The organism is Weissella bombi, from assembly GCF_900094835.1.
GTDB classification, from domain to species: domain Bacteria; phylum Bacillota; class Bacilli; order Lactobacillales; family Lactobacillaceae; genus Weissella; species Weissella bombi.
This window is the reverse complement of sequence record NZ_FMAO01000011.1, coordinates 1-57,671: the sequence shown is the minus strand read 5'-3', so window position 1 is coordinate 57,671 and position 57,671 is coordinate 1. Positions and strand designations below refer to the sequence as shown.

Annotated in this window: 44 protein-coding genes and 1 tRNA gene (1 of these 45 running past the window's edge); 38 read left to right on the top strand and 7 right to left on the bottom strand. The window is 37.5% G+C overall.

Annotated features, from left to right (window positions below; all coding sequences use genetic code 11):
• The 6 genes from GA0061074_RS07335 to GA0061074_RS07310 form a co-directional block, all read left to right on the top strand.
• Positions 1 to 1,523: the 3' end of a DEAD/DEAH box helicase gene (locus GA0061074_RS07335; RefSeq protein ID WP_092463340.1), read on the top strand. It extends 3,193 nt beyond the left edge of the window; 1,523 of the gene's 4,716 nt are visible here — the last part of the coding sequence; its start codon lies beyond the left edge, outside the window; it ends in the stop codon at positions 1,521 to 1,523.
• 45 nt (positions 1,524 to 1,568) lie between these two features.
• The gene (locus GA0061074_RS07330) at positions 1,569 to 1,802 is read left to right on the top strand and encodes a hypothetical protein (protein WP_092463338.1); all 234 of its coding nucleotides are present in this window, start codon (positions 1,569 to 1,571) and stop codon (positions 1,800 to 1,802) included.
• 567 nt (positions 1,803 to 2,369) lie between these two features.
• Positions 2,370 to 3,284 carry a magnesium transporter CorA family protein gene (locus GA0061074_RS07325; protein ID WP_092463336.1) on the top strand — a complete coding sequence of 305 codons (915 nt, stop codon included), beginning with the start codon at positions 2,370 to 2,372 and terminating at the stop codon, positions 3,282 to 3,284.
• 171 nt (positions 3,285 to 3,455) lie between these two features.
• Entirely contained in the window at positions 3,456 to 4,178 is a 723-nt protein-coding gene (locus tag GA0061074_RS07320) for an ABC transporter ATP-binding protein (RefSeq protein WP_092463334.1), read from the top strand.
• Entirely contained in the window at positions 4,178 to 5,281 is a 1,104-nt protein-coding gene (locus tag GA0061074_RS07315) for an ABC transporter permease (RefSeq protein WP_092463342.1), read from the top strand. The genes GA0061074_RS07320 and GA0061074_RS07315 overlap by 1 nt, the downstream gene beginning before the upstream one ends.
• A gap of 4 nt (positions 5,282 to 5,285) precedes the next feature.
• The gene (locus GA0061074_RS07310) at positions 5,286 to 5,930 is read left to right on the top strand and encodes a TetR/AcrR family transcriptional regulator (RefSeq protein WP_092463332.1); all 645 of its coding nucleotides are present in this window, start codon (positions 5,286 to 5,288) and stop codon (positions 5,928 to 5,930) included.
• 56 nt (positions 5,931 to 5,986) lie between these two features.
• Here the strand turns inward: GA0061074_RS07310 and GA0061074_RS07305 are convergent, their stop codons facing one another.
• Both GA0061074_RS07305 and adhP read right to left on the bottom strand, forming a co-directional pair.
• Entirely contained in the window at positions 5,987 to 7,432 is a 1,446-nt protein-coding gene (locus GA0061074_RS07305) for a catalase (RefSeq protein ID WP_092463330.1), read from the bottom strand.
• A 242-nt stretch (positions 7,433 to 7,674) separates the two neighbouring features.
• Positions 7,675 to 8,691 carry an alcohol dehydrogenase AdhP gene (gene adhP, locus GA0061074_RS07300; RefSeq protein ID WP_092463328.1) on the bottom strand — a complete coding sequence of 339 codons (1,017 nt, stop codon included), beginning with the start codon at positions 8,689 to 8,691 and terminating at the stop codon, positions 7,675 to 7,677.
• Positions 8,692 to 8,976: 285 nt separating this feature from the next.
• Here adhP and GA0061074_RS07295 point away from each other — a divergent pair, with 285 nt between their 5' ends.
• The 5 genes from GA0061074_RS07295 to GA0061074_RS07275 all read left to right on the top strand — a co-directional run bounded on the left by GA0061074_RS07295 (position 8,977) and on the right by GA0061074_RS07275 (position 16,056).
• A complete protein-coding gene (locus GA0061074_RS07295; protein ID WP_092463326.1) occupies positions 8,977 to 10,923 on the top strand; it encodes a sugar MFS transporter in 1,947 nt (648 codons plus the stop codon).
• A gap of 3 nt (positions 10,924 to 10,926) precedes the next feature.
• Entirely contained in the window at positions 10,927 to 13,128 is a 2,202-nt protein-coding gene (locus GA0061074_RS07290; protein ID WP_092463324.1) for an alpha-galactosidase, read from the top strand.
• Between the two features lie 121 nt (positions 13,129 to 13,249).
• A complete protein-coding gene (locus tag GA0061074_RS07285) occupies positions 13,250 to 13,708 on the top strand; it encodes an ASCH domain-containing protein (RefSeq protein ID WP_092463322.1) in 459 nt (152 codons plus the stop codon).
• Between the two features lie 22 nt (positions 13,709 to 13,730).
• Positions 13,731 to 14,510 (top strand): glucose 1-dehydrogenase, encoded by a 780-nt coding sequence (locus GA0061074_RS07280; protein ID WP_092463320.1) that lies wholly within the window; start codon positions 13,731 to 13,733, stop codon positions 14,508 to 14,510.
• Positions 14,511 to 14,724: 214 nt separating this feature from the next.
• Complete coding sequence (locus GA0061074_RS07275; RefSeq protein ID WP_092463318.1) at positions 14,725 to 16,056, top strand: gluconate:H+ symporter; 1,332 nt, start codon at positions 14,725 to 14,727, stop codon at positions 16,054 to 16,056.
• Positions 16,057 to 16,115: 59 nt separating this feature from the next.
• Here GA0061074_RS07275 and GA0061074_RS07270 read toward each other — a convergent pair whose 3' ends face one another.
• The gene (locus GA0061074_RS07270; protein ID WP_092463316.1) at positions 16,116 to 17,168 is read right to left on the bottom strand and encodes an AI-2E family transporter; all 1,053 of its coding nucleotides are present in this window, start codon (positions 17,166 to 17,168) and stop codon (positions 16,116 to 16,118) included.
• A 461-nt stretch (positions 17,169 to 17,629) separates the two neighbouring features.
• Here GA0061074_RS07270 and GA0061074_RS07265 point away from each other — a divergent pair, with 461 nt between their 5' ends.
• From GA0061074_RS07265 to GA0061074_RS07245, 5 genes are all read left to right on the top strand, one after another.
• Positions 17,630 to 18,709 (top strand): BMP family lipoprotein, encoded by a 1,080-nt coding sequence (locus tag GA0061074_RS07265; RefSeq protein WP_092463314.1) that lies wholly within the window; start codon positions 17,630 to 17,632, stop codon positions 18,707 to 18,709.
• A 222-nt stretch (positions 18,710 to 18,931) separates the two neighbouring features.
• A complete protein-coding gene (locus tag GA0061074_RS07260) occupies positions 18,932 to 20,482 on the top strand; it encodes an ABC transporter ATP-binding protein (protein ID WP_092463313.1) in 1,551 nt (516 codons plus the stop codon).
• Positions 20,483 to 20,486: 4 nt separating this feature from the next.
• Complete coding sequence (locus GA0061074_RS07255) at positions 20,487 to 21,608, top strand: ABC transporter permease (protein WP_092463310.1); 1,122 nt, start codon at positions 20,487 to 20,489, stop codon at positions 21,606 to 21,608.
• 2 nt (positions 21,609 to 21,610) lie between these two features.
• Positions 21,611 to 22,567 carry an ABC transporter permease gene (locus GA0061074_RS07250; protein WP_092463309.1) on the top strand — a complete coding sequence of 319 codons (957 nt, stop codon included), beginning with the start codon at positions 21,611 to 21,613 and terminating at the stop codon, positions 22,565 to 22,567.
• A 147-nt stretch (positions 22,568 to 22,714) separates the two neighbouring features.
• On the top strand, positions 22,715 to 23,524 hold the full coding sequence (locus GA0061074_RS07245) for a Cof-type HAD-IIB family hydrolase (RefSeq protein WP_092463307.1): 810 nt from the start codon (positions 22,715 to 22,717) through the stop codon (positions 23,522 to 23,524).
• Between the two features lie 66 nt (positions 23,525 to 23,590).
• On the opposite strand, the gene GA0061074_RS07240 is transcribed toward GA0061074_RS07245, so the two are convergent.
• Positions 23,591 to 24,961 carry a UDP-N-acetylmuramoyl-tripeptide--D-alanyl-D-alanine ligase gene (locus GA0061074_RS07240; RefSeq protein ID WP_092463305.1) on the bottom strand — a complete coding sequence of 457 codons (1,371 nt, stop codon included), beginning with the start codon at positions 24,959 to 24,961 and terminating at the stop codon, positions 23,591 to 23,593.
• A gap of 181 nt (positions 24,962 to 25,142) precedes the next feature.
• Between GA0061074_RS07240 and mreB the strand changes: the two genes are divergently transcribed.
• The 15 genes from mreB to GA0061074_RS07165 all read left to right on the top strand — a co-directional run bounded on the left by mreB (position 25,143) and on the right by GA0061074_RS07165 (position 44,241).
• On the top strand, positions 25,143 to 26,123 hold the full coding sequence (mreB, locus tag GA0061074_RS07235) for a rod shape-determining protein (protein WP_092463303.1): 981 nt from the start codon (positions 25,143 to 25,145) through the stop codon (positions 26,121 to 26,123).
• 12 nt (positions 26,124 to 26,135) lie between these two features.
• On the top strand, positions 26,136 to 26,345 hold the full coding sequence (locus GA0061074_RS07230; RefSeq protein WP_092463301.1) for a DUF2969 family protein: 210 nt from the start codon (positions 26,136 to 26,138) through the stop codon (positions 26,343 to 26,345).
• Positions 26,346 to 26,374: 29 nt separating this feature from the next.
• On the top strand, positions 26,375 to 27,559 hold the full coding sequence (locus GA0061074_RS07225) for an FtsW/RodA/SpoVE family cell cycle protein (RefSeq protein ID WP_092463299.1): 1,185 nt from the start codon (positions 26,375 to 26,377) through the stop codon (positions 27,557 to 27,559).
• Between the two features lie 114 nt (positions 27,560 to 27,673).
• Positions 27,674 to 28,465: a pyrroline-5-carboxylate reductase family protein gene (locus tag GA0061074_RS07220; protein WP_092463297.1), complete on the top strand. Its 792-nt coding sequence runs from the start codon at positions 27,674 to 27,676 to the stop codon at positions 28,463 to 28,465.
• Positions 28,466 to 28,541: 76 nt separating this feature from the next.
• A tRNA-Glu gene (locus GA0061074_RS07215) sits at positions 28,542 to 28,613 on the top strand.
• Between the two features lie 335 nt (positions 28,614 to 28,948).
• The gene (locus GA0061074_RS07210; RefSeq protein WP_092463295.1) at positions 28,949 to 31,480 is read left to right on the top strand and encodes a M1 family metallopeptidase; all 2,532 of its coding nucleotides are present in this window, start codon (positions 28,949 to 28,951) and stop codon (positions 31,478 to 31,480) included.
• A gap of 19 nt (positions 31,481 to 31,499) precedes the next feature.
• On the top strand, positions 31,500 to 32,309 hold the full coding sequence (locus GA0061074_RS07205; protein ID WP_092463293.1) for an HAD hydrolase family protein: 810 nt from the start codon (positions 31,500 to 31,502) through the stop codon (positions 32,307 to 32,309).
• A gap of 153 nt (positions 32,310 to 32,462) precedes the next feature.
• Positions 32,463 to 34,448 carry an ABC transporter ATP-binding protein/permease gene (locus GA0061074_RS07200; RefSeq protein WP_092463291.1) on the top strand — a complete coding sequence of 662 codons (1,986 nt, stop codon included), beginning with the start codon at positions 32,463 to 32,465 and terminating at the stop codon, positions 34,446 to 34,448.
• A 296-nt stretch (positions 34,449 to 34,744) separates the two neighbouring features.
• Entirely contained in the window at positions 34,745 to 35,920 is a 1,176-nt protein-coding gene (gene nagA / locus GA0061074_RS07195; protein ID WP_092463289.1) for an N-acetylglucosamine-6-phosphate deacetylase, read from the top strand.
• A gap of 5 nt (positions 35,921 to 35,925) precedes the next feature.
• Positions 35,926 to 36,630 (top strand): GntR family transcriptional regulator, encoded by a 705-nt coding sequence (locus tag GA0061074_RS07190; RefSeq protein WP_092463288.1) that lies wholly within the window; start codon positions 35,926 to 35,928, stop codon positions 36,628 to 36,630.
• Positions 36,631 to 36,862: 232 nt separating this feature from the next.
• Positions 36,863 to 37,474, top strand: coding sequence for a 30S ribosomal protein S4 (gene rpsD / locus GA0061074_RS07185; protein ID WP_092463286.1), 612 nt, complete (start codon positions 36,863 to 36,865; stop codon positions 37,472 to 37,474).
• Between the two features lie 241 nt (positions 37,475 to 37,715).
• On the top strand, positions 37,716 to 39,449 hold the full coding sequence (locus tag GA0061074_RS07180) for a septation ring formation regulator EzrA (protein WP_092463284.1): 1,734 nt from the start codon (positions 37,716 to 37,718) through the stop codon (positions 39,447 to 39,449).
• Between the two features lie 152 nt (positions 39,450 to 39,601).
• Positions 39,602 to 42,178 (top strand): cation-translocating P-type ATPase, encoded by a 2,577-nt coding sequence (locus GA0061074_RS07175; RefSeq protein ID WP_092463282.1) that lies wholly within the window; start codon positions 39,602 to 39,604, stop codon positions 42,176 to 42,178.
• Positions 42,179 to 42,409: 231 nt separating this feature from the next.
• Positions 42,410 to 43,702: an adenylosuccinate synthase gene (locus GA0061074_RS07170; protein ID WP_092463280.1), complete on the top strand. Its 1,293-nt coding sequence runs from the start codon at positions 42,410 to 42,412 to the stop codon at positions 43,700 to 43,702.
• A 2-nt stretch (positions 43,703 to 43,704) separates the two neighbouring features.
• Positions 43,705 to 44,241 carry a phosphoribosyltransferase gene (locus tag GA0061074_RS07165; protein WP_092463278.1) on the top strand — a complete coding sequence of 179 codons (537 nt, stop codon included), beginning with the start codon at positions 43,705 to 43,707 and terminating at the stop codon, positions 44,239 to 44,241.
• Between the two features lie 53 nt (positions 44,242 to 44,294).
• Here GA0061074_RS07165 and GA0061074_RS07160 read toward each other — a convergent pair whose 3' ends face one another.
• From GA0061074_RS07160 to GA0061074_RS07150, 3 genes are all read right to left on the bottom strand, one after another.
• Positions 44,295 to 45,191 (bottom strand): cation diffusion facilitator family transporter, encoded by an 897-nt coding sequence (locus GA0061074_RS07160; RefSeq protein WP_092463276.1) that lies wholly within the window; start codon positions 45,189 to 45,191, stop codon positions 44,295 to 44,297.
• A 1-nt stretch (position 45,192) separates the two neighbouring features.
• On the bottom strand, positions 45,193 to 45,468 hold the full coding sequence (locus GA0061074_RS07155; RefSeq protein WP_159426662.1) for an ArsR/SmtB family transcription factor: 276 nt from the start codon (positions 45,466 to 45,468) through the stop codon (positions 45,193 to 45,195).
• An 87-nt stretch (positions 45,469 to 45,555) separates the two neighbouring features.
• The gene (locus GA0061074_RS07150; RefSeq protein WP_092463272.1) at positions 45,556 to 46,353 is read right to left on the bottom strand and encodes a hypothetical protein; all 798 of its coding nucleotides are present in this window, start codon (positions 46,351 to 46,353) and stop codon (positions 45,556 to 45,558) included.
• Positions 46,354 to 46,484: 131 nt separating this feature from the next.
• Between GA0061074_RS07150 and GA0061074_RS07145 the strand changes: the two genes are divergently transcribed.
• The 7 genes from GA0061074_RS07145 (at position 46,485) to GA0061074_RS07115 (ending at position 57,318) form a co-directional block, all read left to right on the top strand.
• On the top strand, positions 46,485 to 46,910 hold the full coding sequence (locus tag GA0061074_RS07145; RefSeq protein ID WP_092463270.1) for a GtrA family protein: 426 nt from the start codon (positions 46,485 to 46,487) through the stop codon (positions 46,908 to 46,910).
• The gene (locus tag GA0061074_RS07140) at positions 46,907 to 47,758 is read left to right on the top strand and encodes a Cof-type HAD-IIB family hydrolase (protein WP_092463268.1); all 852 of its coding nucleotides are present in this window, start codon (positions 46,907 to 46,909) and stop codon (positions 47,756 to 47,758) included. The genes GA0061074_RS07145 and GA0061074_RS07140 overlap by 4 nt, the downstream gene beginning before the upstream one ends.
• A gap of 104 nt (positions 47,759 to 47,862) precedes the next feature.
• Positions 47,863 to 48,651, top strand: coding sequence for an isoprenyl transferase (locus tag GA0061074_RS07135; RefSeq protein WP_092463266.1), 789 nt, complete (start codon positions 47,863 to 47,865; stop codon positions 48,649 to 48,651).
• An 11-nt stretch (positions 48,652 to 48,662) separates the two neighbouring features.
• A complete protein-coding gene (locus GA0061074_RS07130; protein ID WP_092463264.1) occupies positions 48,663 to 49,454 on the top strand; it encodes a phosphatidate cytidylyltransferase in 792 nt (263 codons plus the stop codon).
• A gap of 109 nt (positions 49,455 to 49,563) precedes the next feature.
• The gene (rseP, locus tag GA0061074_RS07125) at positions 49,564 to 50,820 is read left to right on the top strand and encodes an RIP metalloprotease RseP (protein ID WP_092463262.1); all 1,257 of its coding nucleotides are present in this window, start codon (positions 49,564 to 49,566) and stop codon (positions 50,818 to 50,820) included.
• Between the two features lie 99 nt (positions 50,821 to 50,919).
• Complete coding sequence (locus tag GA0061074_RS07120; RefSeq protein ID WP_092463260.1) at positions 50,920 to 52,632, top strand: proline--tRNA ligase; 1,713 nt, start codon at positions 50,920 to 50,922, stop codon at positions 52,630 to 52,632.
• Between the two features lie 369 nt (positions 52,633 to 53,001).
• A complete protein-coding gene (locus GA0061074_RS07115; RefSeq protein WP_092463257.1) occupies positions 53,002 to 57,318 on the top strand; it encodes a PolC-type DNA polymerase III in 4,317 nt (1,438 codons plus the stop codon).
• Positions 57,319 to 57,671: the final 353 nt, after the last annotated feature.

Sequence of the window (57,671 nt, the reverse complement as noted above, 5' to 3'; positions counted from 1 at the left end):
CGAACAGAATTTCAGAAAATGGGATAATTGGATTTATCACAAATAATTCGTTCATAGATGGAAATGCAATGGACGGGATGAGAAAGTCTCTTGTGCAAGAATTTTCCGATATCTATATCTTAAATCTTAAAGGAGGTATTCGTGGAAAAACTAAGGAACAAGCTGTATTAGAAGGTGGAAATGTTTTTGACATTATGACGGGTGTCACGATCGTTTTTTTGATTAAAACAGCTAATTTTACAGGAAAAGGGAATCTTCATTATTTAGATATCGGAAGTAATCTTAATAAATATCAGAAATTAGAAAAATTGAAGGAATGGAAGGGACTATCTAGATTAGAATCAGACTTCCAAAGTATAACTCCGAATGATAAAGGTGATTGGATAAACAAACGTGATTCTAATTTTGATGAACTTATCCCTCTAGGTAATAAGAAGGGACAAGATGCTCTGTTTGTTGATTATACAGGTGGTCTGAAAACTGGCCGCGATGATTGGTCATGGAATTTTTCTCAATCTCAGGTTGAAGTAACCATGAAAAAAAGTATTGATTATTATAATCAACATCTTGGTGATAAAGATGTTTACGATGATAATGTTTCAGATATTTCTTGGACGTCCACATTAAAACATCGTTTTGAACGTGGAGAATCTCAAGCTTGGCATGGCGATAGAATGTATCTCGGAATGTATCGACCGTTCACCAAGAAGTATGTTTATTACGCAAAAGAATGGGTGGATAGACAATATCAAATGTCTAAGGTACTTCCTAGCACGACTGCTGTCAACTCTATGATTTCCTTTTCCAATAAAACAGGGGGAAAACGATTCTCAACATTAATGGTCAATGTTTTACCAGATGTTAATTTATTTTCAGGTGGCTCACAGAATTTGCCGAAATATTTGTATCATAGTGTTAATGAGGACGCTTTAGTTGAAATTGATGAACAATATTCGGCTATTCGTCCCGAAGTTATAAAAAACATATCAAATTTGAATGAGGAAGACGCTTTGTATTATGTTTATGGAGTTTTTCATAGCCCAGAATATGCGGAAAAATATTATAAAGATTTATCAAAGTCATTTCCAAAAATTCCTGAACTTCGATACAAAGAAAAATATGTTGAAATTGGGCATAAACTTGCAAATTTACATTTAAATTATGAAAATCAGCCAAATTGGGATGGCGTTGAAGTGCAAATATATGAACCAAATTATCGTGTTAAAAGGATGAAACATCCTAAAAATGGTAATTTGGATACAATTATTTATAATGAAAGCATCATAATTAAAAATATTCCTGATAGAGCATACAAATACATGGTAAATGGTAAATCAGCAATTGAATGGATTATTGATCAATATCAAGTGAAAATAGATACCCAATCAGGGGTGATGGATGATCCTAATAATTTCAATGATGATCCTAAGTATATTTTAAATCTCTTACTGTCTGTTATTACGGTAAGTATGCGAACCCTTGAATTAGTTGATGAATTACCAGAATTCGAAATATTAGAATAAAAGGAAACTTATTGATGGGAATATTCAAAAAGAGAATTAATAGTATTGAAAAATATTTATCAGATACGTCTGATAATAAAAACTTTTTTATTAGACATAAATGCGGCTATGTTAAGACCAGTTAGACAACACGTTCCATGGGGAATTTTCCCTAAAGGGGATAATATTTGGAATACTTTTAAAAATATTGCTGTTTCTAATCAAGTATCACAAAGCGACAAAAAATTAATCGAAGAACGTTTCAAATATTTAGAAGAATTTAAACCAGACATTGAATAACAAGGCACTGCAGGATGTTCAGGATATGTAGTATTTACTTTCACAAATAAAAATATCTATGTTCTATATTCTATCTTGTATGGCAATTCTACTTATGTCTTTGAAGGTAATTGGGAGAAAGTACTTTAATTAACTAAAAAGCAAATAATCTATATAAATATAGAATTATCCATGATAACAAGTAGCAAATATAAATAAAAAAGATACTTATTTTCTTTTAGAAAGGGAAGTCTATTCAAAAAGGTAAAGGTTGAATAATTTGTTTTTCTGGCTCTATGCTTAATAGAACAAAGTTATAAAATTGACTTAAATGGTTTGTAAAATATAGTTTGTGAATCTGATAATTTTTATCAGGTTCGCAAACTTTTTAGTTAGTAAATTTATAAAACAGTTCAATTGAAAAAGAGTGAAATTTTTAGACCCATGCTAGAAAGTATAGAACTTAAATTTAAGACTACTGACAGTGATGTTGGTAGTCTTTTTATTTTAGGCAACGAAATGTGTTTCGCTTATAAAAATCACTGATATAATAAGGTGCAAGGTTGTTAAAGAAAGGGATAAATGCTTATGTATCAAGAACACGTTGTGTTAAATGGTCAGCATTGGATTGATGTGACTGATCCGACAGATGAAGATCTGCAGCAATTAAAAACAAAATTTCATTTAACAAATAAGTTTGAATCTTATGTGCGTGATTCTAGAGAACGTTCACGATTTGAATATAATGATCAAACGAAAATGGCGATGTTGATATGGCAAGTTATCGTGAAGGATGATCAACTTAATGAATATCAAGTTGTACCAGTTAGTTTTATTTTGACAGAAGAAACGTTAATTTCGGTAGTCCCAGAGAATACCAATATTGTTAATCAGACATTACATGAATTGTTTGCCCAGATGGGGACAAAGCCATTGAGCATTTTAACTGTGTTATTACAATTATTGTGGCAATTAAATGATCAATATATGGATCAAATTGATGAGATTAATACACTCCGTGAAGCGTTGACAAAATTTCATAATAACCCAAGTAACCGTCAGATTAAGGGGCTATCTTCATTGAGTAATCAGCTCGTGCACCTAACGACCGCAATCGATAATAATGCAATGGCGATTCAACAGATAAAAATAAATGCAAATGATGCTACGGATGAGTTAGTTTTAACTGATAAGGAACGAAATCTGATTGCAGATGTTGAGATTGAGACAAAGCAAAGCCAGCAAATGACGCAGGATACAGCTGACTTGGTGGACCGTTTATCGAATACGTACAATAATTTATTGAATAATACTTTAAATGATACAATGCGCTTTTTAACAATTTGGTCATTAATTTTGGCAGTGCCACCAATTATTTCGGGCTTCTACGGGATGAATATGCATCTGCCTTTGGCAAAAGGCAATTTTGCTTGGTTTGGGACGATAATAATGACGGCTATTTTAATTATTATTATTGTGTATCTAGTTAAGAAGCGAAAATGAATTTTATTTGAGAGTAAATATGGAAATGTAAATTTTCTGTATTTACTCTTTTTATTTTTATGCGAGACATATCATTTACAGCATAAAAATAAAATGATAGAATTTTAGACAAATAGGTAAGTGAGTGATTACTCACTTGGTGAAAACGTAATAATTTGAGGGGTATTTTGCATGAGGAAGACAATAGTTAGTTTAAATAATGTACAAAAAAAGTTTGGCGACCAGGTTGTTTTAAAAGAAGCAAATTTTAACGTTCAACAAGGCGAGATAGTTGGATTGATTGGACCATCTGGGGCAGGTAAATCAACGATTATTAAAATTGTTTTAGGCATGGAGAAAGCGAATGCTGGTAAGGCGCTGGTATTTGATACGCAAATGCCAAATCGTGAGTTACTAAATAATATCGGTTATATGGCACAAGCTGACGCATTGTATGACGTGTTAACTGGTTATGAAAACTTATACTTTTTTGCGCAAATGAAAGGTATAAAAAAAGCGGTCATTAAAAAGGAGATTCAACACGTGTCACAAGTTGTTGAATTGACCGAGCATCTTGCAAAAAAAGTTAGTGGATATTCTGGAGGCATGAAACGACGCTTATCATTAGCAATTGCGTTATTGGGCGAACCGGATTTGCTTATTTTGGATGAACCAACGGTTGGTATTGATCCGGGCTTAAAGAGAAAAATTTGGCAAGAGTTATATCACATTAAAGAAGCAGGACGCACTATTTTAGTGACAACTCATGCAATGGATGAAGCTGAACTGACAGATCGGGTTGTCCTCTTGCTAGATGGTGAAATTATTGCGGACGAAAGTCCTAGGGAATTAATGAAAGATTATCAAGTAAATTCAGTCGAAGCTGTATTTTTGAAAGCAGAAGGTGAGCGATGATGCGAATTATAGCGATAGCGAAACGTGTATTAAAAGAATTACTACGTGATAAACGGACATTAGCGTTAATTTTCATTGCGCCTTTAGTTATATTGGCGTTGTTATCTTATATATTTAATGTGAATACGACGACAAACGCAACGATAGGAGCTGTGAATGTTGAACAAACATTGCGTACAACACTAGATGATACTAGTAAAATTAATGTTAAGACTTATGGTGATAATGAAAGTGCTAAACGGGCGTTAGCAGATGAAAAAGTTGACGCTATTATTAGGAATACAGATGGTGATTTGTACGTTACTTATGCTAATACAGATGTTGGTAAAACAAATGTCACGAAAGCAGCGTTACAAGGTGCTTTAACCAAAAATAAAATGACACAACTTGCTAAAGCTGTTAAAACAATGCAAGAAAAGTTGCCAACTGGTAGACAAGTTATTCAGTCATCAACGTCATCACCCACGATACACAATAGTTACAATTATGGGGATGGCGATTCAACATTTTTTGATAAGATGATGCCTATTATGATTGGTTTCTTTATTTTCTTATTTGTCTTTTTGATTTCCGGCATGGCATTATTGAAGGAACGTACTTCGGGAACGTTAGATCGGCTACTAGCAACACCAGTAAAACGTTCAGATATTGTGTTTGCTTATTTGATTAGCTATGGAATTGTTGCAATTGTACAAACCTTGTTAATTGTTGGCTTCTCGGTAACTCTGTTACATGTTGAGGTTGCTGGATCGATTTGGTTAGTCACGGTAACGACCGTTTTGATTGCACTAGTTGCATTGTCATTTGGTATTTTTATTTCAACGTTTGCGAAATCAGAATTTCAGATGATACAGTTTATGCCGATTGTTGTAATTCCACAATTGTTCTTTTCAGGACTTATTCCATTAAGTGCAATGGGAACTTGGGCACAATGGTTAGCATCAATTTTGCCCCTAAAGTATGGGGCTTCTGCATTAAATACGGTTATTTTAAAGGGTGGCAATTTCGATAATATTTTGGGTAACTTGTTGGCGTTAGTGGTATTTATTGTTATTTTGTCTGTTGGTAATATAATTGGATTGAAACGTTATCGAAAGGTGTAGTTATATGACTGATGTAGCAGGGAAAAATTTTGATGAATGGTTAGCTAATGCGGATATGCCTAATGGTAAACGTGAAATATTGAAAGCAACGGTAAAATTATTTGCTGAGAAGGGTTATCAAGGAACTTCAACAGCAATGATTGCACGTGAAGCTGGTATGAGTGAAGCCGCAATTTTTAAACATTTTAAAACGAAAAAAATATTATTGCATGCAATCTTACAACCATTGGTGCAACAACTTTTACCTAATTTTGGTGAACAGTTTGTCAACCAGGTTAAAGAACATGCAACGACAATTGATGATTTAATTGCATATGTTGTGCATGATCGCTATTATTTTTTAGTTAATAATTATCAAGTTGGTATTATTTTATTAAATCAAGTATTAGTTGATACAGATTTTTGTGATGAGTTAAAACAGATGTTACTGCCTAAGTTAGTACCTGGTTTTGAACAAATTCAGCAGTTGTTAGATACAACTGAAAATGTTGATTCAAAACTAGTTCCCAGTGATATTGGCAAACTTGTTATTGGACAATTTATGACACATTTTATAGGCCAATATAAGCTAAAATTACCACCAGAGGATCCAGAAGTGGTTATTAATAAAATAACGACTATCACGCAACGGGCGATTCGAAAGAATTAATAAAAATAAAAAGCGGATACACTTATAAAAAAGTGTGTCCGCTTTTATATTAATTTTTAAATTTCTATATCATTGATATTAACACCGATTGCATCAGCAACACGCTTACCATAGTCCATATCAGCACGGGCCATTTGTTGCACCATTAATTGCTTGTTTTCCAGGCTATCAATGGTACCGAGGTTGCTCTTAAATGTTTCTACTAAACGTTGCTTTTCGTCTTCAGACATTATGTTGTATAAACGACCGGCAGCAGAATAGTAATCAGTATCGTATGGTTCGTATGCACCAGTCATACCTTGGAACATATCGCTAGTAATTGATGCATGCGGATCTTCAACGGGACCGTTTTGGCTGTTTGGTTCATAATTAACACTACCATCTTGTCCTTGTGCCATAAAGCCATCGCGAGCATAGTTATGAACTTCATTGCGTGGACGGTTGGCCTTCAATTGTTCATAGTTGGCACCTAAACGATAACGTTGTGCGTCTTTGTATGAGAACAAACGACCTTGTAGCAACTTATCCATTGAAGGTTCGATACCTGGTACTAAGTTGGCTGGTGAGAAGGCAATTTCTTCCACGTCTTCAAAGTAGTTATCTGGATTAGCGTTTAAAGTCATAACACCAACTTCATGAAGCGGGTAGTCTTTATGAGATACTGTTTTGGTGACATCAAAGATATCATATTTGTAATCAAGTCCCTCTTGATAAGGAATAATCTGAACGGAAAGTGTCCATGAAGGGTAGTTACCATCTTCGATAGCGTTGAACATCTCATTTTGTAGATAGTCGGTATCTTCACTAGCCAATTTAGCAGCTAGTTCATTAGACATGTTTGATACACCTTGGTTACTAATAAAGTGATACTTTACCCAGAATTGTTCACCATCAGCATTCACCCACTTATAAGTGTGGCTACCATAACCGTTCATTGTGCGTAAACTAGTAGGATTACCACGATCTCCCATTAGGTAGGTGACTTGATGAATTGATTCTGGTGAATGTGCCCAGAAATCAAATTGCATATTTACGTCGCGCTTATGTGTTCGTGGATCACGTTTTTGTGAGTGGATAAAGTCTGGAAACTTTAGCGGATCATTGATAAAAAATACAGGTGTGTTATTACCAACAATGTCGTAATTACCATCTTCTGTATAGAATTTAACAGAAAATCCGTGAACATCGCGAATAGTATCTGGATAACCCGACTCACCAGCTACTGATGAGAAACGAACGGCAAGGGGTGTTTCTTTGTTTTCCCCATTGAACAAATTTGCTTTGGTAAATTGACTCATGTCATGGGTCAACTTAAAGACACCTTTAGCACCAGCACCCTTTGCGTGGACGACACGTTCAGGAATTCGTTCGCGATCAAAATGCGCCAACTTTTCTAGTAATTGATAGTCTTGCATTAATACAGGGCCGCGTTCACCAGCCGTCAAGCTATGTTGGTTATTAGCCCATGGTTGTCCTGCTTGTGTTGTTAATTTGTTACTCATCATATTCCCCCGTTCGTAATTTGTTTGTAGCGACTTATATAGATTTCATCAATCTATATAAGTCATTATACTGGCAATTATGTATTATGCAAATTAGCATACCTGTTATATATTAATGTGATTTATATAACAAATGAATGTTGTAAGCTTTAACATAGAAGAGTAACTGAAAAGAGTCGTTGGGATAAAATAAGATTTCCCAACGACTCTTTTCGTTAAAAATGTATTAATATATAAACAAATTAATGGGTAAAATCAATTACCATACGACCAACAATTTGATTATTTTTCATTTCGTCGATAATGTCATTAATTTCTGAAAGTGAGCGTGTCTGTACAATTGGCTTAACACGATGCTCAGCACCAAATTGAAAGGCTTCGGCTAAGTCTTGACGGGTACCAACTAATGAACCAGCAACTTTGATACCATCAAGGACCGTCTTAGAAATGTTCAAGCCCATATCACCTTTTGGTAAAGCAATGGCCACTAAGGTGCCGTCAGGGCGTAGGGCATTAACGGCCGTTGTAAATGATGCAGCATTGACGGCAGTTACTAATGCGCTATGCACACCGCCAACTTTGTCTTGTAGAATTGTCGCAGCATCTTCGTCTTTAGAATTAATTGTTAAATCAGCACCAAGCTCTTTTGTAGCATCTAATTTTTCATCATCAATATCAACAGCTGCAACATGAGCACCAAAAACATTGTGAGCATATTGCACGGCCAAATTACCTAGACCACCAGTACCAACAATTTCGACCCATTGACCTGGTTGGACATTACCAGTTTTAAGGCCTTTGTAGACAGTCACACCAGCACAGGTTAGTGACGTTGCTTCAATTGGATCGAGACCCTCGGGTACTTTAACGGCATAATCAGCTGGTACGATACATTCTTCAGCCATTGCACCGTTTACATTAAAGCCTGAGTTTTCAACGTTACGGCATAGTGTTTCGCGACCCGTTGTGCAGTACTCACAGTGACCACAACCACGATAGAACCAAGCGATTGAAACACGATCACCAATCTTAAGGTTTTCAGCACCGTCAGCTAACTTGATGACTTTACCAACTCCTTCGTGACCAATAATTCTACCAGGCACTTTACCAAAATCACCAGCGGCAACATGTAAATCTGTGTGACATAATCCACAATATTCCATTTTTACAAGTGCTTCACCATAATGTAATTCACGTAATTCAACGTCTTTGATATCAACATAACCATCACAAGTATCTCTAACAACTGCTGCTTTCATAATATTTTCCCCCAAGGATTAATAAGTTTTAAAAACAACTAGAGTATAACAAAAGTAATGTTATAAATAAAGTGAAAATAATCACAAATTAAAAAATAAAGTTCCATCAAAATTTTTTATAAAATGACAATCGAATTTTTTTACGAAATATTGTAATTTACAAGTTGCTTAAGAATAGGATTTTAACTTGATTTGTTAAAAGAAAGCGTTTACAATGCTTTGTTGTAATTAGTAGTTAGTTATATTTTGTTGCATGTTATTTTAATAAATTTTAGAGGAAGTATTATGGAAAAAGTTAATGATCAAGCTAACCAAAGTCCGATGCAAAAGGCTATTTCAAGAGTGTCTTATGCATTTGGAGCTTTTGGTAATGATGTTTTTTATGGAGCACTATCAACATACTTCATAATGTTTGTGACGACACACTTGTTTAATACGGGTGATAAGGCGCAAAACGACCGTATGATTATGTATATCACAGCAATTATTACAATCTTACGTGTTGTTGAATTAGTCATTGATCCATTTATTGGTAACTGGATTGATCGTACCAAAACACGTTTTGGTCAGTTCAAACCATGGGTTGTGGTTGGTGGAACGATTACATCAATTATGTTATTGCTATTGTTCACTGATTTAGGTGGTTTGAATCAAAGCCATCCTTACTTGTACTTAGTTGTCTTTGCAATTTTGTATATTACAATGGATGTTTTTTATGCCTTTAAGGATGTTGCGTTCTGGTCGATGATTCCGGCACTATCGTTTAACTCAAAAGAACGTGAACGAACATCATCATTTGCACGTATTGGATCAACATTAGGTGGTGGACTAGTTGGTGTTGTTGTTATGCCACTAGTGCTTTTCTTCTCAGTTAATCAGGTAAACGGAACTGGTGATGCACGTGGGTGGTTTGCATTTGGATTAATTGTTGCTTTGGTTGGAATTGCAACGTCATGGATTGTTGGTTTGGGAACGAAAGAAGTACAATCTGACTTACGTAAAAACGTTGAAGATACTGTTGGTTTTAAACAAATTTTTTCAACGCTAGCAAAGAATGACCAATTAATGTGGATTGCCTTAACATATGGTATTTATGCAATCGGTATTAACATTGAGAATTCACTTGTGTTGTATTACTTTACTTTCATCATGGGAAAGTCAACGCTATTTTCAATCTTCCAAGGTGTCAATATTGTTATTAGTTTAGTTTCTGTTTCAATCTTCCCTAAGTTGGTTGATCGTTTTAACCGTCGTCGTGTCTTTGCGACATGTATCGGAATTATGTTAGCAGGACTATTGATATTCTCACTAGCTGGTAAGTCATTTGCCATGGTTATCGTTGCCGCTGAAATGTTCCAGGTACCACAGGCAGTTATTTTCTTGGTTGTTTTGATGATTATTTCAGATTCTGTTGAATATGGTCAGTTGAAGTTGGGCCATCGTGATGAATCATTGACGCTATCAATTCGTCCATTGTTGGATAAGTTGGGTGGTGCGCTTTCAAACGGAGTTGTTGGTCAAGTTGCTGTTATTGCTGGTATGACGACAGGAGCAACAGCTGCATCAATTACGGCTAGTGGCGCCTTTAAATTTAAGTTTATGATGTTTGGTGTTCCAGCTGTTTTGTTAATCATTGCCTTTATTATTTTCTGGCGTAAGTCAACTCTAACTGAAAAGCGTCACGCAGAAATTGTTGATGAATTGGCTAAGACTTGGGGTAAGAATATTGCGGTAGCTGAAGAAGCTAAGTCGCTTGAAGGAACTGTCGTATTGACCGCACCAGTTGCTGGACAAATTAAGCCATTGTCGGAAGTGTCAGATCAGACATTTGCTAGTGGTCAGGTTGGTCGTGGTTTTGCGATTACACCGACTGATGGTAAGGTGTACGCACCATTTAATGCAACTGTTAAGCAAGTATTCCCAACGCGTCATGCTGTTGGGCTAGTTTCAGAAGATGGTGTTGCACTATTAATCCATATTGGTTTTGGCACTGTAAATATGAATGGAACTGGTTTTGTTAGTTTTGTTACGGAAGGGCAAAAAGTCACAAAGGGTGATCAGTTGATTGAATTCTGGGATCCTGCTATTAAGAAGGCTGGTTATGATGATACGGTTGCTGTTGTGGTGACAAACTGGCAAAACTTTAAAGACTCAGATTTGGTTGTGCCAACCGATACAGCTGTTACTGCAGTGACAGAACCAATCTTTAAACTACATCATGAAGGGAAGTAATGTATGACACAGGATAACTTAATTGTTTTTGATAATCAGACGAAGTCATTTCACCTACATAATGATGAAATATCATATGTATTAGGTATTGAAGAGGGTGGCATTTTAGCTCACCTATATTATGGTCAACGTATTAAACAGTATCACGGACAATTAAAGAATCCACGTCTTGATCGTGGTTTTTCGGATAACTTACCTGGATCGTTAGATCGTACCTATTCATTAGATGCAATTTTGCGGGAATATAGCTATGAAGGGGATGGCGACTTTAGATCGCCAGCGCTTGTGATTCGTCAGGCGGATGGTAGTCGATCAGCATTCTTCAAATATCAAGATTATACAATTTCAGATGGTAAGCCTAAGTTAGCTGGTTTGCCGGCAACGTATGTCATGGACGAATCTGAAGCACAGACATTAACAATCAATTTAGTTGATGAGGTGAGTCAATTAACGTTGGCGATGAATTATACGATTTATCGGGATCGGCCAGTTGTGACACGGTCTATAAAGATTAGCAATTATGGTGATCAAGCGGTTCACTTAGAAAAAGTAGCCTCAATGATGATTGATTTACCAGCCGGTGAGAAAGATGTTATTTCCTTACCAGGTGGTCAGGTTAATGAACGTAATATTAATCGTGAACCAATTACATTTGGTACGAAGGTTTTCCAAAGTCGACGTGGTACAACAAGTCATCACATGAATAATTTCATTGCGATTGCTGATACACATGCGGATGAATTTCAAGGTGAAGTGTTTGGACTAAGCTTTGTCTATTCAGGAAATCATAAAGAAGAAGTTAGCAAAGATCCATATGGCACATATCGAATTGCTGTCGGTATCAATGATGATCAATTCGATTGGGAGATTGCACCAAAAGATAGTTTCCAAACGCCCGAAGTGATTATGACATATTCGAATACCGGTTTAAATGGTATGAGTCAGTCACTACATGATTTATTACGTCAACGCGTTGTCCGTAGTAAATATAAAAATACGGAGCGACCAATTGTTGTGAATAATTGGGAAGCAACTTTTATGGACTTTGATGAAGCAAGATTGCAACCAATTGTTGATGAAGCTAAAGAGATGGGTATCGAAATGTTCGTGCTTGATGATGGTTGGTTTGGTCATCGTGATGATGACAATACATCATTAGGTGATTGGCAAGTGTTGGCGAAGAAATTCCCACAGGGCTTACAGCACTTTGCGGATTATATTCATGAACGTGGTTTACAATTCGGTATTTGGTTTGAACCAGAGATGATTTCAATTGATTCTGATTTGTATAAAAACCATCCAGAATATATGCTTAAAGTTCCAAACCGCACCCCAAGTCCATCACGTAATCAATACGTATTAGACATTGGACGCCCAGAAGTTCGTGAAAATATTCATGACCAAATGAAAGCTATCCTTGATAATACGGATATTGATTATGTGAAGTGGGATATGAATCGTAATTTGAGTGATGTTTATGCAAACGATTTACCAGCGAGTCATCAAGGTGAGGTTATGCATCGCTATGTATTAGGTTTGTATCAACTACTAGAAGATTTGACGACAGAGTATCCTGATATTCTTTGGGAAGGTTGCTCAGGTGGTGGTGGTCGTATTGATGCCGGCTTTATGTATTACATGCCGCAATCTTGGACCAGTGATAACACTGATGCAGTTGCGCGTATGAAGATTCAATACGGCACATCATTAGCATATCCAACTTCATCATTTACATCGCATGTTTCAGAAGCGCCGAACCAACAAACAGGACGTTATACATCACTTGAGACGCGTGGCGCTGTTGCGATGAGTAGTGTTTTTGGTTATGAATTAGATCTAACGCAGATGACTGATGAAGAAAAGCAAGCTGTCAAAGAACAAGTTGCACAGTATAAACAAATTCGTCAATTGGTACAATATGGTAGATATAGCCGTCTAATTGATCCGAGTGAGGGTAATCGTGGTGCTTGGATGTTTGTTAGTGAAGATAAAAATGAAGCGTTAGTATTTTCATTTAGTATTTTGTCACAAGCACAACCTGAAAATAATATGCTTAAGTTAGTTGGTTTGGATGCTGATAAAGTTTACCAAGATGTTGCGACTGGGGATGAATTTGGTGGCGATGAATTAATGCGTGCGGGTATTTATGAACTGGCGGTATTTTCAGACTTTAACGCAACTATTTATCATTATAAAGCTAGGTAAATCCGTCATATTTGGATAATTTTATGAGGTTGTCATCGTTTCTTGGATGGCAATCTCATTTTTATTTAAGAAGATGTAGTAGGTGAAAATAAGTTATAATATCATCAGGGAAGGGAATATTATGACAAATAATGAACAAATTACACAATACTGGCAGAACTTTTGCGATTTACAAGGTATCCCAGCAGCCACGCCATATTCGGCGTGGTCATATGGTGGTGACCAAAAAATGGTGGATGAATTGGCTGAATTAACACGTTGCGGTATTAAAACTGCAACAACGTCAGCAGCTGATTTATATGAACCAGATGAAGCACAACCATATGTTGGGGAATATAATATCGTTTTAGATGCCCACCAACAACCAGTTTGTATAACAGAAACTAAGGTAGTTGAGATAATACCTTATGATTTGGTTTCTGCTGAACATGCTTATCATGAAGGTGAAGGTGATCGGTCACTAGATTATTGGCGCCAAGTTCATCAAGAATTTTTTAAAGCAGAATACGCTAGTGTAGGTCAGCAGTTTAATGAGCAAATACCTTGCATTTGTGAAGTATTTGAAGTGGTATATACTTAAAGTAACGAGGGGGAAATAAACAATGACACAAGAGACATTTAGTATGAAACAATTTGATTTGACGGGAAAAGTTGCGATTGTTACCGGTGGTGCTTCAGGATTAGGACAATATTATACGAAAGCACTTAGTACAGCAGGCGCTGACGTTTTAATTATTTCTCGTTCACAAAAGGGATGGGATGACATTAAGGCTCACGCACAAACAACAGGTCACCGTGCTGAGTTTTTTGCGATTGATATTACTGAGGATGAAGCCGCTGATAAAATTGTGGCTTATGCAATGGAAACTTTCGGTAAGATTGATATTTTGGTTAATAATGCCGGTATGACCATTCGTCATGAATGGGATGAATTCCCTAAAGAAGATTGGGATAAAGTTATTAACTTGAATTTGAATGCGCTATATTATCTATCACAAGCTGTTGCTAAAGTTATGGCAAAGCAAGATAGTGGTAAGATTATTAATATTGCTTCAATGCAATCATATCGAGCAGGAAAGTTTATTTATCCATACGCAGCTAGCAAGCATGGGGTTGTTGGCTTAACGAAGGCATATGCAGACGCGTTAGCTGCACATAATATTCAGGTTAATGCGATTGCACCAGGCTATGTGAATACTGATATGACGAAGCCATTGCAAGAAGATCCCGTACGTGGACCAGAAATTTTGAATCATATTCCAGCCGGACACTGGGCAGATCCGTCTGAGTTGATGGGTGTTGTGGTCTTCTTGGCCAGTGATGCTGCTAGTTATGTGACAGGTGTTACACTACCAGTTGATGGTGGCTATTTGTTGCGTTAATTTAAATTATTCAATAAGATAAAAGTTTCCAATTTAAGCGATTGGAAACTTTTTTGTTGTGAGTGAACGAATATTTTAAGAAATTATTAATTTAGGGATATCAATGTGAAAAAAGTACTAGCCAAATTAGTTGAAAGCGGTTACAATAAAATGTACTCGTTTGATTGTGAACGGTAACATTATATTTTGTTGATATTTTTAAGGAGAAACTATTATGCCATTATTTTGGGTTTTCGTAGGCATTATTTTATTGATTTTACTAATTGTAAAATTCAAATTAAATACCTATGTCTCATTGTTAGTAACGGCTGTCTTTTTAGCGCTTGTATTAGGAATTCCGGTTGATAAAATCGGTCCAGCTATTGAGACTGGAATTGGTGGTCAACTAGGCCACTTGGCAATTGTCTTTGGTCTTGGATCAATGATTGGAAAGTTAGTGTCTGATACCGGTGGTGGTTATCGGATTGCGAATACATTAATCCAAAAATTTGGTCGTAAGCAAATTCAAATTGCGATTATCTTAGCATCATTTATTGTCGGAATTGCTTTGTTCTTTGAAGTTGGGCTAGTTGTATTGCTACCAATTCTGTTCGTGATTGCTAGTGAGTTGGGTATTCCATTACTATACCTTGGAATTCCAATGGCAGCGACATTGAACACAGCACACGCATTCTTGCCACCTCATCCAGCGCCAACAGCAGTTGCTGGTGTGTTTAACGCAAGCATTGGTCAAGTATTGGTACTTGGAATTATTGTAGCTATTCCAACGATTATTATTTCAGGTCCAATCTTCAATATGGTTTTGAAGAAAGTTTATCCAAGTGCTTATCACAAGGAAACACCAAATGTCTTTGGTGAATTTAAGACATTTAAGATTGAAGATACACCAGGCTTTGGTATTAGTATTTTGACATCAATGATGCCTGTTATCTTGATTGGAATTGCCACAATTCTAGAACCTTTCTTATCTACTAAGTCAGCTATTGGTCAGACGATTTCATTTATTGGTAGCCCTGATATTGCGATGTTGCTATCATTAATCTTTGCCGTATTCTCAATGGGTGTTATGCGTCATGCTAAGATGAACGAAATTGGTAATACATTGACTGAATCAATTAAGCAAATTGCAATGATGCTACTAATTATTGGTGGTGGTGGTGCCTTGAAAGAGGTACTTATCGAAGGTGGTATTTCAGATTATGTTTCAGCATTATTTGCTAATACATCAATGTCACCAATCATTGCAGCATGGTTGATTACTGCTGTGCTACGTGTTAGTTTAGGTTCTTCAACCGTTGCAGGTATCACTGCTGCTGGTTTGATTGCACCATTAGTTGCTTCATCATCAATTAACCCAGCCTTGATTGTTTTGGCTATCGGAGCTGGTTCAGTATTCGCTGATCACGTTAACGATGCTGGTTTCTGGATGATTAAAGAATACTTTGGTCTATCACTAAAGGAAACATTGTTGTCATGGACTACATTGACTAGTGTGCTATCACTAGCAGGTCTAGGATCAGTATTGGTTCTATCACTATTTGTTTAATTAAATAAAAAAACAGGATATCGCTATCCTGTTAGTAAAAGCTTGAGATTGATATGTTATCAATCTTGAGCTTTTTGTTTTGTTTTAATTTCTTTAGGCTTACTGATAGATGCATCCTGGACACCTAAAATACTTAAGATAAAGGCAACGATTGGAATACCAATAATTAATCCCCAAGCGCCTAATAAATGTTCCATCACTATGATGGTAGCAAAGGTTAAAAAGATTGGTAGTTCTGTACGGTTAGCCATAAGACGTGGGTGTAAGAAATATGATTCAAAGAAATGAATAGCGGCAACTAAGGCCCAAACTTCGAACATACCTGTCCATCCTAGTGCAGCAAATGAAATGATACTCAATGGAATTAATGAAATCAAAACACCAGCAATAGGGATTAAGCCTAAAATAAAAATCAATAATGCCATAACCATAATGCTAGGTACTTTGATCAAGCTTAGACCAATAACCATAAGAATGGTATTAATAAATGCAATTGTAAGCTGCACTTCGATAACGCTTCCTAAGATAAGGATAAAAGTGCTACCTAAATCATAAACATTTTTGAAAAATACTGGATAATCAGAATTTAAAAACTTTATGCCGAATTTTTGTAGTTTTGTCCATGAAATTGCGCAGATAAAACTTAAAAAGATCGATAAAGCAAGTTTAGAAAGGACGCCACTAATTATAGTAAGTGTATCTAAACCACTTGCTAAAAGCGTTTGCCAATTTTTGGTAACTTCGCTTAACAAATCAAGGTTTTTGTACGTCTCGTCTAAATACTCTTTAACATCAGGAAAATTCTTAATGAATTTCATTACTTCGTCTGGAATAACTGCAAATTGTTCAATTAAGGTTGGCATAATAAAAGTAAATGCCATCCCCAAAATAACTAAACAGGCAACGAAGAAAAGTAGGACGGATAAACCATAAGGAATTTTAGTCCAACGGTTAATTTTGGTGGCGATTTTAATCGCTAAATAACTAAAGATAATGGTTAACAGTACAATACTAATTAAATCTTTAACGACATATAAAAGAGCTAAAATAAAAATTAATGCAATTAGCTTTTGTACATCTACTCGTTTAAATAATGCTTTTAAATCGTTCACGCACTCACTCCTTAGTTTTTAATTTTTAATAACTGACTTCTATTATACGCATGTTTTCTAAAATGATAAGGCTTATGCTATTAGTCTTTCACAATTGACAAATCAAACGCTATTAGAGAAGTAAAACATGACGTAAAATTAATCTGTTATCTAATTGTAAACAAAAAAATTACCGAATAGCAGTTGTTAATATAGGCGTATAAAAAACAATTAAAACGTTTTATGACAAACTTTTTTAGATTATGGATATTTGTTTGTTCGCTTTTAAAGCATAAGTTAAGCATAAAATAACGTAAAACGTTTTACTTAAACGGTCAAAAGTCTAACAATATAGATTGCGTATAACGTTTCAACAGGCTATACTAATCAAAGAAATTAAGGTTTTAAAGTCTTGTTAACCACTTTGTTAACTAGATTAAATCGGTTAGACATAGATGTGCGAAAGTTGAGGAAAATGAAACATGGTTTCACGTCGTAATTTAGTAATTGGTGGAGTTGCAGTTGTTATTATCGCTGGTGTCGGTGCAACGGTGCTGGGTAATAAGAATACAAGTACTGATAAAAAAGATTTTTCAGTTGCCATGGTGACTGATGTTGGCGGTGTGGATGATCGTTCATTTAACCAATCAGCCTGGAAAGGTGTAACTGATTGGGGTAAGTCACACAACTTACAAAAGGGTAAAGACGGTTATGACTACTTTGCTTCAAAGACTAATGCAGACTTTGCACCCAACTTTCAACAAGGAGTTTCAGCTAATTACAACTTGTTGATTGGTGTTGGATATGCAACGAATGATGCTTTGGTTGAATCAGCAGAAAAGAACAAAAAGACTGACTATGTCTTGATTGATGATAAGGCTAAGAAGTCATTAAAGAACGTTGCTTCAATGATGTTTAAGCAACATGAGGCCTCATACTTGGCTGGAGTTGCTGCGGCAACCAAAGCTCATGAATTAGGTGATAACAAGGTCGGTTTTATTGGTGGTATGAGTTCAGCAACCATTAAGGCTTTCCAAGCAGGTTATGTTGCCGGTGTTAAGTCGGTTGATCCAAATATGAAGGTTGATGTGCAATACATTGAATCATTTACTGATACTGCAAAGTCAAAGACAATTGCTGATGCAATGTATACTTCTGGTTCACATATTATATTCCAAGCAGCTGGACCTGCCGGAAACTCAGTATTTACAGCAGCCAAGGATATTGATACAAAGATGAACGCTGATGATAAAAATAAAGCTTGGGTCATCGGAGTTGATATGGATCAAAAAGACCAAGGTGATTACAAAGCTAAGAATGGCGAAGCTGCTAACCTAACGATGGCTTCAGCAATTAAGAAGATTCCAAGTTCAGTTGTTAAAGTTGCTAACCAATCGATGAAGGGCAATTTCCCTGGTGGAAAGGTTGTGACGTTTGGCTTGAAGAACAATGGTGTTGGGTTAACAAAATCTAATTTGAATGATAAAGAAAAGCAAGCTGTACAAAAGGCTGAAGATGCTGTAAAAGCTGGTGACGTTAAGGTACCTAGCAAAGTAAACTAAAAGTGATTGCAATAATAGGTAACAGTTGGGAAAGCGGAACAAGATAATGTTCGGCTTTTTTGATTACTAGCTCCTATATATCCGATGTTATGTGACAAAAATGTTAAAAGACGAATTATTTTAGGTTGAATACTAGTAAAACGGGTTGAAAATATGTAAAATAACCTTTATATATTAAATTTATGTAGACAAGTTGGAACTTTTTTCAGGGAGAAAGAGAATATGGCAGATGAGCCAATTGTGCTGGAAATGCACAATATCGTGAAACAATTTGGTGAGTTTCGTGCAAATGATGATATCAACCTACAAGTAAGACGTGGTCAAATTCACGCGCTACTTGGTGAAAATGGTGCAGGTAAGTCAACGCTAATGAATCAGCTGTCTGGTTTATTGCAGCCAACTTCAGGTGATATCTTAATTAATGGTCAAAAGACGATTGTTGATAGTCCGGCAAAAGCGGCTGAACTAGGAATTGGAATGGTCCACCAACATTTTATGTTGATTGATGCATTTTCAGTTACTGAAAATATTGTGTTAGGTTCAGAACCAGTAAATGGGATGAACTTGAATATCAAAAAAGCCACTAAAGATATCCAAAAGCTTTCAGAACAATACGGATTGGACGTTGATCCGCAAGCCTTAGCTGGTGATATTTCAGTGGGGATGCAGCAACGTGTCGAAATTCTAAAGACACTATATCGTGGTGCTGATATTTTGATTTTTGATGAGCCAACAGCGGTATTAACACCGCAAGAAATTGATGAATTGATGAATATCATGCGTCATTTGGCTGCTGAAGGTAAATCAATTATTTTGATTACTCACAAGTTGGATGAAATTAAAGCAGTTGCTGACCAAGTGACAGTTATCCGTCGTGGTAAATCAATTGATTCGTTCCCAGTTGAGGGGGTTTCATCACAAGAATTAGCTGATATCATGGTTGGGCGTTCAGTATCGTTATATGACACTGCTAAGACACCAGCACAACCTAAGGAAACGGTACTTTCTTTGGAAGGCCTAACCGTAAAAGATAGTCGTGGTGTGACGGCTGTTAAAGATTTGAGCCTTGATTTTAAGGCCGGTGAAGTTCTAGGAATTGCGGGAATTGATGGTAATGGACAATCTGAACTTATTTCAGCTATTACTGGTTTGATTCCAACAGCTTCTGGAAAAGTAGTTTTACATGGTAAGAAAATAACAAATAAAAAGCCACGTCAAATCACAGAAGCTGGGGTAGCACATATTCCTGAAGACCGTCATCGTTTTGGTCTTGAATTGGATATGACTTTGGCTGAAAATATTGCATTGCAAACGTACTACAAGCGTCCACTTTCAAAGACGGGAGTACTTGATTACAATGCCATTAATAAGCATGCACGCGATTTAATTGAAAAGTTTGATGTTCGTACTGTTAACGAGTTAGTAACGGCCGGTTCATTGTCTGGTGGTAACCAACAAAAAGCAATTATTGCACGTGAGTTAGATCGTGATGCCGATTTTATTATCGCAGCACAACCAACACGTGGACTAGACGTCGGCGCTATCGAATATATTCATCAACAATTAATTAATCAACGTGATGCTGGTAAAGCAGTGATGTTAGTTAGTTTTGAGCTAGATGAAATTTTAAATGTTGCTGATCGCATTGCAGTTATTTCACACGGTGAGATAACAGGTATTGTTAATGCAAATGAAACATCGAAGAATGAGCTAGGATTATTGATGGCAGGTATGTCATTAGATCAAGCTCGGGCACAATTAGCAGGAGAATAATCTCGTGAATAAAATTAATTCATATAGTACAGGGCTTGTTGCCGGCCTAGCTGTCTTCTTTGGTTTGATAGTTGGTGCGGTTATCATGCTGATTTCAGGGTTTAACCCCGTAACTGGTTATATTAGTTTAGTACAATCAGCATTAGGATCTTCATTGAATATTGGTGAAGTGCTACGTGCAATGACACCGTTAATTTTAACGGCTGCCGGTTTCTTGGTGGCACAATCAGCTGGCTTCTTTAACATCGGACTTTCTGGTCAAGTTTGGGTCGGCTGGATTGCTTCAACTTGGTTTGTTTTGGCTAATCAAGGTATGAATCCTTGGATTTTGATTCCAGTCGCAGTTATTATCGGTGCTATCGGTGGTGCTGTGATGGGCTTTATTCCAGGGTGGTTACGAGCACAATTCGGTGCATCTGAAGTTATTACAACAATCATGTTGAACTACATTGTTCTATATGGTGGTAATGCGGTTGTGCAAGGTTTGCCAAAGCATTTGATGGCAACGACTGACATGACTAAGACATTGTCAGCTACTGATTCATTACGTTGGGACTTTTTGTCTAACATAACTGGCGGTTCGCGTTTTAATATTGGTTTCATTATCGCCGTTGTCGCTTTATTAGGTATTTGGTTCGTTATGAAGCGCACGACACTAGGATTTGAAATTCGCGCTGTTGGATTGAATCCTGATGCAGCACGTTATGCCGGTATGTCGGCTAAGCGTAATGCTATTATGGCGATGACTATTTCTGGAACATTAGCTGGGTTGGCTGGTGCAACTGAAGGTTTGGGAACATACTTAAACATTTTCTCTCAATCAGCCGCACCACAAGTTGGTTATGATGGTATGGCCGTTGCGCTATTAGCATCAGGTTCATTCTTGGGAATTTTGTTTGCTGCCTTTTTGTTCTCAGTTCTATCAGTTGGTGGACTTGGTATGCCATTAGCTACTGGTGTCCCAACTGAATTGGTTTCAGTTGTAACGGCAGCAATTATCTTCTTTATTGGTGCTAACTACTTGATTCGTTTTATTCTTGTTAAATTGGATGAAGACGATGAAAAGTCAAAGAACAAAAAAGATAAGAAAAAAGCTGCAAAACTTAATAAAAAGGAGGCCAAGTAATCATGAGTGTGGAAACGATTTTACAATTAGTGATTTCAAGTACATTGGTTTACTCAGCGCCGCTAATCTTTACAGCGCTAGGAGGAACTTTCTCAGAACGTTCAGGTATTGTTAACGTGGGACTTGAAGGAACCATGATTATGGGAGCCTTTGCTGGAATTGTCTTTAATTTAACTTTTGCTGATAAATTTGGTAGTGCAACGCCTTGGTTAGGATTAGTTGCAGGTGCTGTTGTCGGCTTGGTATTCTCATTGCTTCATGCCGTAGCAACAATTACGTTACGTGCTGATCACATTGTGTCAGGTACAGTTATGAACTTGATGGCACCTGCTTTGGGTGTTTATATCATTAAGTTGATGTATGGTAAGGGTCAAACATCAATGATTTCAGAAAACTTTGGTTACTGGAATATTCCTGGCTTGAGTAAAATTCCGTTTATTGGACCTGTATTATTTACTAAGACGTCATCAACAGCATGGGTTGCAATTCTGATTGCTTTTGTTGCTTCATGGTTATTGTTTAAAACACGTTTTGGTTTGCGCCTACGTTCTGTTGGTGAAAATCCACAGGCGGCTGATACTTTGGGATTAAACGTTTATGTCTTGCGTTACGCGGGTGTTTTGATTTCAGGTGTCTTAGGTGGTATCGGTGGTGCTTTGTTTGCCCAATCAATTGCAGGTAACTTCTCAGCATCAACCATCGTTGGTCAAGGTTACATGTCAATGGCTGCTATGATATTTGGTCGTTGGAATCCAGTTGGCGCAATGGGTGCAGCTTTGTTCTTTGGTTTTTCACAATCAATGGCCATTGTTGGCGCACAATTACCAGTCGTTAACCAAATTCCAGCCGTTTATCTACAAATTGCACCTTATGTATTTACGATTTTGATTTTGGTTATCTTCTTTGCCAAGTCAAAGGCACCAGCAGCCGATGGTGTTAACTACATTAAGTCAGTTTAATAATTGTTCTGAATGTTAAGAAAAATATTTAATTAAATAGATGTGCTTGAGGTCACCAAATTCGATGAGAATTTGGTGACCTTTAGTATATTCAGTTTATTGTTATAATAGGGTGGATGATAATAAATAATTAAGAGGGCGGAAAATATGATAACAACTATTGCGTTAGATTTAGATAACACCTTATTGAATGCTGATAAAGAGATTTCAAGTGAAAATGAACGGGTTTTAAAACAATTGCACCATGAGGGTAAGCGTATTGTTTTGTGTACTGGGCGTCCAATTCAAGGTATCCAAAAATTATTAAAGCAATTAGAATTATTTGAGTCAGGGGATTATGCCATTACTTTTAATGGTGGCTTGGTACAACATAATCAAAGTCAAGCTATTTTAGATCAAACAACTTTAAATAAGGCAAACATTGCAGCACTATATGCTGATGCACAAGTAAGAAATTATCCACTTGATGTTATTGGACCAGATCGTGTATATTCATTGACGGCCTTAGGAAAATCAGATTATGAAGATTTCATGGGTGCTGCATTGAATTTTTCAGATATCACATTTGATGAATTACCAGATGATCAAAACTTTGGTAAAGCCGTATGTTCAGCACCGGCCGATAAGATTAAGGAAGTGCGTGCAGGGTTGCCAGCTAATTTAACGGATATGTTGCACATTGTGCCATCACGTTCTGAATTATTAGAATTTCTACCTAAAGATGTTAACAAGGCACGTGGGTTATCACAGTTGATGGCGCATTTTGATGAGTCACTTGAAAATGTGATGGCATTTGGGGATGAAGAAAATGATTATGAAATGATTGAACAAGTTGGTGTCGGCGTTGCGATGGGGAATGCAATTCCTAAAATTAAGCAGGTTGCTAAAGCTGAAACGTTAACTAATAATGAAGATGGTGTTGCTGCATATTTGAAGCAGTATTTTAATTTAGATTAAAAAAATAGTGGGACAATAGGTTAATCCTGTTGTCTCACTATTTTGTATATGTCAGGTGTTGTATGCTTAGTTAGCTTTCAACTGCTTAACAATGTTTTCAAGGTGCACGCCGTGTGACCCCTTCAACATAATCATGTCGTTAGCAGATAAATCATTTAATAAATCTTTTAGTAGTGTTTCTTGATCTGCGATGGCATAACGCTTGACGCTACCAGCTGGATAAATATCACGTAGCACATCTTCTAGTGGTGCGATTTCTTCACCAACTAGATAGACGTGTTGGATTTTATCAGGGTCTAAACTATCAGCTACGCTAGCATGTAGGGCTGCTGAGGCTTCACCAAGTTGTAGCATGTCGCCAATTACAGCAAAACGTTCACCATCCGTAGGGACTTCGGCAAAGAAACGTAATACTTCTTTAGCTGCCGTAGGATTTGAGTTGTAAACATCAGACAAGATTTTACCGCCAAAATTACCTGCTAACCACTCGGTACGGTTTTCAGTAATTGGTGCGGCAGCTAAGGCATTAGCGATTTGTTCATCTTCAATTTTTAATAGATGACCAACAGTGATAGCGGCCAAAGCGTTAGCAATATTGTATTTTCCAGTCAATGGAATAGTAAAGCGTTGTGAGCTTTGGTTTGTTATGAAACTGGCTTGTAATGGTGTCATATCGATTTCACTGGCGAATAAATCATTGGTGCTGTTTAAACCAAATGAATCATTGTTTAGTGTTGCATGTTGGGCAACACGCTCGTTTAGTAATGGCTCATCACCGTTAAAGACCAGATGACCATTTTCTTTTAGGCCATTGATGATTTCCATTTTGCCATCAGCAATACGCTCACGTGTTTTGAAAAATTCGATGTGTGCTTCACCAATCATGGTTAACAAAGCGATATCAGGTTTGACAAGCTTTGATAAAAAGTCTAAATCACCAGGATGATCCATACCAATTTCGATAACTAATAATTCGGTGTCGTCAGGCATTGATAGGATAGTCTGAGGAACGCCAATTTCGTTGTTGAAATTTTCAGGTGTTTTAACAGTACGATATTTTTGTTGACCAATTGCAGCGATAAAATCTTTTGTGGTTGTTTTACCATTTGAACCGGAAACGGCAACGACGAGCGGATTAATTTGGTCAAGATAGTGACTAGCTAGTTGTTGGTAAGCAGCTAAGGTGTCTGGTACGATGATGACAGGCATGTCAGTTGGCACATCAGCGTGATCAGCTTGCCAAAGTGCAACACTAGCACCTTGTGCTTGTGCTGCAGCAATATAATTGTGGCCGTCGTTATCAGCGACTAAGGGCACGAATAAACTGTTTTCAGTTGCTTGGCGTGAATCAAAGGTTGTATTAGTGATGAACACATCAGCTTCATTTTGAATGGGTGCATTTAAAATAGCAGCCATTTCTTTAATTTTTAATTTCATTTTTCTTAGTCCTTTGGAAGTTTTTGTTAATTATCATTTTACTATGTTCATAAACAGCCGGCAATCAAAGCGAATGGTTGTGGATTTTGCAAGATTTTTTTTGGTGTATGGTTTATACTATTAGAGATAGTATTTAGAAATTTGGACGAGCTTGCTCGGTACAAAATAAGAGGTGAAATTCATGGCCAAAGAAATCGGCGTTGATTTAGGAACGGCAAATGTGCTGATTTATGTTGATGGAGAGGGGATTATTTTAAATGAACCTTCCGTAGTGGCAATTGATACAAAAACAGAAAAAATTCTAGCAGTTGGGACAGAAGCTTATCAAATGGTAGGTCGTACACCAGGTAATATTCGAGCTGTTCGTCCATTGAAAGATGGTGTTATATCTGATTTTGATATGACCGAAGCAATGTTATCGCGCTTTATGTCAAAATTAAATGTTAAAGGAATTATGGCACGACCAAACATCATGGTGTGTGCGCCAACTAATATTACAAGTATTGAGCGTAAGGCTATTATTGGTGCTGCAGAGAAATCTGGTGGTGGTAAAGTCTATTTGGAATATGAGCCAAAGGTTGCTGCAGTTGGTGCGGGCTTAGACATCTTTTCACCGATTGCATCAATGGTTATTGATATGGGTGGTGGTACAACCGATATTGCGGTTTTGTCACTTGGCGATATTGTGACGTCTGAATCTATTCGCGTTGCTGGAGACAAAATGAATACTGATATTGCAATGATGGTTAAAAATGATCATGGTTTGCAAATTGGTGAGCGTACCGCTGAACAAATTAAGATTCAAATTGGAACGGCTAACCCATTGGATGAACCAGAAGAAATGGATGTTCGTGGGCGTGATGCCTTTACTGGTATGCCACGAACGGTTACATTAAATGCCAATGAAGTTGAAGTCGCAATGCATGATACATTGACGTTAATTGTTGATGCCGCTCATGAAGTATTATCACGCATTCAACCTGAATTAGCGTCAGATATTATTGATCGTGGTATTGTATTGACAGGTGGTGGTGCGCTATTGCGAGGTGTTGATAGTTTGATTGCCCAGCACTTGGGTGTACCTGTTATGATTTCTGAAAAACCATTAGATAATGTTGCTAAAGGAGCTGGTAAGCTTCTTGCTCACATGCACGAAAAATAAGGAAGGTAGAATATGGCACGTAAAAATAAACCAGTTGCTGTTGAAATAAATGAATTAGACGATAGTATTTCTGAGGTTATCATTAATAAGGTAACGTTGGGAACTGTTGATGAAAAGGATTCACCACTTGTGGTAACCTTTGCTGATGGTCACACAAAAACAGCAGATAGTTTTGATAATGCTGTTGCAAGTTTGCTTGCTGAATATAATTTACATCATTAATATAATGAACCAATAAAAAAGGGGGAAACATGCTTAAACGTTTTTTCTCAAAAGATGGTGGTGAAATTGATTGGTCAATCATCTTTGTTGTCATGATGCTAGCGCTGATTGGCTTGGCTTCATTGTATGTTGCAGGAACACATGATGCTGGAGTTAATGTTATTAGGATGGTTGTGTTGCAACTAGCCTATTATGTTGTTGGTATTATCGGGGTTGCGATATTAATGCAGTTTGATTCTGAACAGTTATGGCGTATTGCGCCGTATGCATTCGGAGTTGGTATGGTATTGATGGTAGCCGTTTTGTTCTTCTATTCGAAATCTTATTATGCTAGTACAGGTGGTAAGTGGTTTGCGATTGGACCTGTAACATTTCAACCTGCTGAAATAATGAAACCGGCTTTTATTATTATGTTGGCAAGAGTAATTACGGATCATAATATTGCTAATCCAACACATACAATGAAAACAGACTGGCGTTTGCTACTTAAAATCATGTTATGGACCGTGCCAGTATTGATCGTTAACGGTAGCGATTTTGGAACTAATTTAGTATTTATTGCCGTTGTCTTTGGAATGACTTTAGTGTCTGGTCTATCATGGTTGATTTTAGGACCAATCATTGTATTTGTGGGAGCACTTGGTTCAGTTGCTATTTTGTTGGTGACACAAACCTGGGGACGTCATATGTTGGAGAGTATTGGTTTTAAAGCTTACCAGTTTACTCGTATTGATGCCTGGCTAAATCCACAAAACGATACTTCTAATGGTGCCTATCAATTATGGCAATCAATTAAAGCAATTGGTTCAGGTGGTATTACTGGAACTGGTTTTAATGTTTCCCATGTTGATGTGCCCGTCCGTGAATCTGATATGATTTTCTCAGTGATTGGTGAGAATTTCGGATTTGTTGGAAGCATATTATTGTTAATCTTATACTTCTTGTTGATATATCAAATTATTCAAGTTGTGTTTGATTCATCGAACCAATTTTATGCTTATATTGCAACCGGTGTTGTTATGATGCTGTTGTTCCACATCTTTGAAAATATCGGTATGAATATTGGTTTGGTGCCATTAACAGGTATCCCATTACCGTTCATTTCGCAAGGAGGTTCGGCCTTAATTGGTAATATGATTGGTATTGGCTTGATTATGTCGATGCGTTATCATAATAAATCATTCTCATTATCCGAACGCGAAGGATTTTCATAAAAATAAGTGAGTTAAAGGTTCTTTAGTTTTAAAGAATGTTTAACTCACTTTTTCTTTTGCGTTGGTACTGTCTATGGTATTATAAAAAATAATAAGATTATAAAGGAGTTTAATATGCTAACAATTGGATTTATTGGAGCGGGTAATATGGCCCAAGCTATGATGCAGGGATGGTCTGGCAATCCGGAAGTACAATTAACGGTGTATTCACCACATTCTGGAAAGCAAGTAGCCCAAAAACTAGGTATCACAGCTAAAGATTCTGCAATGGAGGTCTGGTTAGCATCGGACTTGGTTGTTTTGGCTACACCAGCGGATGGATTAGAAGCTACAGCTAAGGAACTACAACCAGCTATTTTAATGAAGCCTAGCGTGATTGTAGCATCTGTATTGGGTGGTATTTCATTAGCCCAGTTACATCAAGCCCTTGGTGAGCAGTTGATAATTACACGTACGCTACCAAATGTGAATGTTGGTGTTAAATATGGTTATACTGCGTTAGCATTTGATGCAGATACCGATCCTGATGTTAAAGGTGCCGTAGCAGCACTCTTCTTAGAATTTGGACGTACTGATGAATTGCCTGAAGAACAATTTGGTGCAGTTAGTGCAGTGGCAGGTTCTGGACCAGCTTTTGTGGCAGCTTTTACTGAAGCGCTTAAGCAAGCAGCTATGAAAAATGGGATAACAGAAGAAATTGCTGCCCGTTTGGCTGAGCAAACTGTTGCTGGGACGGCCCGTCATATGATTCAAGCTAAAAAGACGCCATTAACACTTGCTAATGAAGTTATGACGCCTGGTGGATCAACGGCAGCAGGATATGATGTCTTGCAAAAAGGTGATTTAAACCAATTAGTATTGGATACGATTGCCGCAACGATGGCAAAAAACGCCGAATTTGAATAAAAAATAAAAAAGTACTTGCATACTTAATTTAAAACTGGTATTATTATTTATGTTGTTGAGGCAGCGAAGTAATAATGGCTCATTGGTCAAGCGGTTAAGACTCCGGTTTTTCACACCGGCATCCAGGGTTCGACTCCCTGATGAGCTATCAGTTAGAAGAACTAACATTACGATGTTAGTTCTTTTTTTATAACGTTGGGATAAAAGAAAATGTCCCAACGTTTTTTTAATGTATTAACTATAAGCCGTAAGTTTTATAGCATAAACGCGTTCCAAAAGTCTGAAGCCTCAATGTAACATAATTGCCGCAATCCTTGGCCTTCATATTGCTACGGCCAAAAAATACGACAATCACGTTACACACCGGCTTCAAAACGACTTTTGTCTCGCTCTCTTTTCTATGCACTAGAAATACAGACCTAACTAGATGAGACTATGATAGAATGGACCATATATAATTATTTATAGGGGGATAATAAATTTATGGCAGCAGGTCAACGTTTGGTAGATATATTTCAACCAACACATTATGATATTTATTTAGATATCAATCGTGCAACAAAGGTGATTACTGGTCAAACAGCAATTAAGGGAACAGCTAAGCAAGCCGATATCCTATTGAATCAAAAGTTTATGACTGTACAACAGGTCAAAGTTGATGACCAAGTTGTGACACCAACGGTTGATGATGCTAGTGAAACAATTGCATTTACGGCACCACATACAGGTGAGATGACGATTCTTGTTGACTATACAGCACCATTGACAGATACAATGATGGGAATTTATCCTTCATATTATCAAGTTAATGGCGAGAAGAAACAATTGATTGGTACGCAATTTGAAACAACAGCTGCTCGTCAAGCCTTTCCAGGTATTGATGAGCCTGCTGCAAAGGCTACTTTTTCATTAGCTATTAAGTATGATGAACAAGATGGTGAAACAATTATTGCCAACATGCCAGAAGAGAAAGTTGTTGACGGTGTTCATTACTTTGCAGAAACGGTTAAAATGTCAACTTATTTGGTTGCATTTGCCTTTGGTGAAATGCAGAGTAAACTTACAAAAACGAATAGCGGTGTCCAAGTAGGGGTCTTTGCAACAAAGGCTCACCAAGCATCAGAGCTAGATTTTGCTTTGGATATTGCTAAGCGTTCAATTGAATTTTATGAGGATTATTATCAAACCCCATATCCACTACCACATTCTTGGCAGCTAGGATTGCCTGATTTTTCAGCAGGCGCAATGGAAAACTGGGGCTTGGTTACATATCGTGAAGCATACTTGACTCTTGATGAAGAGAACGCTTCGTTAGAAATGAAGCAACGTATTGCAACAGTGATTGCTCACGAGTTGGCTCACCAATGGTTTGGTGATTTGGTTACAATGCAATGGTGGGATGATTTATGGTTGAACGAAAGTTTTGCTAACATGATGGAGTATGTTGCCATTGATGCATTAGAACCAGATTGGCACATTTGGGAGTTGTTCCAAACATCAGAAGCTGCAGCAGCATTGCAACGTGATGCTACCGATGGTGTGCAATCTGTTCATGTACAAGTTGAAAAGCCAGCAGAAATTGATGCCATTTTTGATAGCGCCATTGTGTACGCAAAGGGTTCACGAATGCTAGTTATGGTCCGTGCGCTAATTGGTGACGATGCTTTGCGTCGTGGTTTGAAGGCTTACTTTGAAGCTCATCAATATGGTAATGCCCGTGGTGCAGATTTATGGGCAGCACTTGGTCAAGCAGCTGGTATTGATTTGACAGCGATGATGGATACTTGGTTGGAACAACCAGGCTACCCAGTGTTGACTGTTGCAGTGGTTGATGGTCAATTACAAGTAAAGCAACAACAGTTCTTTATTGGGGATGGTGTTGATAAAGGTCGTCAATGGCAGATTCCGTTGAACAGTAATTATACTGATGTACCGGAATTAATGGTAACGGACAAGTTGGTATTGGGTGATTATAAGGAAATGCGTCAAACTGCCGGCACCCCATTCCGATTGAATGTTGGCAATACTGCACACTTTATTGTTAATTATGAACCAGATTTGTTGCAGGACATTTTAGCTGATATTGATAACTTAGATGCAATTACACAATTGCAATTACTACAAGATTTACGTCTACTTGCTGAGGGACGTCAAATTTCATATGCGGTTGTTGTACCATTGTTGCAGAATTTTGCAAACAGTACTTCAGGTGTTGTGAACACGGCACTATACCAAGTTGCTAATAATTTGAAGAAGTTTGTGACTGACGGTACGTCTGCAGAGAGTCAATTAAAGCAATTAATTAATAAATTAAGTGCTGACCAATTTACTCGTTTGGGTTGGCAAGGTTCAGCAAATGAACCAGTGGCAGATCAAGTTAGTCGTCCAGTTATTGTTGACGCCGCATTGTACGCACAGAATGAAGCAGCTACGAGTTCAGCACATGAATTAGTAGTCGCAAACCGTGATGCGTTGGTTGCTTTACCAGCTGATGTTCGTGCAGATATTTTGGCAAATGAAGTTAAGCATTATGGTAGTCGTGATCTATTTGATCAATTGTTGTCAGATTACCAAACAACAGCCGACGGTGGTTATCAACGTGATATCACAGTTGCATTGACGGCAACTCAAGATGTTGATTTGATTAAAGAATTGATTAGTTATTTTGAAAATAGTGATATTATCAAGCCACAAGATTTACGTGGTTGGTACAAAGGTGTTTTGAGTAACGATAAAGGGCAACAATTAGCTTGGGATTGGCTACGTGATGAATGGTCATGGCTTGAAAAAACAGTTGGCGGTGATATGGAGTTTACGACTTACATTACCGTAACGGCTAGTGTATTCAAGACAGCTGAACGACTTGCTGAATTTAAAGCTTTCTTTGAACCAAAACAGGATACACCAGGATTGGGTCGTGAAATTACAATGGATACCAATGTGATTGCTGGGCGTGTTGCTTTGATTAATGACGAACAAGCAGCTGTACATCAAGCGATTAGTGAAGCATTATAATTAACAAGGGGAAACTAATATGACGCGTTTATTTGTAAGTGATTTGGATCAAACATTTTTGGATGGCCAACGTCATTTTAATGGACCAAGATTTGCGGCTGTTTTAGATAAATTGGAAGCAAATGGTGACCAGTTTGCAATTGCGACTGGTCGTGATGAAAAATGGGTTCGTAATAAATTTGGTGAGTTGGCTAGTCGAGTTCACCTGGTAACTGGTAATGGGGCGACTTGGCGAGTTAATGGTTCGGATACGTTGCACGTGCGTAACGTTGATGCCGATGTGTTGCCAAAATTAGAATCATTATTATTACAGCCGGAATTTGACGCTGTTCGTGTCATTGCTTTTTCAGCTAATAATATGTATAGATTAGCAGGATTGGCAGGTAATGGGGATGATGAAAATTCTGATGTTCGTCAGACTTATCCAAATATCATCTCTGTTGATCATCTTTCAGATATTGATGAACCATTGACGAGTGTTACCGGTGCTTTTTCAAAGGCGCATGCTGAAGAGGTAATTGATGCCGTCGATAATAATCACTTGCCACTACATGTGACAACATCAGGTTATGGAACGGTTGATATTTTAGCGGCAGGTGTTAATAAAGCAACCAGTTTGACTAAATTGATTGATCAAATTGCGATTAAACCTGAAGACTTGGTTGTATTCGGGGATGGCATGAATGATTTAGAAATGATGCAACTTGCTGGTCAAACTTATATCATGCCAAACTCTGACAAACGACTATTTGGTCGGGGTTACAATGTTGTTGAACATGATAATGAGCATGACGGTGTGCTAGCCGAAATTGAAAAGATTTTAGCATAATAATATAAGTAAAAGGGTGTTGATTTAACCATATTAAATGGGGCGATTAATGCTCTTTTTTGTTGGATGTCAAGTTTGTTGACGGGTACTTTTAAATAGCGTAAACTAACCAATAATTAAGGTCGCGTAAGCAAAGTACCTGGAGGAGTGTAGATGGCATACTTAGAGTTAAGAGATATTCAAAAGTCGTACTACTTAGGCAAAGAGAAATTTCCTGTTTTAAAGGGAATCAGTTTGGATTTTGAGTTAGGCGAATTTGTCTCAATCTTAGGTGAATCAGGTGGTGGTAAGTCTACCTTGATGAACATTATCGGTGGATTAGACCGAGAATTTGATGGTTCGGTAACGATTGAAGGTCAAACTTTGGATCATCATTTAGAAAATCAATTAGATGAATACCGTCGTGGTACGATTGGTTATATCTATCAATCGTATAATTTAATTAGTCATTTGACAGTTTTAGAAAATGTCTTGGTTTCATTGGAAATGACGACATTATCGCAAGCTGAAAAAACAAAACGCGCTACTGAATTACTACAACGTGTTGGATTAGGTGAACAGATTCGTAAACATCCTAACCAATTATCTGGTGGTCAAAAGCAACGTGTAGCGATTGCACGAGCATTGGCATCAGATCCGCAAATTATTATTGCTGATGAGCCAACTGGAGCATTAGATGCGGAAAATACGGCTGATGTCTTAGAAATTTTGAACGAGATTGCTGCTGAAGGACGTTTAGTTATTGCAGTAACGCATTCACAAGATGTTGCTGATCATGGGACGCGAATTGTCCATTTAGCCGACGGAAAAATTGATAATGATCGCCGGTTGCGTGAACCATTTGCGTTACCTGAAAATGTGGAAAGATTATCTGATCGTCCATTACCAGCTAGTTCATCGTATCGTAATGCTTATAAGCATTTAACGTTTAGCTTTTGGCGTAATTCGTTAATCATGTTAGGAACGGCGATTGGTTTGTTTGCTGTGATGCTATTCTCTGGTTTAGGAAATGGTGTTAAAGCTTACATTAACGATCAGGTTAATTCCTTAGCTAACCCAACGGCCATTACGATTTCGCGTTATCAAGATGATGATGGCAACCAAGGGGTTGGACAAACAACGGTTGGTGCTGGTGGTGTTGATCTTGAAGAGACAACCATTTCGGATCAACAAATGAAGAAAATTCGTAACACTAAGGGTGCTAAGCATGTGCAGCCCGGTTACCAGTTATCAGGTGTAAAAGGGAAGCTAGATGATAAAGATTATAATCTAGGAACTGTACAAACCTGGTCTGCAACTTACCAAAAGAAGTTAGTTAAGGCGGGTCATGTACCAGGCAAGAACGAAATTTTGGTGGATAAGAAAGCTGTTGCTAAGCAATTTGATAAAAAGAATTGGCGTTCAATTGTCGGTAAGCACATTAATGTCACTTGGGTAACGGTTAAAGAAGACGGTAAAACACCAGTCACAATTAACAAGAATCTAAAAGTTTCCGGTGTTATTGATGCAGGTAAGGCCGGTACGGCTAACGTTGTTGATGCACAAACGGTTAAGAGTGCCTATGAAAAAGCAGGTGCTTCAACTAATGCATTGTTTGCCACCGTTCGCGTAAAAAATGCTGATGCAGTTAAACCATTCCAAAAGGCTGTTCAGAACATTAAGGATAGTGATGGTAAGCGTCTCTTCTCTGCGATTACTGTTGGGTCAGTATTAGACACCATTAATACAATTGTGACATTGGCAACTAACGTTTTGGCAGCAATTGCAGCAATTTCATTGATTGTGTCAGCGTTGATGATTATTGTTACAATGTTTATGTCTGTTTCAGAACGTACTAAAGAAATTGGTATTCTACGAGCTCTAGGTGAAAGCAAGAAGGATGTTCGTCGTTTATTTACTTCTGAATCAGTATTAATTGGTTTGGCAAGTTTTGTTTTGGCAGTGGTTTTGGCCTTTGTTGTAGGTGGTATACTAAACCATGCTTTGTATAAGATTGCATCATTCAACATGATTCAAATCACATTTGGAAATGTTATCGTAACGCTAATTTTGGCATTGATTATTTCATTCTTAGCAGCATTGTTACCAGCTCGTCGTGCGGCTAAGTTGAATCCAATTGATGCTTTGGCAGCGGATTAATGATTGATTGTTACTGATAATTAACCAGAAAGTTTTTTAAAGTTTAAAGGAGGTTGGAACAAGAAAATGTTCCGACCTCTTTTTTTAATTAAAATATATTAATTGTAAGCCTATAAGTTTGGTAGCATAAACGCGTTCCATACCAGGTTCAAAACGACTTTTTTCACGCTTTCTCTTTTAGGTAAGTGATGACTAGAAAAATCGGTATAGACCGTGTAAACTTAGAGACAAGTAGAAATGAATTTCAGACGGTCATCATCCGCTTGTGTCGTAGAGAATGAATAAGGGGAATAAACATGAGTAAAGTATTAACACATGCAACTATTTATACAGGAGACGATAATCAACCGCTTCTAAAAGATGCATATATTCGTTTTGATAAGCAGATTGAAGCAATGGGTCTTATGGCTGACTTAATTATTGGGGCTTCTGATCAAATCGTTCGTGCAGATCGTAAAGTTATTGTGCCAGGGTTTATTGACGTTCACACACATGGTGCCTACGGTTATGACACAATGGATGGCAATACGCAAGATGTTATTAACATGGTACATGGTCAGATTTCTGAAGGAATTACATCAGTTTTTCCAACTACAATGACTCAATCAGTAGAAAATATTTCTAATGCAATGGTGGCAATTAATGAGGCAGCCGAACAAGAACCAGCTATTGTAGGTGTTCATTTGGAAGGTCCTTTTATTAATCCACATTTTAAGGGTGCACAACCAGAACAGTACATCATTGCACCCAGTCAAGAATTGGTACAAAAATGGAACGAATTATCAGGGAATCGTGTTCGCTTGATTACTTACGCCCCTGAACAAGCGACAGATGTTGCTGCTTTTGAAGATTATCTAGCTGAAAATAACATTATTGGTTCAATTGGACACTCTAATGCAACGCGTGAATTCTTACAACAAAACTCAAAGGCTAGTCATATTACGCATTTGTATAATGCACAACGTCCAATGGCACATCGTGAGCCAGGTGTAACAGGGCATGCTATGCTAGAGGATAATATTCGTACAGAGTTAATTGTTGATGGTTTCCATGTTTATCCAGATATGGTTAACTTAGCTTATAAATTAAAGACTGCTCATCGCATTGATTTAATTACTGATTCAATGCGTGCTAAGGGACTTGGTGATGGAGAGTCTGAGTTAGGTGGTCAAAAAGTTTGGGTAAAAGACAAGCAAGCCCGTTTGGCTGATGGTACCTTAGCTGGTTCCGTTTTGGAGTTCGATGATGCGTTCCGCAATATGATGAACTTTACTGGTGCAACAGTACATGAAGCAATTCAGATGGCTTCAATTAATCAGGCAGTTGAATTTGGTTTGACGACTAAAGGGGCACTAGCAGTTGGTAAGGACGCTGATTTAAATGTCTTTAGTGCTGATTTCTCTGAATTAACGGCAACGTACAGTATGGGACGTCGTTTTTCTAAACAAGATGGTGTGCAAACAAAGGAGTAAACAAGATGGGTTCACCGGTATATATTCAAATTCATGATGAAATTCATGAAGCAATTGATGCAGGTCGTTGGGTACCAGGTGATCGCATTCCAGCAGAGCGTGAGCTAGCGGAACAATTTGGCGTTTCACGAATGACATTACGGCAAGCAATTATGTTGTTGGTTGACGAAGGCATCTTAGAACGTCGTGTTGGCTCAGGAACATTTGTATCAGAGCAAAAGGTGCAGGAACATTTAAACGGGATCACGTCATTTACTGATTTAATGGCAGATGCTGGTAAAAAAGCAACGTCGAAGACGGTTAGTTTCCATGTTGGACGTGCATCTAGTGCTGAACAGGAACAGTTATTGTTGCAGGATGATGATCGTGTATTACGTATGGAACGTGTTCGTTATGGGGATGGTGAGCCAATTGCATTTGAAGTAGCTGCTATTCCTGAATCATTGGTAACGGGACTGTCACGTCAGGCACTGACTGACTCTTTATATCGTACATTAGCTAAAGAACGTGGCTTGAAAATTGGTAGAGCCAAGCAAATTGTTACAGCTGCTGCTGTTAAAGAAAGAGTTTCAGAGTATTTAGCAATTAAGCGAGGTGATCCGGTTTTAGTGTTGCGCCAAATTACTTACGACACAAACGAAGTGCCGTTTGAGTATGTCCAAACGCAATATGTTGGTTCACGTTTTGAGTTCTATATGGAAAAATCATAAAGTAAAATAACTAATTCTTGTATATTGTTTCGTAATTTGATAAACTATAAAAAGTGTTGAAAACTGCAGCGGGTTGTCCGCAAGCTCGTCAACAATTTACCGACCCGTTTCAATTATGGCGGAGAACACACTAGTAACTGCGCTGCAGCGGTGAACGTTTGGGTGAACTGCACGAATGTGAGGCAACTCTCTAGAATTCAACAAAATAAAAAATTCTGGAGGACATTTTAATATGTCACGTTATACTGGTCCTAAGTACCGTTTGTCACGTCGTCTAGGCGTTTCATTGTCAGGTACTGGAAAAGAACTTGCTCGTCGTAACTACGCACCTGGTGATCACGGTGCCGGACGTCGTTCAAAGCCATCTGATTATGGTATTCAATTAGCTGAAAAGCAAAAGGTTCGTTTTACTTACGGTTTGACTGAACGTCAATTCCACAACTTGTTCTTGAAGGCAGGTAAGGTTCGTAAGGGTACTCACGGTGATAACTTTATGTCATTGCTAGAGCGTCGTTTGGACAACCTTGTTTACCGTCTAGGTTTGGCAACTACTCGCCAACAAGCACGTCAACTTGTAAACCACGGCCACATCTTGGTTGATGGTAAGCGTGTTGATATTCCTTCATACGAAGTTAGTGTTGGACAAGAAATCTCAGTTCGTGAGAAGTCACAAAAGAATGTTTACATCCAAGCTGCTGTTGAAGCACAAGCTGGAACTCTACCATTCGTTGAATTTGATAAGGATACATTGAAGGGTACTTTGGTTCGCGAACCAGAACGTGCCGAATTGGATCACGAATACAACGAATCACTAATCGTTGAGTACTACAACCGTATTGGATAATTTTAATTATCACATTGGTATGTGGTTTAACGATACAAAAAAAGCTAAGGCGTATGTCTTGGCTTTTTTTGTATAATGGGATAATTGATACAACTAAAAGTTAAAAAATGTTAAAGAACAACAAATAAACACTAAACCGTATTAAAAAATAACATGAACGGCGTGTCTCGTGGTACGCTAATCATATTAGAATTCCCGAAAGTTAGGAGCATGGTGACAATTATTCACCAGATACAAGAGTATGACACAGATTGGACATATTGTAATTGGCTTGATTATTGTTGTAGCAGCCATTTATTTGATTATCTTTGTCTCTCAACGATTGACGATGCGTAAGGTTAATAAGTTAGTTCAAAAAAAGGAACAATTAACTGAAATTCCGATGCGTGATCGGTTGATTAAGGGTCGTCAGTTAAGTTTAACGGGACAATCCTTAAAGCAATTTCAACTGTTGGAAGCTAAATATAATCATTTGGAAAAAACAGAATTTAATAGTATTGATTTAAAAGCAAATACCGTTTTGTTTGATTCGCAAGGATTAAACTTTTTAAAAACAGCTCAGGGCATGAAGGAATTACAAAACCAGATTCGTGAAGCTGAAAAGACGATTGACGTTGTAAATCAAGGATTGAATGACTTAGAACAGTTAGATGAGGCTCATAAACAAGCAGTTAAGGACCTTGAAGCAAAGTATCAAGAATTGCGTAAGTTGTTATTGTCGCAAAATTTCTCATTTGGTCCAGCTATTGATAAATTAGAAGAAATTTTAGGATCACTTGAAGAAGATTTTGATGAATTTGCCCGTCTGACTGAAATGGGTGATCATGCAACCGCAGCCGGCATTTATGAAACATTGAGTATGGAAACAAATCAATTAGAACAACGAATTGATCAAATTCCCGCAATCAATACTGAATTGACGGATACTATTCCAGGTCAATTAGCCGAACTGCAAAATGCGTACGATAAGATGTCGGCTGAAGGGTTCAAGTTTGAAACCAATATTGAGAAGCAAATTGAAAATATCAAAGAACAATTACAAGAAACTTCAGAGTTGTTACGTGAACTAACTTTGAAAAAGGCGAACGAAGAAATTGCTAAAATGCGTTCGCAAACTGAGATTTTGTATGAAACTTTTGATAAAGAGGCGCAAGCGGCACAGGTTGTTTGGGAAAATAATGACAAGTTGACAAGTTATGTGGCTCAAAACAAACGTGAGAACCATGAATTGTATGCTCGCTTAGATCGTTTGAATCAAGATTTTGTTTTTTCAAAAGATGAATTGGGACAAATTCGTAGTTGGGAAATTCAACTTGCTAATAACACGATTAATTTTGAAGAATTAAGAAAGCAGATTAATCACCATGAGGCTGTATTTTCTAATTTGATTGGTCAACAAGAGGCAATGATTACGGACCTTGAACGGATTTCTAAAGAACAAACAGGTATGTGGCAAGCTTTCCAAGAACTACCGGGTGTATTTGAACAGTCAAAAAAGCGTGTAACATTACTAACTGATAAATTACGTCTAATTCAACGTTCATTTGAGCGCCAAGGTTTACCTGGGCTACCTGATACCTATTTATCAATGTTTTATTCGGTCAGTGATGAGCTAGAGCGTGTTAAACAACAATTAGGCATGGCACGGGTTAATGTAGATGATGTTTTGCGTCAATTAAGTATTGTGACTGCAGATTTAGATACATTACAAGAGCGTACTGATAGTTTGATTGAGGCTGCAACGGTTACAGAACGATTGGTACGAAAAGCGTTACTATATCGTGATAATCCTGCTGTGGCACAATCAACACAACAAGCTCGTTATTTCTATGAAACGAGTTATGACTATGAGGAGTCAATGAAGACGTTAGGGGTTATCTTGGATCAAATTGAACCAGGATTAACCGACCGCATTGTACAGCAGTATCGCCAAGAAAAAGCGATGCTTCAAGCTGAATACTCAGAAAAAGAATAAATGATGACACTTTATTTGGAACAATTTTGTTTCGATAAAGTGTTTTTTATTATCAAAAAAGTTATGTTTTAACCAAAAACTTTACAAACGGCTATTCTTTTGTTAGTATTTAGTTAAGGAAACGATTATTTTTTAACTAAAAAGGAGAGGCTATGACAGAAAACTTAAGTAAAGACCAAAGTCCGTCGAATGTTGATATAAATAATGGGCTAACGGCTGCGCAAGTCCAAACGGCGAGGGAACAGTATGGGCAAAATGTGTTTAAAGAAGCAGCTAAAGAACCATTGTGGGTGAAAATAAAACGTAGTTTAAGTGATGTGGCAACGATAATCTTGATTATTGCAGCCGTTATTTCGTTAATAACATCGATTATGCAGGGAAACGGCCATTACTTTGAAAGTGTCTTAATTATTGCGATTGTTATTATTAATTCTGTTTTATCGATTTATCAAGAAGGACGGGCCGAAGCAGCTTTAGATTCGTTAAAGAGTTTGGAATTAGCTGAGGCAACTGTAAAGCGTGACGGTCAAATTAAAACAATTCCGATTGCAGACATTGTAGTTGGGGACTTAATGATTCTTGAAAATGGTAAACGAATTTCGGCTGATGCACGTTTGCTAGAAACAACCGAATTAAGAGTTGAAGAATCAGCGTTAACTGGTGAAAGTGATGCCATTGAAAAAGATGAGGATTTTGAATCAACATCAGAAGATGCATTGGGTGATCGTCTAGACCGCGTTTATCGTGGAACTGCCGTTGTTAACGGTCGTGGTATTGCACAAGTAACAGCCGTTGGTATGGATACTGAAATGGGTAAGATTGCGGGTCTATTAGGTGACCAACAACGTGAACAAACACCGTTACAGATGCGTCTTGCACAATTGGGTAAACGATTAAGTGTCATTGCGATTATTGCTGCCCTAGTTGTGATTGGCTTGGGAATGCTTAACGGTGAACCTTTGTTAACACTGTTTATGACAGCAGTTTCATTAGCAGTTGCAGTGGTACCTGAGACATTAATGATTATTGTGACAATTACTTTGGCATTGGGTGTGCAAAAAATGGCACATCGTCATGCGATTGTTCGTCGTCTACCGGCCGTTGAAACATTAGGTTCAGCAACAGTTATTGCATCTGATAAAACAGGTACTCTAACACAAAATAAAATGACGGTTCGTCGTGTATGGGATGCACAAAAAAATGAAATCTTTGATCATGAAGCATTAGAAAATGATTTACCAGATGTTTTGAAATTTGGTGCATTATCAACAAATGTGACGAAGCCTGGCGAAGAAGTTGTTGGTTTGCCAACTGAAATTGCGATGGTTAATGCTTTGGGTGATTATCCAGAATATGAAAAATTGCAAGCAGCATATCCAAAAGTGTTTGAAATTCCTTTTAACTCAACACGTAAGCGTATGACGACGGTTCATAAGGTGTCAGATGGATACTTAGCCGTTACGAAGGGTGCATTTGATGTTCTGTTACCAAAGTTTCCAGAGAATATGCATCATCTCGCAACAGATGTTAACGAGCGATTTGGTTCAAAAGCATTGCGTGTAATTGCTGTGGGGGCAGTTAAGTTAGCGTCAATCAGTGAGGAACCTACTGAAGAAGAAGTTGAGAGTAACATGAAATTGCTCGGACTAGTTGGTATTATTGATCCGCCACGTCCTGAGTCAGCAGAAGCCGTCGCCGAAGCACGTGCGGCCGGTATCAAACCAGTCATGATTACAGGTGATCACGTTGTTACGGCAAGTGCAATTGCTCGAGAAATTGGTATTTTAGGTGATGATGATCGTGCCTTGTCAGGTGCTGAATTACATAAGATGTCAGATGAAGAGCTTGATAATAATGTTGAACATTATGCAGTCTATGCTCGTGTAACACCTGAAGATAAGATTCGTATTGTTAAATCATGGCAAAAACGTGGCGATGTCGTTGCAATGACAGGGGATGGTGTCAATGATGCGCCGGCTCTACGTAGTGCGGATGTTGGGATTGCCATGGGTGAAACTGGAACAGATGTTGCTCGTGAAGCTTCAGCGATTGTATTAACTGATGATAACTTCGCAACGATTGTTCATGCTGTTGAAACTGGTCGTGGTATCTACGGTAATATTCGTAAAACGGTTAATTTCTTGATGAGTGCCAACATGTCAGAAATTGTGATTATTGTCGCAGCTATGCTGTTTGGTTGGGGATCACCGTTGATTGCAACACAACTATTGTTCATCAATCTGGTAGCTGATGGTTTGCCTGGTTTCGCGTTGAGTCGTGAACCTGTTCATGATAACGTGATGAATCAAAAGCCGGTAAGTCCTAAAGCAAGTATCTTTGCAAATGGATTGGCTGGGAAGATTATTGCAAACGTGGTGTTGTTCGCAATCCCAACATTGATTGCCCAGTGGTATGGTATTCATACTGGTAATCCAGAACTTGGTAACACAATGGCCTTTGTTGTTTTGTCACTAACATCAATTTTGCATGTCTTTAATATCCGTAGTGAAGAGTCAATGTTCAAGGTGAAGTTTAGTGCTAACCCAATGTTGGTTATGATGGCAGCATTGGCAGCGTTGTTGACGATTTTGTTAGTTGTTATTCCGGTAACACAAACATTGTTTAGCTTTGTACCATTAACTGGTATGGCTTGGTTGATTACCATTGTTTTGTCATTAGTACCTAATATTTATTGGGAAATTGTTAAAGCGTTTAAAACAAATAAATAATCAAAATTGAGGTATAAGACGTTCGGGTCTTGTGCCTTTTTTATTTGTATAAATAGTAAAAGGTCGCCTTTAATACGATATTTCAAAAAAACAACGATGATTTTCGATTAAAAGTCGAACTTTTAACAGAAATAACATTGAAACGTGGTGAATTTCTTGGTAAACTTAATTAAGTGTTGAAAAAAGTTTATATTGTTCGCTTTTTGCGAATTTAAAAAATAGGAGGCCAGTATGGCAGGGATTGTAGTTGTTGGTAGTCAATGGGGTGATGAAGGTAAAGGAAAGATTACGAACTTTATCTCACAGAACTCTGATATGGTTGTCCGTTACCAGGGGGGTAACAATGCCGGTCACACAATTTATGTAGATGGTAAGAAATTTGAACTATCTTCAGTACCTTCAGGAATTTTTAACCCTGATCGTTTGGCTGTTATTGGTAATGGTGCCGTTGTTAATCCAAAGGCATTGTTAGAAGAATTGCACGAAATTCAAGCACAAGGTGTAACAACTGATAATCTACGTATTTCAGACCGTGCACATGTTATTTTCCCTTATCATATGTTGATGGATAAATTGGCAGATGCTAAAAAGGGTGACGGTAAGATTGGTACAACTGGTCGCGGTATTGGTCCAACTTACATGGATAAAGCTGCTCGTATTGGTATTCGTGTAGTTGATTTGCTTGATGAAGACGTTCTACGTGAACGTTTGACTGATGTATTATCAGAAAAAAATGAAATTTTGGAAAAAATTTATGATCATGAACCATTCGATGTTGAAACATTGGTATCAGAGTATTACGGTTATGGTCAAACATTGAAGCCATATATCGTTGATACTACTGTTTTGATTAATGATTATTTGGATGATGGTAAGCGTGTATTATTCGAAGGTGCACAAGGTGCAATGTTGGATATTGACCAAGGAACTTATCCATATGTAACGTCATCTTCACCAGTTGGTGGTGGTGCAACAGTTGGTACGGGTGTTGGTCCTACAAAAATTGATCGTGTTGTTGGGGTTGCGAAGGCCTATACTTCACGTGTTGGGGATGGTCCTTTCCCAACTGAACTATTTGATGAAGTTGGTGCTCGTATTCGTGAAATCGGTCATGAGTATGGGGTTGTTACAAAGCGTCCTCGTCGTATTGGCTGGTTGGATACGGTTGTTTTGCGCCATGCTGCCCGTATCGGTGGCTTTACTCACTTGTCATTAAACAGTTTGGACGTTTTGTCAGGGCTTGAAACAGTGAAATTAGCTGTCGCTTATGAGTTAGACGGTGAACGCATTTCACATTACCCAGCAAACCTAAAAGATGTACAACGTGTAACGCCAATTTACGAAGAACTACCAGGTTGGTCAGAAGATATTACAGGTATTAAGTCACGTGAAGAACTACCTGCTAACGCTGAAAACTATTTAAAGCGTGTTGAAGAATTAATTGGTGTGCCATTGTATACATTTGCAGTTGGCCCATCAAACGAACAAACCATTATCTTATTTGATATTTGGAACAAGGAGTAAACATGCCTGAAATGAGATTAGCACGAACTATTTTGTCTGTTGATGAGATTGACGCAATGGTCAATCGGGTAGCCGATGAATTGAATGAAGTACTAGTTGATGTTGAACGCCCAGTTTTTATTGGCGTTATGAAGGGCGCTTACATGTGGATGGCTGATGTAATGCGTGCCATGAAACGTGATATTGAACTTGATTATATCGATGTTTCTAGTTATGTTGGTGATCAATCTACTGGACATATCACGATTCAACGTGATTTGAAAGTGGATTTAACAGATCGTACGGTTGTTATTTTAGATGAAGTTGTTGATTCAGGGCTAACACTACGGTATTTAAAAGCAGATTTTGAAGCACGTGGTGCTAAAAAAGTTTATGTTGCTGTTGCAACTGATAAACGTCAATCAGAGTCAGCAGGTGGTATCACACCTGATTTTATCGGTGCGCATGTGCCAGATGAATTCTTGGTGGGATATGGTATGGATTATAATGAGTATTATCGTGGTTTACCATATGTTGCTGTTTTAGAATTAGATAATTAAAAAAATTCGTTAGGTTCACATTACTGAATCTAACGAATTTTTGTTTAGTTAATTTAAATCGTGTTACGCGGTTCATCGGTCAGGTTTTTTTCCATCTGAATAGTTGTATGCTGAATATGCATATCATTTTGTAGCATATAGCCTAGTTGTGATAATAGTTTCATATCACTAGGATCTTCTACAGTCAGATGTACCGTAAGTGCCGTTTCAGTCGTTGATAAGCCCCAGATGTGTAAATCATGCATACCAATAACTTTTGGTGTTGCTAGAATAGCTTTTTTTACAGCTTCTTCATCGACGTTTTCAGGAACACCGTTGAAAATTAAAATAATTGATTGTTTAAAAATCCCCCAAGAAGAAATAATAATAACAATACCAATTAAAATTGAAACTACTGGATCAAGCCAGTACCAGTCGGTTAAGAGGGTTAATAGTCCAGACAGTACAACGCCAAACGAAACGCCGGCATCGGCTAGTAGGTGGACATAAGCCCCTTTAGCGTTAATGTCATGTTCGTGATCGCCGGCTAATGTAAAGAATTTGGCAGCTAGAAAATTAACAATAATACCGATGGCAGATACAATCATGATTAGCGTACCAGCAGGTTCACTAGTGCTATGGAATAATTTATCAATAGCTTCATACCAGATGATAAAAACAGCGACTAGTAAGAATAGTGCATTGATAAAGCTAGCTAAGATTGTCGCATTGTGCCAACCGTATGTATGAGTTGAAGTGGCACGTAGCCCAAAAACGGCGACTGCTGCCCACGCAAGAATTAATGATGCAACGTCACTAATACTATGTAATGCATCGGCAAATAGGGCGGTAGAATTAGCATAGTAGGCGAAAATCATTTCAGCGATAATAAATAACGAATTAAGAATGATACCAGTTAAATATGGTAATTGCCTTTTTGGAACGCCTGCATGCTCATGATGATTATGCATATTATAATTTTTCCTCCAAGTGATTTGACGCTAAAGCAATAATCTCATGGATATGGTTATCTTTTAATACATAAAAGATTTGTTTACCATGACGATGAGAGCTAATAATATCAGCTTGTTTTAACATTTTTAATTGTTGCGATATATTAGATTGCGAATAGCCGGTTAAAGTGACTAAATCGGAAACGTTTTGTTCATGTTGGTCTAAGATCTGTAATATCTTAAGACGCAGCACGTTTGAAAATAACTTAAAAAACTCTGATAATTGTTCATCCATAAATATATTATAAAACGTTAATATGTTTTTTGAAAGAAAAAAGCATATAAAAAAACTCATCTGGCAATGTCAGGTGAGTTTTAAAATTTATAGTTGTTGTAAGAATATAATCATAATGGTTAAAGTTTGCAAAACTGTAAAGAAAGTCATTTGATAACGCTGTTTTAAATTTAGGTTGATTAAAACTAGCCATGTAAAAATAATGATTAGGACGGCTAAAAACATCCACCAATTCCAATCCAATGCTAGAACGTTAATCAATAGGATGATTCCAAATACTAGTGAGGTTAACCGCTTGTTTTTTCCTTTGGGAACAAATAAGCTACTCATAAAGTATAAATAACTAAAGAATAGTGGGAACAGACTTAATAAAAATGGTTGTGTTAAAAAAGTGTTTTGCTGATAAAAAATAACGACCGGCATAACCAGAGCAGCGATGCCTGAATATAAAATCAAACCTAAGATATTTCTTAGGTTTAAGCCAGGAACATTAATCAGAAGTAGTGCAACTGGTAATAACGAAAGCAACATAACTTGTTGGCCAGTGAAATGTTTATATAAAAAGTACAAAAACAATAGTGGTATTAGAATAACAATATAGTTAAACCATTGTGCAAAATTGTGATTAAATGTTAAAAAGATTGCCAATGACAAGATAACGCTGTATGTCAGTAGTAACGGATTGTGTTGGATTTGACCACTAACCAGACGATTAGAATATATTAATGGATAAACCCACCAAACAACGTTTTGTGCAATTACACTGACAAGCATTGAAATCCACGGAATTTTTGCTTGTGAGAAATTGAATAAATGTGATGTGAAGTTCTGTGATGGTGCATGGCGACTCACACGAGAATCTTTAGAATTAGAACTTGGATTCATAATAAAGCCTTTCTAGTTAGTTAATTTCATAATACCCTCTGATAATAATTGTAGCAAATTAACGGTTTAGCAGTGAGTTTGATATAATATTTTGAGTATATTTTTTTGATTTATTGAAATGGAGTAAGAAAATGAGCAAAATCATGGCAATTATCGCTAAATATCGTATGCAATTAATGTATTTAATATTTGGTGGCTTGACAACGGTTGTTAATATTGTTGTCTATACTGGTGCCCGTTGGGTAGATGTAACTATTAATATGTCATATTTGTTAGCATGGTTGTTAAGTGTGTTATTTGCTTATTTAACAAATCGTAAATGGGTATTTGATAGTCAAACGACAGGTTTTGGTAATATTATACTAGAAATGATTAAATTTTTTCTGGCACGGTTAGCAACAGGAGTGGTAGGATATTTAATTATACTATTCGGTGTTCACATCTTGCACCAAAATGATATGATTTGGAATATCATTCAAAATATATTTGTGATAGTTTCTAATTATGTATTAAGTAAATTATTAATATTTAAAATGAAGGAGAAAATTAAAAAATGACGATTAAGTTGATTGCAACGGATATGGATGGCACGCTATTACGTGATGATCGTACATTTGATTATGCACGTATGGAAAATTTGTTAGATGAATTAGATGAACGCGGTATTCACTTTGTTGCGGCGAGTGGAAATCAATATACGCAATTACGTTCATATTTTAATCCAGTTAATCCAGATCGTGTGACATACGTATCAGATAATGGTGCTTTGGTAATGAACCATGAGGAAGTGATTGCTGAATCTTCAATTACTAATGAACAAATCGATCGTGTGATTGATTGGAATAACCGAGTTAATGCTAAGTTAGAGAATTTAATTGTTTTATCAGGTCATAATGGGGCATATGTGTCAAATCATGCAACACCAGAAGTTATTAGCATGGTTAAGAGTTTTTACCCTATTGTTCACCAAGTAGAAAAGTTTAAAGAAATTGAAGATAATATTTTCCGCTTTACTTTTGTTTGGCCACAAGGTGTTGATGTACATCAGTATATTCAACAATTACGCGCAGAGTTTGGTGAAGAATTGCATACAACCGGTTCTGGATTTGGTACAGTTGATATATTGGCACCAGGTGTTAATAAGCGAACAGGTTTAGAACAATTAGGTGAAAAATGGGATATTAAACCAGAGGAAATGGCCGCTTTTGGTGATAATGGTAATGATTTGGAAATGTTACGTTATGTTAAATATCCATTTGTAATGCCAAATGCGGAAGACTTTATGAAAGTTCGTGTTGATAATTTAGCTGTTAATGATAATAATCATAATGGTGTTTTGGATACGATAGAAGCACTATTAGCGGGTGCTTTTGATGATAATGCAAGTAAAATTTTTGATAAATAACTGATAATGTTAAAATGTTTTGCGACAACCTGGTATAATGTATAAGATTATGATTTGCAAAATAATTAATAATAGAAAATTATCAAGATACCGGAGGGAAAATCGTGTTTTTTAATGACCGACATGAGAAGCATGTTGATACGCAATCAATTGAATTGGATAGTGAACGAATTCCAAAGCATATTGCGATTATCATGGATGGTAATGGCCGATGGGCAAAAAAACAGAATCTACCACGAGTTTCTGGCCACCAGCGTGGAATGGAAGTTGTTAAAGACATTACTAAAGCTGCCAGTGATTTAGGTGTAAAGGTATTAACTTTATATGCTTTTTCGACAGAAAACTGGAAACGTCCGGATACAGAGGTTGGCTTTTTAATGAAGTTACCTGGTAGATTTTTTGACACGTTTGTTCCTGATTTAATTGCTAATAACATTCGAGTAAATGTAATTGGCTATATTGATCAATTACCTAAACATACACAAAAGGCAGTTAATAAGGCAATTGAACAGACTGCTAATAATACAGGTATGGTATTAAATTTTGCGTTAAATTATGGTGGACGGGCTGAAATCGTTTCGGGTGTTCAACAAATTGCGCAACGTGTTTTGAAGGGCGAAATAAAACCAGAAGATATTGATGAACATTTAGTTGATCAATCAATGATGACATCATCACTAGAGTATGCAGATCCGGATTTGTTGATTCGTACGAGTGGCGAAGAACGCTTATCTAATTTTTTGCTTTGGCAAGTTGCATATGCTGAATTTGTTTTTGTTGATGAACACTGGCCAGAATTTACGCCGGCTGTTTTGAAACGAACAATTATGACTTATCAATCACGTCATCGTCGTTTTGGTGGTTTAGCAGAAAATAAAAGTGATCAGAAATAGGAGATGAAAGAATGAAAACACGGGTAATTACGGCAGTCGTTGCGTTGGTGATTTTTATACCAATTTTAATTGCGGGTGGTATTTGGATTCAAATAGCCGCTTCTGTATTAGCAGCAGTTGCAGCTTCTGAAGTAGTTTTAATGCGTCGTACATTGTTGGTAGATTTTGGTGCTGTACTAACAATATTAGGCGCCATTGTAATGACGTTACCAACTAGTATCTGGCATGAACTTAATTTGCCGGTAACATTACAACGTTCTTCATTGTTGTACATTTTTGTTATTTTGATGTTATTACATACGGTAGTTGCACGTAACAAATTTAATTTTGAGGATGCAGGTGTCTTCACGTTAACGATGATATATGTGGGATTAGGTTTTGGTATGATGGTTTCAGCACGAGCTGCTGGTCTTGATACTCTAATGTATGCCTTTTTGATTGTTTGGGTAACAGATTCTGCAGCTTATCTAGTGGGACGTAAGCTTGGTAAGCATAAGTTGACCGCTATTTCACCAAATAAGACTTGGGAAGGTTCAATTGGTGGTAGTGTGATTGCTGTTGTATTGGCAGCAATTTATGTTTATTTCTTCCCACAACGTTACAACTGGGGTGTGATGCTTCTTATTAGCATTGTTTTGTCAGTTGCTGGTCAGTTTGGTGATTTGATTGAGTCATCTTTAAAACGTTTTTATCACGTGAAGGATTCGGGAAATGCTTTGCCTGGACACGGTGGTATCTTAGATCGTTTTGATTCAATGTTGATAGTATTACCATTGATGTACTTGTTGGGTGTTTTTGCATAAATAAAATGATATAAAGGATCGATGGTCATCATCGGTCCTTTTTCAATAGTACCGTGTAAGGGATTTTTATTGTATACTAACCCTACTTGGAATGGGGATGGAGAAAAGAATGACAGCAATTATTACATTTATTATTGTGTTTGGCGTTATTGTAATTGTGCATGAATTTGGGCACTTTTACTTTGCGAAAAAATCGGGCGTCCGTGTGCGTGAGTTTGCCATTGGTATGGGACCCAAAATCTTACAAACACAACGTAATGGTACAACATATACGTGGCGTATTTTACCAGTGGGTGGTTATGTCCGTATGGCAGGTCGTGGGGATACGGACACAGATCCAATTCAACCTGGCATGTCAGTTACAGTTGTTTTGGTAGACAATGTGGTCACTAAAATTAATTTATCCGAACAAGAGGAGTTGGTTGGTGGACAGGTCATTACCGTTAACCGAGTTGACTTAGTTGATGGCATGTTCATTGAAGGTTATTTGGCTAATGATAGTCAGTTAGTACGATTGACTGTCGATCATGATGCTTCAATTATTGAACCTGATGGGACAATGGTATTGGTTGCTCCCCGAGATACACATATTGAATCAGCAAAATTATGGCAACGTGCGTTAATTAACTTTGCAGGTCCATTCAATAATTTCATTTTGACGTTAGTATTGTTTATCGGGTTAGCGTTTACTTTGCCAGGTGTATCAACAACGACGATTGATCAGGTAACAAAAGATTCGCCAGCAGCCTTAGCTGGCTTGCAACATAATGATGAGATAAAGGCCATTAATGGTAAAAAAATCAATTCATGGCAAAAAATGCAAAATACAATTCAACCGTTAGCAAACCAAAAAGTTGCGATTACGTACGAACGCAACGGCAAAACGAAACATGTCACAATTAAACCTAAGGGGATAAAAAATGGTGGCATGGTTATTGGTCAGGTTGGTGTAACGTCAAAGCAAACTAATGCGTTGACGGCTCGTGTACGTTATGGGTTCCAAATGACTGGTCAATCAATGACTCAAATATTCAGGGCAATTAAAAACTTAGTACAAGGCTTTTCACTAAATAAACTTGGTGGACCGGTTGCAATTTACAAGAACACATCGGAAGTTAGTCATATGGGCTTGTTGGCCGTGGTTTCATTTATGGCATGGTTATCGGTCAACTTGGGGATGATGAACTTGTTGCCAATTCCAGGATTAGATGGTGGTAAGTTATTGTTCAATGCGGTTGAAGCGATAATTAGGCGACCGGTACCTGAAAAGGCTGAATTAGCCGTCACGTTAGTTGGTGTTGGTTTATTATTTGTCTTGATGATTGCTGTAACGGGTAATGATATATTACGTTATTTCATTAAGTAATTAACCTGCTTGAAATGTAGTGCATAGACAAATGTGTTAAGATAGAAAAAGAATTTTAATGCGTCGATAAAACGCAAAGATTAGGAATGGGTATAAATCATGAAACAATCAAAGGTTTTTATTCCCACATTACGTGAAACACCAGCAGATGCAGAAGTAATTTCACATCAAATGATGTTACGTGCGGGATATGTTCGTCAAGTGACGGCAGGGGTATACGCTTATTTGCCATTAGCGCAACGTGTATTAAATAAAATTACGGCTATTATTCGTGAAGAAATGGAAAAAATTGACGCTATTGAGATGACAGCGCCAGTTTTATTGCCAGCTGAATTGTGGCAAGAGTCAGGTCGTTACGAAACGTACGGTCCTAATTTGTTTAAATTACGTAATCGTCATGGTCGGGATATGATTTTGGGTCCAACGCATGAGGAAACAATGACAACGTTAATTCGTGATGATATTAAGTCATATAAGCGTTTGCCATTGACTCTTTACCAAATTCAAACTAAGTTGCGTGATGAAGATCGTCCACGCTTTGGTGTTTTGCGTGGTCGTGAATTTATCATGAAAGATGCTTATTCATTCTCGATTGATGAAGCTAGTTTGGATGATACTTACAAGAAGATGGAATCAGCCTATATTAATATTTTTGATCGGGTCGGTTTGGATTATCGTGTCATTGTTGGTGATGCCGGAGCAATGGGTGGATCAGATTCCAAAGAATTTTCAGCACCTGCAGCAGCTGGTGAAGATACAATTGCGTATTCTGATCAATCAGATTATGCTGCAAACCTAGAAATGGCTAAAGATTTATACGTACCAAATAAGTCGCATGCACCATTAGCTGATTTGCAAAAAATTGCAACGCCAGAAGTTGGCACAATTGATGAATTGGCTGAGTATTTGCAGATGACACCTGACCAATTAGTTAAGACGATGTTCATGATGGCTGATGGTCAACCTGTTATGATTTTGGTTCGTGGTGATTTTGAAGTTAACGAAGTTAAAGTACAAAATTACTTGCATGCTGATGAATTACGTTTGGCTACTGAAGAAGAAACACAACGTTACTTAAACGCACCGTTTGGCTCATTAGGCCCTGTTGGTGTTGGCGAAGATGTAAAAATCATTGCTGATGAATGGGTAACTGATATGGCTAATATTGTTGTTGGTGGTAATGAACAAGGCTTCCATTATCTAAACGCTAATGTTGATCGTGACTTTAGAATTGATGAAGTTGCAGATGTACGTGTTGCGCGTGAGGGTGATTTATCAATTGATAACAAAGGTCATTTACAATTTACTAAAGGAATTGAGATTGGCCACATCTTTAAGTTAGGTACACGTTATTCTAAAGCAATGGGTGCACAAGTTTTGGATTCTAATGGTCGTCAAGCTGATGTTATTATGGGAAGCTATGGTATTGGAGTTTCTCGTTTGCTTGCAGCCATTGCAGAACAAAATGCTGATGAGAAGGGACTATCATGGCCTGCTAGTGTTGCACCATGGGATGTTCATTTGGTACCAATTAAGTACAAGAATGAAGAACAAGCTAAGTTAACAGACGAGTTGCATGATAGTTTGACAGCAGCCGGCTATGAAGTGCTTTTGGATGATCGTAACGAACGTCCAGGTGTTAAGTTTGCAGATTCTGATTTAATTGGATTACCAGTTCGCGTTACTGTTGGTAAGAAGGCTAGCGAAGGTATTGTTGAAGTAAAGCTACGCAAGGCTGATGAAGCAATTGAAGTGCGCGCTGAAGAACTTGTTTCAACACTACATGTATTTTTAAATGGTGACAAAGATTAATCATTTATAAATCTTTATACTTGTTTTAAGATTTTAGATTTATAGTATAACTATCGATGAGGGATACAGAGATATCACATCGATGCCCATAATGATTACTCATAACCTAGCAGGAATGCCCGTTCCTGCAACTACTCCTTAAATTGGTATATTTAATATACCTTTTATAATCAATTAGACGCCCATCTAATTTGATTACGGTAATGACATAGTATGAGTGCTATTCATTACCAAAAGAGGAAGCAACTTGCCCGTTGCTTCCTCTTTTTTTATGTTCAATAAATCAATTAATCGTTTTGTTATTTTTATCTTACGAGGACAATGTATAATAGCAATAGATTAAAAAATTCATGAAAGGGGCAATAAGTGATGGCGTTAAACCCGCAAGAACAATTTCAAGTATTGTTACGACAGTTACAATACGAGGAGGTACCAAACATCTTTCAAGATGCAAGCCTCACAAAATTAACAATACATAAGCAGTCACGCATTTGGCAGTTTCATTTGTCATTGCCTGAGTTGCCTGACGTGTCAACATTAGCAATGTTGATTGGTAAATTACAAACGACTTTTGCTAATATTGCAACAGTTAATTATGAAATTAATTTGGTGAATCAACCAAACTTAACCCAAGTTGTCGATTATTGGGGATGGGTACTAAACCAACATCAAAATGAACCTGGTGCATTCCAAAGAGCCTTCAATCAGGTAATGCCAGTAATTAATAATGATCAATTAGTCTTAAATTTTGCATCAACGGCATGGAGTAAATATGCAACGCAAACCGGATTGCCTCTTATTCAAAGCACTTATCATCAGATAGGAATTACTTCGGAATTACCATTTACGGTAAATGTTGATGAACAACTTGTAGCAGAATCACAAGCAGCCGCTATGGCGCAACGCGCTTCGCAAGACGAACAGCTATCGCAGATAGCGCATGTACAAATTGAGCAAGCAGCTAAACAACGTAAAAGTGTTAGCCACAGTGGGTCAAATGGCGGTAGCAATTATTTAGGACGTAAAATTGCTAGTGACGCTGACGTTACTGATATGATTGATATTGTCGATGAAGAACGTTCAGTGGTTGTGGAAGGTTACATTTTTGATGCTGAAGTCAAGGTCTTAAAGTCGGAACGTCAGTTATTAACGATGAAAGTAACTGATTATACCAGTTCATTTGTTTTGAAGAAGTTTTCACGCGATGATGCTGATATTGAGTTCTTTGAGAACATTAAGGCTGGTATGTGGATTCGTGCGCGCGGTCCGGTTCAACAGGATGATTTCTTGCATGATTTGACGATGATGGCATATGATATTCAAATCATTAAGCATCAGCCACGTCTTGAGACCTATGAAGGCGATCGTAAGCGCATTGAATTACACACACATTCATTAATGTCGACAATGGATGCTACTAACGGTATCAAAGACTATGTTAAACAAGCCCATGACTGGGGTATGGATGCCATTGCAATTACTGATACTGCTGGTGCACAAGGTTTCCCGGAAGCAGCTTCGTCTGCAGCTGACAATGACATGAAAATGATTTATGGTGTCGAGGTTAACTTGGTTGAAGACGGTGAGCCGATTATTTTTAATCCCGCGCATATTGAACTCAGTAATGCAGAATATGTGGTATTTGACGTGGAGACGACTGGATTATCAGCAGCTTATGACAAGGTTATTGAATTATCAGCCGTCAAAATGCAAAAAGGTAATGTGATTGCTGAATTTTCTGAATTTATCGATCCTGGTTTCCCATTAAGCCAAACAACAACGAATTTAACATCCATAACAGATGATATGGTCCGTGGGTCAAAGTCTGAAGAAGAAGTATTTACGGCTTTCCGTGAATTTTATGGCGATACAATTTTAGTTGGTCATAATGTCACTTTTGATATGGGCTTTATGAATGAAGGTTATGAGAGACACGGGATGGGTGCGATTACGAACCCGGTTATCGATACTTTGACGCTAGCCCGTTTCTTATATCCACATATGCGTTCATATCGTTTGAATACATTGGCTAAGCATTTTGGTGTGCAACTAGAGCAACATCACCGTGCTATTTTTGATTCGGAGACAACAGGTCACTTGAATCGTATTTTCTTAGATGAAGCACGTGATTCGTATGGGATTACGTATGCCGATCAGTTAAATGACCGTATGACAGAAAATGATGCTTGGCGTCATGGAAGACCAAATCATGCCGTTGTGTTGATTAAGAATCAATTAGGGGTTAAAAATCTTTATAAAATGATTTCTGAATCAAACGTGCATTATTTTTATCGCAATGCCCGTGTGCCACGTTCATTATTAAATAAATATCGTGAAGGGTTACTACTAGGAACAGGAGATACTTCTGGTGAATTCTGGGAAGCATTGATGCAAAAGGGCTACGCAGCAGCTAAAGCTAAAGCAAAATATTATGATTATATTGAAATTCAACCTTCAGCTAATTATTTACCAGAAATTGAAGGTGAATTAATTAAGGATGAAGCCCGACTACGTGAATTAATGATGCAGGCCGTTAAGATTGGGGATGAGCTGAATAAACCAGTTGTTGTAACGGGAAATGTGCATTATTTAAATCCAGAAGATGCTATTTATCGTAAGATTTTAATTAGTTCACAAGGTGGTGCTAATCCGTTAAATCGCCATAGTTTACCTGAATTGCATTTACGTACAACTCAAGAAATGTTGGATGATTTTAGCTGGATGGGGTCTGATTTAGCGCAAAAGATAGTTATTGATAATACACACGTTGTTGCTGATATGATTGATGACGTTGAGGCGATTAAGACGGGAAATTATCCGCCTAACATGCCAACTGCGAATGAGGAAATTCGACAAAAGTCATATGAGACTGCTTATCGGATGTATGGAAATCCGTTGCCACAAATTGTTGAGGCACGTGTTGAACAAGAATTGAATTCTATTATTAAGAATGGATTCGCGGTTATTTATTTGGTTGCACAACGTTTGGTAGCTAAATCAAATAAGGATGGTTACTTGGTTGGGTCTCGTGGATCAGTTGGATCTTCTTTGATTGCGTTGTTGATTGGAATAACTGAAGTGAATGCTTTGCCACCACACTATCGTAGTGTGAATGGTGATTATGTTGAATTTGTGGATCCAAGAGATTATGAATCAGGTTATGATTTACCAGAAAAATATAGTCCAATTGATGGTTCTAAGTTAATTGGGGATGGACATAATATTCCGTTTGAAACTTTCTTAGGATTCAAAGGAAACAAAGTTCCCGATATTGATTTGAACTTTTCGGGGGATTATCAACCGTTTGCGCACAATTATATGAAGTCACTGTTCGGAGAAAACAATGTGTTCCGTGCTGGAACAATTGCGACGGTTGCCGATAAAACTGCGTTTGGTTATGTTAAAGCGTATGAACGTGATCATGATAAGCAGTTTAGAGGAGCTGAGGTGGAACGTTTAGCTATGGGTGCAACTGGTGTTAAGCGTACGACTGGTCAACATCCAGCCGGTATTTTGATTGTTCCAGATGATATGGAAATTTATGATTTCACACCAATTCAGTATCCTGCAGATGATTTGTCAGCAACTTGGCGGACAACTCACTTTGATTTCCATTCAATTCACGATAACATTTTGAAAATGGATATCTTGGGGCATGATGATCCAACGATGATACGTGCGTTACAAGATATGTCTGGTATCGATCCAACGACTATTCCAATGAATGATCCTGGTGTTATGAGTCTTTTCTCATCACCAGAAGTATTGGGTGTCACAGAAGACCAAATCTTTTCTAAGACTGGGACTTTGGGTGTGCCGGAATTTGGAACGGCCTTTGTCAGGGGGATGTTGGAAGAAACACATCCTAAAAACTATTCTGAATTACTACAAATTTCAGGCTTGTCTCATGGAACTGATGTTTGGCGTGGTAATGCTGATGAATTGATTGAACGTGGTGTTGCGACAATTGGAACGGTTATTGGAACGCGTGACAAGATTATGACCGACTTGATTAACTATGGTGTTAATCCGGAGTCATCTTTCCAAATTATGGAGAAGGTGCGTAAAGGTAAAGGAATTGCGGATAATTTCCAAGCTGAAATGCGTGCAGCCGGTGTACCAGAGTGGTATATCGAATCTGGATTGAAGATTAAGTATATGTTCCCTAGGGCGCACGCAGCGGCTTATGTTTTAATGGCGTTACGTATTGCCTATTTCAAGGTTTATTTTCCAACGCTTTACTACGCTGCTTACTTTTCAGTTCGCGCTAGCAATTTTGATATTGTTTCAATGTCTCATGGGTTGAATAGTACAAAAGCTAAAATAATGGAAATCAAACATCAAGGAAATGATGCTTCGGCAAAAGATAAGGATCTGTTAACAGTCCTTGAAATTGCTAATGAAGCACTTGAACGTGGTATTGATTTTAGTATGGTAGATTTGTATAAATCAGATTCTGAGGAATGGTTAATTGATGGCAATACATTAATAGCACCATTTAATTCAGTTCCTGGGTTAGGTGACAACGTTGCTAAAAGAATTATTGCAGCACGTGCAGCTGGTGAATTCCTTTCAAAGGAAGATCTGGCACAACGTGGTGGTATTTCTAAAACATTGATGCAGTTCTTAGATGATAATGGTGTATTGAATGGCATGCCTGATGAAAATCAGTTAGCGTTGTTTTAGTTGATACGATTAAAAATTAAACTTATAAGTAAAAAAGCTAAGGTAGATGGGAGTCTGCCTTAGCTTTTGTTGTATTAAAAGGGTGTTTAAAGTGGATTATTTAGCATGTTTCTACGTTTGTTTTGAAAAAGTGTTGACTTTGTATGAAATGATGTGTAATATATATCAAGTCGGCAACGGCATTACATTAATTCAAATCAAATCTGTTAATATTTATTTTCTAAAAAGATGTTGACAAATTGATATGACTTCTGTAATATAGATTAAGTTGTCAACGAGACAACGACGTTGATCATTGAAAACTGAATATCGTTTCGATAGAACAAATGTGTAGGGTCTTCAAGCATTAAGCT

Coding starts and splice junctions, on each gene's coding strand:
- GA0061074_RS07160 (WP_092463276.1), bottom strand. CDS start 45,191: ATGCATAATCATCATGAGCATGCAGGCGTTCCAAAAAGGCAATTACCA.
- GA0061074_RS07115 (WP_092463257.1), top strand. CDS start 53,002: ATGGCGTTAAACCCGCAAGAACAATTTCAAGTATTGTTACGACAGTTA.
- GA0061074_RS07175 (WP_092463282.1), top strand. CDS start 39,602: ATGACAGAAAACTTAAGTAAAGACCAAAGTCCGTCGAATGTTGATATA.
- GA0061074_RS07230 (WP_092463301.1), top strand. CDS start 26,136: ATGGCACGTAAAAATAAACCAGTTGCTGTTGAAATAAATGAATTAGAC.
- nagA (WP_092463289.1), top strand. CDS start 34,745: ATGAGTAAAGTATTAACACATGCAACTATTTATACAGGAGACGATAAT.
- GA0061074_RS07130 (WP_092463264.1), top strand. CDS start 48,663: ATGAAAACACGGGTAATTACGGCAGTCGTTGCGTTGGTGATTTTTATA.
- GA0061074_RS07280 (WP_092463320.1), top strand. CDS start 13,731: ATGACACAAGAGACATTTAGTATGAAACAATTTGATTTGACGGGAAAA.
- mreB (WP_092463303.1), top strand. CDS start 25,143: ATGGCCAAAGAAATCGGCGTTGATTTAGGAACGGCAAATGTGCTGATT.
- GA0061074_RS07155 (WP_159426662.1), bottom strand. CDS start 45,468: ATGGATGAACAATTATCAGAGTTTTTTAAGTTATTTTCAAACGTGCTG.
- GA0061074_RS07120 (WP_092463260.1), top strand. CDS start 50,920: ATGAAACAATCAAAGGTTTTTATTCCCACATTACGTGAAACACCAGCA.
- GA0061074_RS07290 (WP_092463324.1), top strand. CDS start 10,927: ATGACACAGGATAACTTAATTGTTTTTGATAATCAGACGAAGTCATTT.
- rseP (WP_092463262.1), top strand. CDS start 49,564: ATGACAGCAATTATTACATTTATTATTGTGTTTGGCGTTATTGTAATT.
- GA0061074_RS07265 (WP_092463314.1), top strand. CDS start 17,630: ATGGTTTCACGTCGTAATTTAGTAATTGGTGGAGTTGCAGTTGTTATT.
- GA0061074_RS07320 (WP_092463334.1), top strand. CDS start 3,456: ATGAGGAAGACAATAGTTAGTTTAAATAATGTACAAAAAAAGTTTGGC.
- GA0061074_RS07250 (WP_092463309.1), top strand. CDS start 21,611: ATGAGTGTGGAAACGATTTTACAATTAGTGATTTCAAGTACATTGGTT.
- GA0061074_RS07310 (WP_092463332.1), top strand. CDS start 5,286: ATGACTGATGTAGCAGGGAAAAATTTTGATGAATGGTTAGCTAATGCG.
- rpsD (WP_092463286.1), top strand. CDS start 36,863: ATGTCACGTTATACTGGTCCTAAGTACCGTTTGTCACGTCGTCTAGGC.
- GA0061074_RS07295 (WP_092463326.1), top strand. CDS start 8,977: ATGGAAAAAGTTAATGATCAAGCTAACCAAAGTCCGATGCAAAAGGCT.
- GA0061074_RS07150 (WP_092463272.1), bottom strand. CDS start 46,353: ATGAATCCAAGTTCTAATTCTAAAGATTCTCGTGTGAGTCGCCATGCA.
- GA0061074_RS07140 (WP_092463268.1), top strand. CDS start 46,907: ATGACGATTAAGTTGATTGCAACGGATATGGATGGCACGCTATTACGT.
- GA0061074_RS07285 (WP_092463322.1), top strand. CDS start 13,250: ATGACAAATAATGAACAAATTACACAATACTGGCAGAACTTTTGCGAT.
- GA0061074_RS07200 (WP_092463291.1), top strand. CDS start 32,463: ATGGCATACTTAGAGTTAAGAGATATTCAAAAGTCGTACTACTTAGGC.
- GA0061074_RS07145 (WP_092463270.1), top strand. CDS start 46,485: ATGAGCAAAATCATGGCAATTATCGCTAAATATCGTATGCAATTAATG.
- GA0061074_RS07240 (WP_092463305.1), bottom strand. CDS start 24,961: ATGAAATTAAAAATTAAAGAAATGGCTGCTATTTTAAATGCACCCATT.
- GA0061074_RS07245 (WP_092463307.1), top strand. CDS start 22,715: ATGATAACAACTATTGCGTTAGATTTAGATAACACCTTATTGAATGCT.
- GA0061074_RS07220 (WP_092463297.1), top strand. CDS start 27,674: ATGCTAACAATTGGATTTATTGGAGCGGGTAATATGGCCCAAGCTATG.
- GA0061074_RS07180 (WP_092463284.1), top strand. CDS start 37,716: ATGACACAGATTGGACATATTGTAATTGGCTTGATTATTGTTGTAGCA.
- adhP (WP_092463328.1), bottom strand. CDS start 8,691: ATGAAAGCAGCAGTTGTTAGAGATACTTGTGATGGTTATGTTGATATC.
- GA0061074_RS07315 (WP_092463342.1), top strand. CDS start 4,178: ATGCGAATTATAGCGATAGCGAAACGTGTATTAAAAGAATTACTACGT.
- GA0061074_RS07225 (WP_092463299.1), top strand. CDS start 26,375: ATGCTTAAACGTTTTTTCTCAAAAGATGGTGGTGAAATTGATTGGTCA.
- GA0061074_RS07305 (WP_092463330.1), bottom strand. CDS start 7,432: ATGAGTAACAAATTAACAACACAAGCAGGACAACCATGGGCTAATAAC.
- GA0061074_RS07325 (WP_092463336.1), top strand. CDS start 2,370: ATGTATCAAGAACACGTTGTGTTAAATGGTCAGCATTGGATTGATGTG.
- GA0061074_RS07210 (WP_092463295.1), top strand. CDS start 28,949: ATGGCAGCAGGTCAACGTTTGGTAGATATATTTCAACCAACACATTAT.
- GA0061074_RS07205 (WP_092463293.1), top strand. CDS start 31,500: ATGACGCGTTTATTTGTAAGTGATTTGGATCAAACATTTTTGGATGGC.
- GA0061074_RS07275 (WP_092463318.1), top strand. CDS start 14,725: ATGCCATTATTTTGGGTTTTCGTAGGCATTATTTTATTGATTTTACTA.
- GA0061074_RS07165 (WP_092463278.1), top strand. CDS start 43,705: ATGCCTGAAATGAGATTAGCACGAACTATTTTGTCTGTTGATGAGATT.
- GA0061074_RS07170 (WP_092463280.1), top strand. CDS start 42,410: ATGGCAGGGATTGTAGTTGTTGGTAGTCAATGGGGTGATGAAGGTAAA.
- GA0061074_RS07260 (WP_092463313.1), top strand. CDS start 18,932: ATGGCAGATGAGCCAATTGTGCTGGAAATGCACAATATCGTGAAACAA.
- GA0061074_RS07190 (WP_092463288.1), top strand. CDS start 35,926: ATGGGTTCACCGGTATATATTCAAATTCATGATGAAATTCATGAAGCA.